The sequence below is a fragment of the Mesorhizobium sp. M0772 genome (assembly GCF_040320135.1).
In the GTDB taxonomy this organism is placed as follows: Bacteria; Pseudomonadota; Alphaproteobacteria; order Rhizobiales; family Rhizobiaceae; genus Mesorhizobium.
The window spans coordinates 1-54051 of sequence record NZ_JAMYPB010000032.1 but is presented as its reverse complement, the minus strand read 5'-3'; the positions used below and the strand labels follow the sequence as shown (position 1 = coordinate 54051).

The following is a 54051-nucleotide window of genomic DNA, read 5'->3' as shown; positions in this document are numbered from 1 at the left end:
CGGTGAGGGCGGCAACGAGGTCTGGGACTTCCTGATGGCGCTGGCCAAAACGGAGAAGCCGATGGTCTCCGGCGTCGACGGCATTGCGGTCGGCATCGGCACCACGCTCAATTTGCATTGCGACCTGACTTTCGCCACGCCGCGCACGGTGTTCCGCACACCCTTCGTCGACCTCGGCCTGGTGCCGGAGGCGGGCTCCAGCCTGCTGGCGCCGCTCATCCTCGGCAGGCAGGGCGCCTTTGCGCTGCTTGGGCTGGGCGAAGGTTTTTCCGCCGAACGCGCCAAGGCCGCCGGCCTGATCTATGAGGTGGTCGAGGAGGACGGGCTAGAAGCCGCGGCACTCGCCGCGGCCGGCGCGATCGCCGCCAAGCCGCCGCAGGCGCTGAAGATCGCTCGTGACCTGATGCGCGCCCCGCGCGACGAGCTTGTCGCCCGCATCAAGGTGGAGAGCGAGCGTTTCTCCGAGCGGCTGAAGTCCGACGAAGCGCGCGCCGCGTTGACGGCCTTCATGACGCGCAAGAAGGCCTGAACTTATCCTCAGGGATAAAGCCGTGTCTTGTCCCAGCCGCCTTCGGCGTTGCGCGAAAAGACCAGCCGATCGTGCAGCCGGAATGGCCGGTCGTGCCAGAACTCGATCGCCTGCGGCACGATGCGGAAGCCCGACCAGTGCTTTGGCCGCGGGATTTCGCCGATAGGGTAGCGCGCCGTGTATTCGGCCACCGCCTTCTCCAGGGCAAAGCGGCTTTCCAGCGGCCGCGACTGTTTCGAAGCCCATGCGCCGATCCGGCTGCCGCGCGGCCGCGTCGCGTAATAGGCGTCGGCTTCAGCGTCGCTGACGATCTCCACCGGACCGCGTATGCGCACCTGGCGGCGCAGCGATTTCCAGTGGAAGCACATCGCCGCCTTCATGCTGCCAAGAATCTCGCGGCCCTTGGCGCTCTCGAAATTCGTGTAGAAGACAAAGCCGCTTTCATCGAAACCCTTGAGCAGCACCATCCGCACATCCGGCATGCCGTCGGCATCGACGGTTGCAAGTGCTACGCCGTTGGCGTCGTTGATTTCGCTTTTCTTGGCGTCCTCCAGCCACTCGGCAAAGAGCCGGAACGGCTCGGCGGCTTCGGTAAAGTCACTACTTGTTAACTCAGTGTCACTCATAGTTTTTCTCAAATTGTATCGAGCTTCAGGAGGTTGCCGATTGTCGCGTATCGCGCAAGCTTTTGACAGCGGGCAATGGAGCGTTATCGCTTCGGCCAGTTCGAAAGCCGTGATCGTGATTATCGCACTGCCGCTTGCCGCCTGCGGCGCCGGCGGCTTCAGCCTGGAAAAGGCCGAGGTCGATCGTTCCATCGTCACCTCAAGCGCGCCGGCCAGGGTGACATCGACGGACGCCGACAGCGCTTCCGACCAGACCACGATCGGCAATGCGGTGTCTTCGGCCGACATCGAGGAGCTTCGCGGCCAGGCCGTGCCGTGGGCGAATGCCGACACCGGCTCGCGCGGCTCCATCACCGAACTCGCCGAAGTGCAGGACAACGGCCAAGACTGCCGCAGCTTTACCGCCTCGCGCGAAAGCTTCGACGGCGTCACTTTGTTCAAGGGCCAATTGTGCATCGCCGCGGCCGGCGGCTGGCACATGCAGGACTTCAAACCGCTCTGATTTTCCAGGGTTTGCGGGCGCCGCAATTTCAGCCTCGATAAGCCTGCGCGCCACTGGAATTTCTTCCTATGGGAGCGCATATAAGGGCCAACGTGGATTTAACTCATTTTCCAGGGCAGGACGCATGCGCGACCCCTATGAGGTGCTGGGCGTTGCCAAGAACGCATCGGCCAAGGACATAAAATCGGCCTACCGCAAGCTCGCCAAAAAGTATCATCCGGACCAGAATCCGAATGATCCCAAGGCCAAGGACCGTTTTGCCGCCGCCAATCAGGCCTATGAGGTCGTCGGCGACGAGAAGAACCGTGCGGCCTTCGACCGCGGCGAGATCGACGCCGACGGCAAGCCGAAATTCCAGGGCTTCGAGGGCGCAGCCGGCGGCGGCGATCCGTTCGGTGGCTTCCGCCGCCAGCAGGGCGCCGGCGGCCCGCGCTTCGAATTCCGATCCGGGCGTCCGGGCGGCGATCCGTTCGACGGCAACAGCGATATCTTCAGCCAGATCTTCGGCGACGCCTTTTCAGGCGCGCGTGGCGCCGGAACAGGCGACCGCCGCCAGCAGGCGACCGCCGCCGATCTCAACGTCACGCTCGACGTCACCATCGAGGAGATAGCGACCGCAGAAAAGGTGACGGCGATGTTCCCCGACGGCCGCAAGATTGCGGTCAAGCTGCCGGTCTATGTCGAGGACGGACAGACCATCCGGCTGAAGGGCCAGGGCGAGCAGGGGCCGGGACAGCCGGGCGATGCGCTGGTCAAGATCCGTATCCGCAGGCACCCGCGCTACCGCATCGAGGGCCGTGACCTGCATGCCGATCTGGAGGTAGCGTTGGCCGACGCGGTGCTGGGCGCCAAGGTGCCGGTCGACACGCCGACCGGCAGGCTGGCGGTCAACATTCCGGCCTGGTCGAGCTCCGATAAGGTGCTGCGCCTGAAGGGCAGGGGCTTGCCGGAAAAAGCGGGTGGCCATGGCGATCTCTACGCCCATGTCCGCATCATGCTGCCGGAAGGCGGCGACAGCGAACTCGAAGCGCTGATGCGCAGCCGCAAAGGCTGACGCGGCCCGACTTGGCTGGCTAGCTGCCGGGCGCTGCTTCCTCCATCCGCCGGATGGTTTCGCCGAAGCGGCGCAACGCCTGCCGCACCGGGACATGCGGGCTCTCGATCTCAAGCAGGATCATCGTCTCGCTGCCGAGGAATGCGGCGCTGACCAGGCTGGTCACTTCGGCGGCGGAGAATGGCCCGAGGCCGCCGAACCGCCGCTCCGCCTCTTGCGCCAGTCCGTCCAGCAGTTCGAACCAGCCGCGCAGGTCGCGGCGCACCGCCTTGGCGATCTCGGGGCTCGACAGGCTTGCCGCGATCATCTCGTGCAGGATCCGGACATAGCCGGACGCCAGATCATCGTCGAGGAAATCGCAAGCGCGCTCCCAGCGTTGCCACAGCGGCATAGGTGCCGCAAAAGTCTCCGCCTGGCGCTTCAGCAGGCCCTCGTTCAGATGGTCGAGCAGGGCCAGGAACAGCCGTTCCTTGGAGCCGAAATGGTAATGGATCTGGCTGAGCGGAACGCCGGCGATCTCGGCAACGCGGCGCGTCGACAGATCGGCATAACCGCCTCGATGGAGGCATAACTCGGCAGCCGAAATCAGTTCGGCGCGCGTGTCGCGCTTTTGCTTGTTCTGCGGCGGGGTAACGGCTTCGGCAGCGTCCGTCATGCGGCGTGGCTGCCGCTGGTAGCGATGCAATCTGGGCGGATCATAGCTTCTCCTGTCCGGGGCTGGACGTCCCTCCACTCTATCTCGGTCGAGCGACCGATCAAGTTGACTTGCCAGAAAATTTATGGTTTTTGACGCTGAATTCGGTCGACCGACCGAATCCTGATGCTTGCATGGAGGGCACTCATGGCGGGCGTAATCACCCTTATCTACGGCGTTGCCGCATACCTGATTTTTCTCGGTTCGTTTCTCTATGCGGTCGGTTTCGTCGGCAACAGGGTCGTGCCGAAATCGATCGATTCCGGAGTCGCTGGAAGTCCGGCCGAAGCCGTCATCGTCAATGCACTGCTGCTCGGTCTTTTCGCCGCCCAGCACAGCATCATGGCGCGGCCGGTTTTCAAGCGCTGGTGGACACGGATTGTCCCGCACGCGGCCGAACGCAGCACCTATGTGCTTCTGGCCAGCCTCATCCTGCTGCTCCTCTACTGGCAATGGCGGCCGATTCCCGGTCTCGTCTGGACGGTCGAGAACCCGGTCTGGGTCGCCGTCATCCATGGCGTGTTCTGGCTCGGCTGGGCGGTATTGTTGACCAGCACCTTTCTGATCAACCATTTCGAACTGTTCGGCCTGCGCCAGGTTCTCGCCGCTTTGCGCAAGAGCGAACCGGCGCCGCCCGTGTTCAGGACGCCGCTGTTCTACAAATGGGTCCGGCACCCGCTCTATGTCGGCTTTCTCCTGGCCTTCTGGGCGACGCCGTCCATGACATGGGGCCATCTTCTGTTCGCGGCGGGCAGCACCGGCTACATCCTGCTCGGCATCTTCCTCGAGGAACGCGATCTCGTCGCGATGTTCGGTGACCAGTACCGCCTCTACCGCAAGCAGGTGGGAATGCTCATTCCCTGGCGCAAAATGGCTGGATAGGGCCGATGCGTTGCCGACCAGCCGATTCGGCTGGTCGGCCGGGCCTGGGCCATCAAGGCGCGCTGGCCGCAGTGAGGCGTTCAAATCTCACAACAACGTTATTATCCCCCATTCGTTGTCACGCCGAGTGTCTGAATTGAACGCGCGCCCCGTCTGCGCTTGATGCGCCTTTCTGCCTGTGCGATAGGCACTCCAAAGCAGAAAATCTTTCGGAGAGCGCTGACATGGCGGGTGGACAGGGCCTTATGGCCGGCAAGCGCGGCCTTATACTGGGCGTCGCCAACAACAGATCGATTGCCTACGGCATCGCCAAGGCCTGCGTCGACCATGGCGCCGAGATCGCGCTGACCTATCAGGGCGAGGCGTTCAAGAAGCGCGTCGAGCCGCTGGCTGCGGAATTGGGCGCCTTTGTCGCCGGTCATTGCGATGTCACCGATCCGGCGAGCCTCGACGAGGTGTTTGCCAATGTCGCCAGGCATTGGGGCGGCAAGCTCGATTTCCTCGTCCATGCCATCGCTTTTTCCGACAAGGACGAGCTGACCGGACGCTATGTCGAGACGACGCGCGACAATTTCCTGCGCACCATGGACATTTCGGTCTATTCCTTCACCACCATCGCCAAGCGCGCCGAAGCGTTGATGACCGATGGCGGCTCGCTGCTGACGCTGACCTATTACGGCGCCGAAAAGGTCATGCCGCATTACAACGTCATGGGTGTCGCCAAGGCCGCGCTCGAAGCCAGCGTGCGCTATCTCGCCGTCGACCTCGGCGGCAAGAAGATCCGCGTCAACGCCATCTCGGCCGGGCCGATCAAGACCTTGGCTGCTTCGGGCATCGGCGACTTCCGCTACATCCTCAAGTGGAACGAATACAATTCGCCGCTGAAGCAGACCGTCACCCAGGAAGAAGTCGGCGATTCCGCCGTGTATTTCCTGTCGGACCTGTCGCGTGGCGTCACCGGCGAGGTGCACCATGTCGATTCCGGCTATCACGTCGTCGGCATGAAGGCGGTCGACGCGCCGGATATTTCGACCGTCAAGGAATAGTTCTGCCGCGGTTTCCGCCTGCCTGTCCTGATTTCCGGAAGACCTGATGGTTCCGCTCGTCTACATCGTGCGCCATGGCCAGACGCAGTGGAATGCCGAGTCGCGGCTGCAGGGCCAGGCCGACACCGATCTCAACGCGCTCGGCCGCGAGCAGGCGACCCGCAATGGACGGCGGCTGGCCGAACTGATTCAGAACCCTCAGGATTTCGACTTTGTCGCCAGCCCGATGAAGCGGACGCGCGAGACGATGCAGCGGCTACGCTTGGCGATGCAGCTCGATCCCGATGCCTACCGCATCGACCCGCGTCTGGTCGAGGTGCACTTTGGCGACTGGCAGGGCTTTACCTATGCCGAACTCGATGCGCGAATGCCGGGCTCGGCGAAGGCGCGACGGCGCAACAAATGGAATTTCCAGCCGCCGGGCGAGGGCGCCGAAAGCTACCAGATGCTGCTCGAACGGGTGAAGCCGTGGTTCGACGCGCTCGACCGCCAGACGGTCTGCGTCACGCATGGTGGCGTCGTGCGGACCGTGTTTCGGATGGTCGAAGGTGTTTCCGAACACGAAGCGGCAAACCTGGAAGTGCGGCAGGACCGGGTGCTCAGGCTGCAGGACGGGCGTCTGGATTGGCTTTAGATTCGAGCAGATAAAAACAGGACGACCGTCCTGTTTATCCGGGCAGGGCTCCGCCGAGCGGCAAGACCCTGTTCGGCGTCGGTGTTACTCGGTGTCGGGCAGTTCCATGTCGGTGACGACGTTCTCGCCGTTCGTCACGTCATAGGCAATGACGATATCCATGCCCGGCTTCAGCGAATCGAGATCGGTCTCGGCGTTGAGCTTGAAGGACTTGCCGTCCTCCAGCGTCAGCGTCAGCGCGTCCTTGTCGACCTTCTTGATCAGGCCTTCGGTCTGGCCGGCATAGGCGGCGGTGGAAATCAGCAACATGGCGGCAGCAGCGCCAATCAGGGTACGCATCGTCGTCCTCTTTGTCATTGCGCCTGCACGGATGGCGGCGAGCTTTCAACGGGCGGATGGAAGAGAGCAGAAACCAACCGAATGTGTCAAAACTAAAACCGCCGGATCACAGTTTGACCGCTGTGGAAAACGCCAATAGAACGCACCTTTGATCCGGTCCGCTGCCGGGCAGGGCTAAAATTCATGTCTCACAACACGTTCGGCCATCTCTTCCGCGTCACCACCTGGGGCGAAAGCCATGGCCCGTCGCTCGGCTGTGTCGTCGACGGCTGCCCGCCCGGCATCCGCTTCACACGGGCCGAAATCCAGGCCGAACTCGACAAGCGCCGCCCCGGCCAGTCACGTTTTGTGACGCAGCGCCGCGAACCGGACGAGGTGAAGGTGCTGTCCGGCTTCATCCTCGACGAGAACGGCGAGACGATGATCACCACCGGCACGCCCGTCTCGATGCTGATCGAGAATGTCGACCAGCGCTCCAAGGACTATGGCGAGATCGCCCGCCAGTACCGCCCCGGCCATGCGGACTACACCTATGACGTCAAATACGGTCTGCGCGACCATCGCGGCGGCGGCCGTTCTTCGGCCCGTGAGACCGCCGCTCGCGTGGCGGCCGGCGCCTTGGCGCGCAAGGTGGTGCCCGGAATGGTGGTGCGCGGCGCACTGGTCTCGATGGGCGAGAAATCCATCGACCGCGCCAACTGGAACTGGAATTTCATCGGTGACGCCGAAAACCCGTTCTTCACCCCCGATCCGGCCTCGGTTCCGGTCTTCACCAGCTATCTCGACGGCATCCGCAAATCCGGCTCCTCGGTGGGCGCGGTTATTGAAATCATCGCCGACGGCGTGCCAGCCGGCCTTGGCGCGCCGATCTATGCCAAGCTCGACCAGGACATCGCGTCCGGCCTGATGTCGATCAACGCCGTCAAGGGCGTCGAGATCGGCAACGGCTTCGAGGCCGCGCGCATCACCGGCGAACAGAATGCCGACGAGATGCGCATCGGCAATGACGGCAAGCCGGTCTTCCTGTCCAACAATGCCGGCGGCATTCTGGGCGGCATCTCGACCGGCCAGGCGATCGTCGCCCGGTTCGCCGTCAAGCCGACCTCGTCGATCCTGACGCCGCGCAAATCCATCGACAAGGACGGCAACGACGTCGACGTCATGACCAAGGGCCGCCACGATCCCTGCGTCGGCATCCGTGCCGTGCCGATAGGCGAAGCCATGGTTGCCTGCGCCATCGCGGACCATTATCTGCGGCACCGGGGACAGACAGGCCAGGGATTAGGCAGTAGGGATTAGGCAATAGGCCAGCCCGTCCTTCCTTCCCTAACTCCTACTGCCCAACCCCTATTCCCTGCGAGCGAAGCGAGCCAATGCCATACGATCAGAAGAAAATCGTCGAAGCCATCCGCGCCTTCGAACGCGGCGAGATCGTCGTCGTCATGGACGATGACGGGCGTGAGAACGAGGGCGACCTGATCGTTGCCGCCGTGCATTGCAGCCCGGAGAAAATGGCCTTCATCATCCGTCACACCTCCGGCATCGTCTGCACGCCGATGCCGCGCGAGGAGGCCAAGCGGCTCAATCTGCAGCCGATGGTCGCCGACAATGATTCCGCCCACACCACGGCCTTTACCGTCAGCGTCGATTTCAAGCATGGCACCACCACCGGCATTTCGGCCGAGGACCGCACGCTGACCGTGCGCAACCTGGCCAACGGCAATGTCGGCGGTTCGGATTTCGTTCGCCCCGGCCACATCTTCCCGCTGATCGCTAGGGAAGGCGGCGTGCTGATGCGTTCGGGCCATACCGAAGCCGCGGTCGATCTCTGCAAGCTTGCCGGCCTGCCGCCGGTTGGCGTGATCTCGGAGTTGGTCAATGACGACGGCACCGTCAAGCGCGGCCCGCAGGTGGCGAGCTTTGCCGAGGAACACGGCCTCAAGCAGGTCTCGGTCGCCGACCTCATCGCCTACCGGCAGCGCAAGGAAACGCTGGTCGAACGCGTCGCCTGCTCCGAAATCGACACACTCGGCGGCAAGGCACAGGTCTTCACCTACACGCTGCCCTGGGATTCCATGCACCATGTCGCGGTCGTTTTCGGCGACATCCGTGACGGCGAGGACGTGCCGGTGCGGCTGCATTCGGAGGATGTGGTGACCGACGTGTTCGGCACCAGCCACCGGCTCGACGCCATTATGAAGGCGATGGGCGAACGCAAGCGCGGCGTCATCGTTTACCTCCGAGAGGGTTCGGTCGGCGTCGCCCATCAGGAGCGCAACCGGCCGATGAGTGCCGACCGTGAGGACCACGAAGAGGCCCGCCGCCGTGAGAACGAGTGGCGAGAAATCGGCCTCGGCGCGCAGATTCTCAAGGATCTCGGCATCTCCTCGATCAATTTGATCGCCTCGCGCGAACGCCACTATGTCGGGCTTGAGGGCTTTGGCATTCATATCGCCAAGACCGAGATTTTCTAGGGGACAGGGGGCGGTCGGATGAGCTTCGAGGCCTATCTCAATTGCTTTGAAGATGGCGAAGAGAGCTACTTCCCCACATCGATCGTCGAGGATGCCTTCGCGCCGTTCGTCACCAGGCGTGAACCTGAATTCACCTGCTGGGTCGTCGCCTATGACGATGCGTCGTCGGCCGACCTCTATCTCAATTTCGACCCCGGCGATGCCTCGCGATGTTCAGGCTTCACCGTCGCGCGGCCGCCCGACGATCCGCGCCTCTACGAAGCGCTGTGGAAAATCCTGCGTGTCACCAGCTCGGTCGTGTATTGCGCCGGAGAATGTCCGCCGATGGTCGGGCGCGCTGAAACCATACCCCATCTGAACCCGGATATGGTTGAGACACTGGGAAGTCCTGTTGTCGTTCTCGATGGAAACGAGATCCGCAAGAGGCTTGAACAGTCGTAGGGAGCCGCGCTCCTTTGGAGAAGCTGCGTCCGATCCGCGTTCCCGACCGGACGCTTGTGCGTTTATTCCGCGGGAACGGCGGCTGCACCGCAGCCGTCCAGCTCGCAGGCGCGGGTGGCCAGGCTGCGCTGGCCCAGCAACACCGTCACCAATGCGATGACGCCGGCCGCCACCGAGACCCAGAACCCGTTGCGGGCGCCGAATTCATCCACCACCGCACCGGCGGCAAACGAACCGAGCGCCATGCCGATGCCGATGCCTGTCATCACCCAGGTGATGCCTTCGGTCAGCATCGCTTCCGGCACGTGGCGTTCGATCAGGCCGAAGGCGGTGATGAAGGTTGGCGAGATCGCCACGCCGCTGATGAAAACGGTCAGCGCCAGCAGCGGCACCGTGTCGGCGGTGAGCGGCAGCAGCGTGCCGAGCGCAACGAGGGCGACCGCGAGGGCCAACTGGCGCTGCAGCGGCGCTTTCAGGTTGAGCGCGCCGACGATAAGGCCGAGCACGAACGATCCCAGCGCATAGACGCCGATGACGAGGCTGGCGGCGCCCGGCTGGCCGAGTTCCTTGGTGATCGCCACCGTGCTCACTTCCGTGGTCGCGAAGGTGGCGCCGACGAAGATCAGGGCGAAGGTGATGATCTGCACCGACCTGAGCCGGATTGCCGAGCCGCTCGAGACATGATTCACCGGCCGCACTTGTGGTTCGGTCGAACGCTGCAGGATGAAGGCTGCCGAGCCAAGGGCGAGGAATAGCGTGCTGACCAGGACACCGGCTTCCGGGAACAGAGCGGCACTCAAGCCCACCGACAGCGATGCGCCTGCAATGTAGACGAGTTCGTCCGCCGCCGATTCGAAGGCGAATGCGGTGTTCATCTGCGGCCGGCCGCGAAAAATCTCGGTCCAGCGCGCGCGCACCATCGCCGGCATGCTGGGCATGGCGGCGGCCGCCAGTGCCGACACAAACAGCGTCCACACCGGCCAGTCCTGATTGGCTGCGGCAATCAGCACCGCGAAGGCGAGCACGGTGAGGATGGTGGTCGGAATCACGATCCGCGTCTGGCCGAGGCGATCGACCAGCCGTGATATCTGCGGCGCCACGAAAGCGTTGCTCAGCGCGAACGTCGCCGAGACAGCTCCCGCCAGCCAGTATTCGCCACGCGTCTGCGAGAGCATGGCCACGATGCCGATCGGCGCCATGGCGATCGGCAGCCGCGCGAGGAAGCCCGCGGCGGCAAACCCCTTGGCTCCAGGGGCACCAAAGATTTCCGAGTATGGGTTTTGCATGGCTGGTTCCTCGACAAAGGCCAATTCGACAATTACATACGGTCCGTATGAATATAGGTAGTCGATACGCCGCGTATGTCAATTGGCATACGAAGCGTATGTGAATAAGGCCAGAACCATGCACAGACCCCGCAAGGAGATGATTGCCGAAACGCGCGCCAAGCTGATCACGGCGGCCCGCCACGCTTTCGGCACAATCGGCTATGCCGAGGCGTCGATGGACGACTTCACCGCCTCGGCCGGGCTGACCCGCGGCGCGCTCTACCATCATTTCGGCGACAAGAAGGGCCTGCTGCAGGCTGTCATCGCCGAAATCGATGGCGAGATGGCCGTCCGCATCCATGAGATTGCGTCGCGGGCGCCAAGCCGCTGGCAGCGTTTCGTCGACGAATGCACGACCTATATCGAGATGGCGCTGGAGCCGGAAATCCAGCGCATCATGTTTCGCGACGGTCCGGCTGTGCTCGGCGATCCGGCGCAATGGCCGAATGCCAATGCCTGCGTCGGTTCAATGACCGATCATCTGACGGCTCTGCAGCAGGAGGGGGTGGTCGTCCCCGGCGTCGACCCCGAAACCGCCGCCCGGCTGATCAACGGCGCCAGCAGCCAGGCGGCACAGCGCATCGCCAATTCGAACGACCCCGAAGCCACGTCGAAGACCGTGGTGGCGGCCTTCCAGCAGTTGCTTGAAGGCTTGCTTAAAAAGCAGGACTCGCAGCCGGTCTGAAATCTCGCCAGCCGATCCCCGGCATTGCCGAGATTGACAATTCCCGGCCCGGGTTCATCCTCGCCGTCCATCTCTGAGGGGAGATTCGGGCGCATGTGGGATTTCGAAATCGGCAGGTCGGTGTCCATCATGATCAGGACATGGCCATTCATCGTCTTTCGCATGATCGTCTATTTCGGCATTACGCTCGCCTACATCGTGGCGACCGGCAGCGGCGCCTCGGTCGGCTATGGCGTCGGCCACATCTCCACCGATCCCGACGGGCCGCTGTCTTTTGCGCTCTGGGGCGGCATCGTCGGCATCGGCGTCGTTTCGATCGCGCTGTACTGGATCCGCGAATACATCCTCTATGTCGTCAAGGCCGGCCATATCGCCGTCATGGTCCATTTGATCGATGGCCGGGACGTTCCCAATGGGCAGGACCAGATCGCCTACGCCAAGGACGTGGTGAAGGAGCGTTTCGCCGAGGCCAACATCCTTTTCGTGGTCGACCAGCTGGTCAAGGGCGCCATCCGCGCCATCACCGGCCTGATCGGCGGCATCGCCGCCTTCCTGCCCATTCCGGGTCTCGGCGGCCTGATCGCTTTCATCAATACGGTCATCCGCCTGTCGCTGACCTATGTCGACGAGATCATCCTCGGCTACAACATCCGCATCAATTCATCATCGCCCTTCGAGACAGCCCGGCAAGGCGTCGTGCTCTACGCCCAGAACGGCAAGACCATGGTCAAGAACGCCATCTGGCTGGCGGTCATCATGTGGGGTGTGTCCTTCGTCATCTTCCTTTTGATGCTGGCGCCGGCCGCCGCCATCATGTGGTTCATTCCGGGGCAGCTCGGCGGCTGGGCCTTCGTGCTCGCCATCCTCCTTGCCTGGGCCTTCAAGGCGGCCTTCATCGAACCCTTCGCCATAGCCTGCCTGATGCAGGTCTATTTCAAGACCATCGAAGGCCAGGTGCCGAACGCCGAATGGGACCAGCGGCTGGCCGAGGGGTCGTCCAAGTTCAGGGAACTCAGGGATAAGGCGCTGGCCTCCTTCGGCGGCTCGCGCTGGACGCAGCCGGCGCCCGGGGTGTAATCCCTGTTGAACGTCGGGGCGGTGCGGCGTCAAACCATGGTCAAAGCGGCCGGGCGCGCCTATATCGGGTCATGGTCACCAGGCTCTACACCCATCCGATCTTCCTCGAACATCTGACGCCCCCCGGTCATCCGGAGCGGCCGGACCGCTTGCGCGCTATCGAGCGCGTGCTCGACGACGAGGCCTTCACCGCACTCGATCGGGTAACGGCGCCGCAAGGCGACGAGGCCACAATCCTCTACGCCCACCCCGAGGATTTCGTCGCCCGCGTCCGCGCCGCGATCCCTGAAAGCGGCATTGCCTCGATCGACGCCGACACGAGCGCCAGCCCGAAAAGCTGGCAGGCGGTGGTCACTGCCATCGGTGCGGCCAACGCTGCCGTCGACGATGTTTTCGAGGGCAGCGTTGCCAATGCCTTCGTCGCCGCGCGTCCGCCCGGCCATCATGCCGAAAAGACCACGGCCATGGGCTTTTGCCTGTTCAACACCGCGGCGATCGCGGCCCGCTACGCGCAGAAGAAACACGGCGCCGAGCGTGTCGCCATCGTCGACTGGGACGTGCATCACGGCAATGGCACGCAGGACATTTTCTGGGACGATCCCTCGGTGCTCTATTGTTCGACGCACCAGATGCCGCTCTATCCCGGCACCGGCGCCAAGAGCGAAACCGGCGCCGGCAACGTCGTCAACGCCCCGCTGGCGCCGCAGACCGGCTCGGACATGTTTCGCGATGCCTTGCTGTCGCGCGTCCTGCCGGCGCTCGATAATTTCGCGCCCGATCTGATCATCATTTCCGCAGGGTTCGACGCTCACCATCGCGACCCGCTGGCCGAGATCAACCTCAGCGAGGACGATTTCGACTGGGCGACAGGCCAGTTGCTGGAACGCGCCGGGCGCCACAGCGGCAACCGGCTCGTCAGCCTGCTTGAGGGCGGCTACGATCTGCAGGGACTGGCATTTTCGGTCGCCGCCCATGTCGGGCGGCTGATGAAGGGGTAAAGTATGGCTGGCGAAGCAAATGAAGACGTCAAGGCGATGAGCTTCGAGCAGGCACTCGACGCGCTGGAAAAGATTGTCGATGATCTCGAACGCGGCGACGTGCCGCTCGACCAGTCGATCAAGATCTATGAGCGCGGCGAGGCGCTGAAGGCCCATTGCGACCGGCTGCTGAAGGCCGCCGAAGACAAGGTCGAGAAGATCAGGCTGTCGCGTGATGGCAAACCGGTGGGAACGGAGCCGCTCGACGCGGAGTAGTGGAATGGGGCGGGCATAAAGCAGATAGGAGTTCAAGCATGTGCAGAAACATCAAGACCCTGTTCAATTTCGAGCCGCCGGCGACCCATGACGAGATCCGCGACGCCGCGCTTCAATTCGTGCGCAAACTGAGCGGAACGACGCGGCCCTCGCAGCGCAACCAGGCGGCCTTCGACCGTGCCGTCGAGGCGATCGCCGAATCGGCGCATGAATTGCTGCATTCGCTGGAAACCACGCATCATCCGCGCAATCGCGAAGAGGTGGCGGCCAAGGCAAAAGCCAAATCGGCGCTCCGCTTCGCCTGAGGACATCCAGATGAGTTTCTTCCCCGGCAAGGACCCTGAGCCTGGCGATGCCTTCGCCAGCGACCAGATCGAGCTCATGGTCATTCCAAACGCCAAGGATATTGGCGGCTTCCAGGTTCGCCGCGCTCTGCCGACGGCAAAGCGGCGGCTGGTCGGTCCCTTCATCTTCTTCGACCGCATGGGGCCGGCGATCTTGCGCGCCGGCCAGGCGATGGATGTGCGCCCGCACCCGCATATCGGGCTTTCCACCGTCACCTATCTGTTCGACGGCAATATCAGGCACCGCGATTCGCTCGGCACCGAGATGGTCATCCAGCCGGGCGACGTGAATTTGATGACCGCCGGCCGCGGTATCGTCCATTCCGAGCGCACGCCCGAAGAACTGCGCGGCGCGCCAATGTCGGTCTCCGGCCTGCAGACATGGCTGGCTTTGCCCGACGGCAAGGAGGAAGTGGCGCCGGTGTTCGAGAACACGGCCGCGCTCCTTCTGCCCGAGATCGACGCCGAAGGTGTTTCCGGCCGCGTGGTGATCGGCGATTTCCAGGGACTGCGCTCGCCGGTAAGAGCCGACACCGAGACGCTCTACGCCGATCTGAGGCTGGCGCCCGGCGCCAGCGTCAAAATTCCCGCCGACGCCGAGGAACGCGCCATCTACACGCTGGACGGCGATGTCTCGATCTCGGGCGACCGCTTTCCGGCCGAACGGCTGCTGGTGTTCCGGCCTGGCGACGAGATCGTCGTGTCGTCAGAGCGCGGCGCCCATTTCATGCTCTTCGGCGGCGCTTCGCTCGGCTCCCCGCGCCACATCTGGTGGAACTTCGTCTCGTCGTCGAAGGAACGCATCGAACAGGCCAAGCAGGAATGGAAGACCGGCCGCTTCGATATCGTTCCCGGAGATGAGGAAGAGTTCATTCCGTTACCGGACAATTAACGTCAGCATCACCCGCGTCACTGACACGCATTTACATTCCGGCGACGCAGGCATATTTCGCCATGATCGACGCGCATTATAGCTGAGCAGGCCCTTTAACAGTGAACGCAACGCTGCATACGCCGCTTCTCGACAAGGTCCGCATTCCAGCCGACCTGAAGAAGCTTGACGAAAGCGAGCTGCCGCAGCTGGCCTCGGAGCTGCGCGCCGAGCTGATCGATGCCGTCTCGCATACGGGCGGGCATCTCGGCGCCGGCCTCGGTGTCGTCGAACTGACGGTGGCGCTGCACTATGTCTTCAACACGCCGGAAGACCGCGTGATCTGGGATGTCGGCCACCAGGCCTATCCACACAAGATCCTGACCGGCCGCCGCGACCGCATCCGAACGCTCAGGCAAGAAGGCGGCCTGTCCGGCTTCACCCGTCGCGCCGAGAGCGAATACGACCCGTTCGGCGCCGCGCACTCTTCGACCTCCATTTCCGCCGGCCTCGGCATGGCCATGGCGCGCGACCTCTCGGGCGGCCACAACAATGTCATTGCCGTCATCGGCGACGGCGCCATGTCCGCCGGCATGGCCTATGAAGCCATGAACAATGCCGGCGCGCTTGATGCCCGGCTGATCGTCATCCTCAACGACAACGACATGTCTATCGCGCCGCCGACCGGCGCCATGAGCGCCTATCTGGCGCGGCTCGCGTCGGGCAAGACCTATCTTGGCCTGCGCGATTTCGGCAAGAAGCTGACCTCCTATCTCGGCAAGCGCGCCGACCGCGCCATCAAGCGGGCGGTCGAGCATGCGCGCGGCTACGTCACCGGCGGCACGCTGTTCGAGGAGCTTGGCTTCTACCATATCGGCCCGATCGACGGCCACAATCTCGAGCATCTGATCCCGGTCTTGAAGAACGTCCGCGACCATGCCGACGGTCCGGTGCTGATCCATGTCGTGACCCAGAAGGGCAAGGGCTACGCGCCGGCCGAGGCTGCGGCCGACAAATATCATGGCGTGAACAAGTTCGACGTCATCACCGGCGCGCAGACCAAGGCCCCGGCCAATGCGCCGGCCTACACCAAGGTGTTTGCCGAAAGCCTGGTCCAGGAAGCCCGCCTGGACGACCGCATCGTCGCCGTCACCGCCGCCATGCCGAACGGCACCGGCCTCGATTTGTTCGGCGAAGCGTTTCCGACCCGGACCTTCGATGTCGGCATTGCCGAGCAACATGCCGTGACCTTCGCCGCCGGCCTCGCCAGCGAGGGCTACAAGCCCTTCGCCGCCATCTATTCGACCTTCCTGCAGCGCGCCTACGATCAGGTCGTCCACGACGTGGCGATCCAGAAACTGCCGGTGCGTTTCCCGATCGACCGCGCCGGTTTCGTCGGCGCCGACGGCGCCACTCATTGCGGCGCCTTCGACACCACCTTCCTGGCGACGCTGCCGGGCTTCGTGGTGATGGCGGCCGCCGACGAGGCGGAGCTTCGCCACATGGTGCGCACCGCCGCCTATTATGACGAAGGCCCGATCGCCTTCCGCTATCCGCGCGGCAATGGCGTCGGCGTCGACATGCCGGAGCGCGGCTCGGTGCTCGAAATCGGCAAGGGCCGCATCGTCAGGGAAGGCACCAAGGTGGCGCTTCTGTCCTTTGGCACGCGGCTGCAGGCTTGCCTGCTGGCGGCCGAGGAACTCGGCGCGGCCGGATTGTCGACAACGGTTGCGGATGCCCGTTTCGCCAAGCCGCTCGACGAGGATTTGATCCGCCGTCTCGCCCGCTCGCACGAAGTGCTGGTGACGGTGGAAGAGGGCGCTGTCGGCGGTTTCGCCAGCCACGTGCTGCAGTTCCTCGCCCATGAAGGCTTGCTGGAAAGCGGTCTGAAAGTTCGGCCGCTGGTGCTGCCGGACGAGTTCACCGACCACGCCAAGCCGGAAAAAATGTATGCCGATGCCGGGCTCGACGCGACCGGCATCGTGCGCACCGTGTTCGTCGCGCTCGGCCATTCCGCGCGCGCGCAACGGGCCTAAATCAAACCTCATGCCTCTGAAGCGGTTGTCGGCTGCAACCCTATGTTAACGCTGCCTTTTGGCGTTTTGCTTACCGTGTCTTTTGGCCGTTTTTCAACGCCCCCCCTGCTAGAACGAGAGCCAGGCAGGGAGTTAAAAACAATGCGAACGCTTCTGTGCGGCGCGGCCCTTTTGGCCGTCATCGCCGCGCCGGCCATGGCCGAGACGCGCTATGACCGCAAGCTCGAACAGGCGGTGGCAGGCATCGTCGCCCGCAAGATGGGCGATATCAGGGGCGCTTTTTCCTACAAGCAGGTGCCGCAGCTTGTCGTCGTGCCGGACGCACCAGTCGTTGCTGTCGAGCGCCCGCGCAAGCAGGCTTCAGATGACGGAAGCGACGGCCTGATGCCGGCCGTTGAACGGCAGGTCTCACGGACGATCTTCTAAAACCACATATCGCGCACGCAGCGCCCATCGCGCGGCAGGTCGTCATAAGTGTCCAGCCCGTCGAAATGGTCGATCGGCAGGTCGGCGACCGCCTCCGGCGGTGCCAGCCTGACATTGACGGCGATACGCGTGCGGCCGCTGTCGCTGCGACGCAAACCGCGCCAGGCAAGCACGCAGGCGCATGTCGGGCAGAACAGGATTTCCAGCGACGGCGTCTCCTTGCCGGCGCGGGTGTAGGACTGCACAGGCCCCGCAAGCCGGATACGCTCGTCGACAAAGTCATAGGCCCAGAGCGTGCCATAGCGGCGGCAAAGCGTGCAATTGCAGGCCGTGATCGGGCCGGGATCGCCTTCCAGGGTCCAGTGGGCGGTGCCGCAATGGCAGGTTCCCGTCAGCATTCGTCTTCCTCCGCATTGCCTGAGCCTCTACATCTTGCCGGACTGGCTGCGATATTCAACCGGGCGGACTGGCTTGCGGCCCGGGTCTCGACGTCCTCCCATGCCAATGTCCTTGCCTTCGCGGCCGGCTTTCGCCATGAAGGCCGATGAACTCCCCTCTGCCAGCCAGCACACGCCAGCGGCTCGACGAATTGCTCGTCCAGCGCGGCCTGTTTGCGAGCCGCTCGCGCGCCCGCGACGCGGTCGAGCGCGGCACCGTGACCGTCGACGGCGTGGTCGCCCGCAAGCCGGGCCAGACGGTTTTGCCGCAATGCCTCATCGTCATCGACGATCCGGCGCAGGGCTATGTCTCACGCGCGGCGCTGAAGCTGATTGCCGGGCTCGACCATTTCGGTCTCGATCCCGCGGGCAGTGAAGCCCTCGATATCGGCGCCTCGACGGGCGGCTTCACCCAGGTGCTGCTCGAACGTGGCGCGGCCCATGTCACGGCCATCGATGTCGGCCACGGCCAGATGCATCCCGACATTGCGGGCGACCCGCGCGTGACCGTTATCGAGGGCCTCAACGCTCGCGAGCTCGCGGCTGCCGATCTCGGCGGCCGCATCCCGGATTTCATCGTCTCCGACGTCAGCTTCATCTCGTTGAAACTGGCGTCGCCACCGGCGTTGGCATTGGCACGGGACGGCGCTCGTACGGTGTTTCTGGTCAAGCCGCAATTCGAGGCCGGCCGCGAGGCAATCGGCAAGGGCGGTCTGTTGAAAGACCCTTATGACGCCGCCCGTGTGGCCGGCTTGCTGCAGGAATGGCTCGAAGGCGTCCCTGGCTGGCGTACATTGGGTCTGCACATGTCGCCGATCGAAGGCGGCGACGGCAACCGCGAATTCCTGCTTGCCGGGATCAAGGATGCCGGGATCAAGGATGCCGGGACCAAGGACCGATGAGCACGGGCTTCACCATCAAGAGACTGGGTTCGCAGGGCGACGGCGTCGCCGAGACGGAAACCGGCGAGCTGTTCATTCCCTTCACCCTGCCCGGCGAGACCGTCACCGCCGCGCGCGAGAGGGATCGCGCCATGCTGATGGCGGTATTGGAGACGTCGCCGCTGCGTATCGATCCGGCCTGCCGGCATTTCACCGAATGTGGCGGCTGCGCCGTCCAGCATCTGCAAGCCGACGCTTACCAGCAATGGAAACGCGACAAGGTCGTGCATGCCTTGAAAGGCATTGCCGGCGACATCGGCGCCCTGGTGCCGTGTGCGCCACACACACGCCGCCGCGTCGTGCTTGCCGCCAGGCGCGCCGACACAGGCATGCTGCTTGGCTTCCATCGCCATCTGTCGCCGGAAATCATCCCCATCGAGGAATGTCCGATCTCGCTGCCGGAGATCGTTGCCGCGCTCGATCGCTTGAGGTCGGTCGCCGACCTGGTTTGCGCCACCACCAAATCGTTCCGGATGGCGGTCACTGTGACGGGCTCGGGGCTTGACGTCGCTGTCTATGAGTCGGGCAAGCTGGGCGAGAACCAGCGCCGGGTCGCCTCCAACTTCATCATGGCCAATGGCTTTGCCCGGCTTTCGATCGACGAAGAGATTGTCATCGAGCCGAAAAAGCCGGTGGTCATGTTCGGCACCGTCGCTGTCGCCATACCGCCTGGCGCCTTCCTGCAGGCAACGCAAGCCGCCGAACAGGCGATGGCCGATCTCGTTGGCGGACATCTGAAGCGGGCCAGGAAAGTCGCGGATCTTTTCGCCGGCTGCGGCAGCTTTGCGCTTCGGCTGGCGGCCAAATCCGAAGTCCACGCGGTCGAAGGCGACGCGGCAGCTCTTTCGGCGCTCGACCGCGGATCGCGCTTCGCCACCGGCCTGAAGCGGGTAACCGGCGAACGCCGCGCCCTGTTCCGGCGGCCGCTGACGTTCAAGGAGCTGAATGCTTTCGATGGCGTCGTCTTCGACCCGCCGCGCGCCGGCGCCGAGGACCAGTCGAAGCAGATCGCCCGCTCGGATGTGCCGTTCGTCGCCGCCGTCTCCTGCAGTCCGGTGACGCTGGCACGCGACCTGCGCATCCTGATCGACGGCGGCTACATCTTGAAGAGCGTCACGCCCATCGACCAGTTCCTGTGGTCGCCGCATGTCGAGGCCGTGGCGCTGCTGGAGAAGCCGAAACGGCGACGTTAATCCGCCGATTTTCACAAGGCCGTGCTTGAGTTTGCCGCCCCCCGCAAGACGTAGCCGGCTGGCAAACTAGCCTTCGCGAACGCTTTCGTACCCGGCCGCTTGTGCGGCCTTGATGAACTTACGGTCGAAGGACACAAATGCTGAGCATTGCGAGGACTTGCCCAGATGGAGCGCATCGGCGAAATCCATTCCCGTCTCGGCTAGATCGACCGCGGAAGAGACGATCGCAGCATCCTCTATCTCGACAGTGGGAAGCCCGCCGAACACCCGCAGTGCATTGACGATCGAGGCCTGATCATAACCATAGCCGCTGCGCAGCACCCACTCAGCCTCCAGGATCACCGTGACGGCGACGAAAACGGGCTGACCGTCGATCAGCCGCCGGGCTCGCGGGGACTGCTCGGGATCGTCGTTCGTCAGATACCTGACGACAACGTTGGTATCAATCGCGAGCATGGCGCCGCCGTGCTTCAGCAAGGACGGCCGCGTCCATCTCCTCCAAGGTCTTCGGTCTGCCACTGTGCGGCAGGACACCAAAGACATCTTCTGGTCGTGTCGGGGCAAAGGCAGGCGCCGGTCTCAAAAGTACACCGTCCGGTGTGTCTTCGACCTGCAGGCGCGTGCCCGCGCCCCAGTCCCTCCGTTTGCGGATCGCGCTGGGCAGGATTACCTGTCCCTTGGTAGAGACGGTCGTTATAAGTTTTTCGGTCGCGGCCATCGCGAAGGACCTTTGCGTAAGACGAACGTAAGATATCCCTATCGCGGAAGGTATTCAAGCCGACCGGATTCGTATCCTCAAACCCTGGTGCCGCCGACGGTCATCTGGTTCATCCTGAGATGCGGCTGGCCGACGCCGACAGGCACGCCTTGTCCGGCCTTGCCGCACATGCCGATGCCGGTGTCGAGTTTCATGTCGTTGCCGATCATCGACACACGGTGCATGGCGTCCGGTCCGTTGCCGATCAGCATGGCGCCCTTGATCGGCTGCGTCACCTTGCCGTTTTCGATCATGTAGGCCTCGGTGCAGCCGAACACGAACTTGCCTGAGGTGATGTCGACCTGGCCGCCGCCGAAGGATACGGCATAGATGCCGTTCTTGACCGAGGCGATGATCTCGTCCGGCTCCATGTCGCCCGCCGTCATATAGGTGTTGGTCATGCGCGGCATCGGCTGGTGCGCATAGCCTTCGCGCCGGCCGTTTCCCGTGGCTTTCATGCCCATCAGCCGGGCGTTCTGGCGGTCCTGCATGTAGCCGACAAGCTTGCCGTCCTCGATCAGCACATTGCGGGCCGAAGGCGTGCCTTCATCGTCGACGGTCAGCGAACCCCGCCGCTCCGGCATGGTGCCGTCATCGACCACGGTAACGCCCTTGGCGGCGACCTGCTGGCCGAGCAGGCCGGCAAAGGCGGAGGTCTTCTTGCGGTTGAAGTCGCCCTCCAGCCCGTGGCCGACGGCTTCGTGCAGCATCACGCCCGGCCAGCCGCTGGACAAAACGATGTCGAACGTTCCGGCCGGCGCGGGAATGGCTTCGAGATTGACCAGCGCCTGCCTGAGCGCCTCCCTGGCCGCATGCTTCCAGGCGTCCTCGACCAGGAACTCGCCGAACGCCTTGCGCCCGCCCATGCCATAGGAGCCGCTTTCCTGGCGGTCGCCGTCGCCTACGACGACGGAAACGTTGATGCGGACCAGCGGGCGGATGTCGCGCACGATCTGGCCGTCGGCGCGCACGATCTCGACATGCTGCCAGGACGCCGCGAGCGAGGCCGTCACCTGGCGCACGCGCGGGTCCTCGGCGCGCAGCCATGCGTCGATTTCCTGCAACAGCTTGGCCTTGACCTCGAAGGAAGGCGAGGGGATCGGGTTCTCCTCGCCATAGAGATGGCGGTTGGTGCGCGCGGGCGCCGCGGCAAGCGTGCCGGAATAGCCGCCCTTGACGGTCGAGACCGCGTCTGCGGCGCGCAGCAGCGACGCCTCGGAAAGATCGCTGGAATGGGCGTAGCCGCTGGCCTCGCCGGCCACGGCGCGCAGGCCAAAACCCTGGTCGGTGTTGAAATTGGCGGTCTTCAGCCTGCCATTGTCGAACATCAGCGCTTCGCTCTCGCTGTATTCGAGGAACAGTTCGCCATCATCGGCGCCGTTCAGTGTGTCGGCGACGATCCGCTTGATGCGATCATCTGAAATGTCGAATTGGCCGGTCAGGCTGTTCATGGCAGGTCCGCTCACAGGAGGAATGGTGTTGCCACGATGTAGGCGCGAAGACGCGCCTGCACAATCCGCAATGACGATCCGCAGCAGGTAGGAGCGGGTAGCCCCGCCCCTGAACATGACATCCATCTTGAAGTTCGACCCGTCACCCGAAAAGGCCTTCACCCAGCGATATTTCTTGTTCCATTCATTGGCCTGGTCGGCCGTGAAGGGGTCGGTATAGCCCGAGGAGAACTGGATCGACTTGCACTTCTCATGGTTTTCGCAGCCATAGAAGTAGATGACATATTTCATGCCCTGAAGCCGGCCCGAGACCATCGGATCGCCCCGTCGTCCTTGTCCATCTTGGCCGAGCCATAGCCTTTCGCAAGCTCGAAAATGACGGCCGGATCGGGCGCCGTGATGATTTCGGAATCCTCGGCAAAGGCGACGGAAACGGCGCCGGTCAGGATTAGACCGGTCGACAAAAGCAAAGAACAAGCACGCATGATGACCCCCACAGCCAAAGATCAAACCCGTGGGAATTGTGAGGAAAGACGGTTTCGCAAGCATCAAGCTCAGGGCAGGGCGGCAAAACCGTCGGCGAAGCCCTTGAGGTCGACGGGGATGCCGATGCCTTCTTCCGGCGTCTGGAAGACGATGAAGGTGGCCGACGTCCCGGTCTTCAGCGTATCGAGCAGCGGCTTTTCGAGAATGACCTCGGCATAGCAGCCGTCTTGGAAGCAGCGCACGAAATAGGCGCGGCCAATATCCTTGCCGTCGACATTGAGGCCCAGGCCATTGGGCAGCAGAACGCCGAGCGGGGCCAGCACGCGCAGGATCTCGGCCTTGTTGTCGGCGGTGCGCAGGACGACGACGGACAGTCCCATTTCCGGGCGATCCTCGGCAACGACGTTCTGCATCATCACGCATTGTTCCGAGGTGGCGCCGGCCGGCGTGTCGCAGATGATCGACCACGCGCCATGCGTTGACTTGACCGTGCCGCTGGGCTGCGCTGCATTGGCGACGCCGGTTGCGGACGAGCCGATACCGATCAGGGCGGCGAGAAAAACGACCTTCGCCCCGCTTCTCGAAAGCCAAGCGCTTTTCGAATGCCAGGCGCTCTTCGAATGCCAGGCGTTTCTCGAAAGCCAAGAGGTCATGACGGCTCCATTGCGAATCACGGCACTTTAAGCCGCGCCAAGGCCAAGTAAAGGATAGGGCGACCGCCGGTCAGCCCCGGCAGGCGCAATAATGCGCTTTTCCCTAGCAAATTCGCCCGAATTGCGACCGTCGGGCGCATTCCGGACACAAGCCCGCATAGCCTGTCTGTCGACGACCCGCGCGGGCCACGAGGCCGTCGAAACAGCGCGGCAGCACTTGCGCGCAAAAATGCCGCACGGTTTCGCCCGCTCCTTTCTTGCGGAGGGAAATAGAGTATGGTTTGAACCACCCTTGGGACTGTCCGGGATTCCCATCCCGGCATTGTTCGATATTCTTGCGTCGCGATCGCGAGGAACCGGGAGATGAAGAGGGCGATGAGAAAATTCCCAGCAAGCGCCAAATTGATGGCAACGGCAGGCGCCGCCGCCGCATTTTTCGCCGGTGCCTCCGCCCATGCGGCCCAGCCGCAGCCGTGGGAGATGACATTTCAGCCGCCGGCGACAGACATGATGCGGCAGATCGAGTGGTTCGGGAACTACACGATGTGGTTCGTCGTCCCGATCACTGCTTTGGTTCTGGCGCTTCTCGCCTGGTGCATCTTCAGGTTCCGCGCCAGCAAAAACCCGGTTCCGTCCAAGACCAGCCACAACACGCTGATCGAGATCATCTGGACAGTCGGGCCGGTCGTCGTCCTGCTGTTCATCGCCATTCCCTCGTTCCAGTTGCTGACGGCGCAGTACACGCCGCCGGAAGAGGCCAAGCTGACCGTCAAGGTAACGGGCAATCAGTGGAACTGGGACTATGAGTACCAGACCGAGAACACGCTCTCCTTCAACTCGGCCATCCTGCAGGACGCCGACCGCGCCGCGATCGGCAAGGAAGACCGCAAGGTCTATCCGCGCCTGCTGGCGGTCGACAACGAGCTGGTCGTGCCGGTCAACACCATGACGCGCGTCCTGGTTACCGCAGCCGACGTGATCCATTCCTTTGCCGTTCCGGCCTTCGGCATCAAGATGGACGCGGTTCCCGGCCGCACCAACGAGACGTGGTTCAAGGCGGAAAAGGAAGGCATCTATTACGGCCAGTGCTCGCAGCTCTGCGGCAAGGACCATGCCTTCATGCCGATCGCCGTCCGCGTCGTATCCGATGCGCAGTACAAGACCTGGCTGGCAGCAGCCAAGACCGACCTCCCCGGCGCCAACAAGGCGCTGATGGCCGAGGTCGACGGTACCAACAAGGTAGCGGCCGCCGGCAATTGATGCCGCGGGTTAGCAAGAATTAGGGAACGGAGCCGACCATGGCAGAAGCTGCAGCTCACGACGACCACGACCACAAGCCCTATCATGGCTGGGTCCGGTGGGTGTACTCCACCAACCACAAGGACATCGGCACGCTCTACCTGATCTTCGCGATCTTCGCGGGCATCGTCGGCGGCGCGCTTTCGGTCGTCATCCGCATGGAGCTGCAGGAGCCGGGCATCCAGATCTTCACCGGTCTGGCGCAGATGGTCTACGGCATGAACGGCGATGCCGCCATCGACGGCGGCAAGAGCATGTACAACGCCTTTGGCACCGCGCACGCGCTGATCATGATCTTCTTCATGGTCATGCCGGCGCTGATCGGCGGCTTCGCCAACTGGATGGTGCCGATCATGATCGGCGCCCCCGACATGGCCTTCCCGCGCATGAACAACATCTCGTTCTGGCTGCTGCCGCCGGCCTTCCTGCTGCTCATCGCTTCGGCTTTCATGCCGAGCGCGCCCGGCGCCTATGGCGTTGGCGGCGGCTGGACGCTCTATCCGCCGCTGTCGACCTCCGGCCAGCCCGGGCCGGCCATGGATCTGGCGATCCTGTCGATCCACATTGCCGGCGCGTCCTCGATCCTCGGCGCCATCAACTTCATCACCACCATTTTCAACATGCGCGCGCCGGGCATGACGCTGCACAAAATGCCGCTATTTGCCTGGTCGGTTCTGATCACCGCCTTCCTGCTGCTCTTGTCGCTTCCGGTTCTGGCCGGTGGCATCACCATGCTGCTTACCGACCGCAATTTCGGCACCACCTTCTTCGCCCCGGATGGCGGCGGGGATCCGATCCTGTTCCAGCATCTGTTCTGGTTCTTTGGTCACCCCGAAGTTTACATCCTGATCCTGCCGGGCTTCGGCATCATCAGCCACATCGTCTCGACCTTCTCGAAGAAGCCGGTGTTCGGCTATCTCGGCATGGCCTACGCCATGGTCGCGATCGGCGCCGTCGGCTTCATCGTCTGGGCGCACCACATGTACACGACCGGCCTGTCGCTCGACACGCAGCGCTATTTCGTCTTTGCCACCATGGTCATCGCCGTGCCGACAGGCGTGAAGATCTTCTCCTGGATCGCGACGATGTGGGGCGGCTCGATCTCGTTCAAGACGCCGATGCTGTGGGCGCTGGGCTTCATCTTCCTGTTCACGGTCGGCGGTGTCACCGGCGTCCAGCTCGCCAATGCGGGCCTCGACCGCTCGCTGCATGACACCTATTTCGTCATTGCCCACTTCCACTATGTGCTGTCGCTTGGCGCGGTCTTCGCCATCTTCGCCGGCTGGTACTACTGGTTCCCCAAGATGACCGGCTATATGTACTCGCCGGTGATCGCCAACACCCACTTCTGGGTCACCTTCGTCGGCGTCAATTTGATCTTCTTCCCGCAGCATTTCCTCGGCCTCGCCGGTATGCCGCGCCGCACCATCGACTATCCCGACGCGTTCGCCGGCTGGAACATGGTGTCGTCCTACGGCTCCTATATATCGGCCGTCGGCGTGGTGATCTTCCTCTATGGCGTGTTCGAGGCCTTCCAGAAGAAGCGCGTCGCCGGCGCCAATCCGTGGGGCGAGGGTGCAACGACGCTCGAATGGCAGCTGCCTTCGCCGCCGCCCTTCCACCAGTGGGAACAACTGCCGAAGATCAAGTAAGGCAGCCCGAATACGAAACCGCCGGCCCGCCGGCGGTTTTCGGCCAACGGAATGATTGGACTTATGTACGCATGGCCCTTGTCGACGACCCAATGATTGACGAAGCGGGCTTTCGCATGTCGGAAGCCACGTCGGGCGATTTCTTCGCCCTGCTGAAGCCGCGCGTCATGTCGCTGGTGGTGTTCACGGCCTTTGTCGGCATGGTCGCTGCACCCGTGACCATCAACCCGCTGCTGGCGGTGATCGCCATCCTGGCCATTGCCATCGGCGCCGGCGCCTCTGGTGCGCTCAACATGTGGTACGACGCCGACATCGACGCAGTAATGAGCCGGACCGCCGGCCGCCCGGTACCCTCCGGCCGCATCCTGCCCGGCGAAGCCCTGAGCTTCGGCCTTGTGCTTTCGGTGCTGTCGGTGATGACGCTGGGCGTGCTGGTCAACTGGCTGTCGGCGGCGCTGCTTGCCTTCACCATCTTCTTCTACGCCGTCGTCTACACGATGTGGCTGAAGCGCTCGACGCCGCAGAACATCGTCATCGGCGGCGCCGCCGGCGCCATCCCGCCGGTCATCGGCTGGGCCGCGGTGACCGGAACGGTGAGCCTGGAAAGCCTCGTCCTGTTCCTGATCATCTTCCTGTGGACGCCGCCGCACTTCTGGGCGCTGGCGCTGTTCAAGTCCGACGACTACGCCAAGGCCGGCATCCCGATGATGCCGAACGTTGCCGGCCAGGCCTCGACCCGCCGCCAGATCTTTGCCTACGCCCTGATCCTGGCGCCGATCGGCGTGCTGCCCTGGGTGCTCGGTTTCACTACCGCCTTCTATGGCGTCGCATCAGTGGCTCTCGGCGCCGGCTTCGTCTGGTATGCCTGGAAAGTGCTGTGCATGACCGATAGCGACCGCGTCATGAAGCCGGCCAAGGCTCTGTTCGCCTATTCGCTGCTCTACCTCTTCGCCATCTTCGCCATCTATCTTGCCGACTGTGTCGTCGGTCGCGCTTTGGCCATCGGTGGAGCATGACCATGATCGACAAGAAGCTTGAACTGGTCACGCTGACCGAAAGCCAGAAGAAGGCGCGGCGCAACCGTTCGGCGGCGATCGGCGTCGCGCTGGCGATTCTGGTCGTCATCTTCTACGTCGCGACCATCGTGAAATTCGGCCATACCGGATGAGGCCGATGATGACCCGCCAGACCGTGACCGATCCCAGGAAGAAGAACACCAACCGCGTCGTCGCCGCCGTCTGCGTCGCCTTTTTCGGCGGCATGATCGGGATGGCCTACGCCGCGGTGCCGCTCTACAAGATGTTCTGCCAGGCCACCGGCTATGGCGGCACGACGCAGCGCGCCGAAAAGCAATATGCCGGCCGCATCCTCGACCGCGACATCACCGTGCGCTTCGACGCCAACACCAACGGCATTCCCTGGCAGTTCCAGCCGGTCGCCCGCTCGGTCACCATCAAGATCGGCGAGACCACGCAGGCGCATTACAGCGCCACCAACAAGTTCGACCGCGCCGTTACCGGCCGCGCCACCTTCAACGTGCAGCCGGAACTGGCGGGCCCCTACTTCAACAAGGTCGAGTGTTTCTGCTTCACCGACACGACGCTGAAGCCCGGCGAGACGCTGGACATGCCGGTCGTGTTCTATGTGGATCCCGATATCGTCAACGTGCCGGAACTGAAGGACTTGAAGACGATCACCCTGTCCTACACCATGTTCCCGGTCCAAAAGAACAAGCCGGTGGCGTCATCGACGCCGAACAGCAGCAGCAAAGTTTCAGATACCGAAGCAAATCTCGGGGGTTGATATGGCAGACGCGCACGCAAAACCACAACACGACTACCATCTCGTCAACCCGAGCCCGTGGCCCTTCCTGGGGTCGATCGGCGCGCTGGTGACTGCAGTCGGCGGCGTCGCCCTGATGCAGTATCTCAAGAACGGCGATTTTCCGATTTTCGGCCACAACATCGCCAATCCGTGGCTGTTCTTCATCGGCCTGGTCATCGTCCTCTACACGATGTTTGCCTGGTGGTCGGACACCATCAAGGAAGCGCATGAGGGCCACCACACGCGCGTCGTGTCGCTGCATCTGCGCTACGGCATGATCATGTTCATCGCTTCGGAAGTGATGTTCTTCGTTGCCTGGTTCTGGGCCTATTTCGATGCCAGCCTGTTTCCGAGCGAAGTGCAGAATTACGCCCGCACCGCTTTCACTGGCGGCGTCTGGCCGCCGAAGGGTCTCGAAGTCCTCGATCCCTTCCATCTGCCGCTCTACAACACCATCATCCTGCTTCTGTCGGGCACCACGGTGACATGGGCGCACCATTCGCTCATCCATGGCGACCGCAAGGGCCTGATCAACGGCCTGGTGCTGACCGTCGGCCTCGGCATGCTGTTCACCATGGTGCAGGCCTACGAGTACATGCACGCTCCGTTCGGCTTCAAGGATTCCATCTACGGCGCCACCTTCTTCATGGCGACCGGCTTCCATGGCTTCCACGTCATCATCGGCACCATCTTCCTGCTGGTCTGCCTGATCCGCGCCTGGAAAGGCGACTTCACGCCCAAGCAGCATTTCGGCTTCGAGGCGGCTGCCTGGTACTGGCACTTCGTCGACGTGGTCTGGCTGTTCCTGTTCGCATCGATCTACGTCTGGGGATCGGTCGGCGCGGTGATCGAAGGCCACTGACGGCTTTCACCGAACCGACAAATCAGAAGGGCGGTCGCGGCAACGCGGTCGCCTTTCTTCTTTTCGGCGCCCCATCAATGGCCAACGGATTCGGCTGGTCGGGCTGGCTGCTTCAATTGGTCGACTGGACCGATGGCTGCATTGGGGTTACCGACTGCGACATGGACGAAATCTGGACTATGGTGCCGGATGGAACGCTGATCGAAATCGAGCCGTAAAGCATGACTATCCATGAGTGAAGACAGGGCGATCTGGCCACCCATCGAGCCGATCTCGGCCGGCCTGCACGGACGCTGCCCGCGCTGCGGCGAAGGACGGCTGTTTTCCGGCTTCCTCACCGTCGGCAAGCGCTGCAACAATTGCGGCCTCGACTATTCCTACGCCGATGCCGGCGACGGCCCGGCGGTGTTCGTCATCCTGATCATCGGCTTCATCGTCGTGGGGCTGGCGCTGTGGGTGGAGGTCACGCTGAGCCCGCCGCTCTGGCTGCATTTCATCATCTGGATACCGCTGGCCGTGGGACTGTGCCTGACGGCGCTGAGGTTGATCAAGGGGGTGCTGCTGACGCTTCAATACGCCAACAAGGCGGCCGAAGGCCGCCTGGACCAAGGGCAATGAGCGAGGCGCTGACCAAGCCCGCCGGCCGCTCGCGGCCGAAGACGGCATTGCTGCTCGGCCTCGGCCTGGTGGTGTTCGTCATCCTGCTCGGGCTTGGCACATGGCAGGTGCAGCGCCTGTACTGGAAGGAAGCCCTTCTGCAGACCATCGACCAGCGCACCCATTCAGCGCCGCAGCCGCTGGCGGACGTCGAGAAGGAATTCGCCGCCACCGGTGATGTCGACTACACGCCGGTCACCGTCAGCGGGACGTTCCTGCACTCCGGCGAGCGGCATTTCTACGCCACATGGGACGGCGACGCCGGCTTCAACGTCTATACCCCGCTGGCCCTCGACGATGGCCGCTATGTCCTGATCAACCGCGGCTTCGTTCCCTATGATGTCAAGGATGCCGCCAAGCGCCCGCAAGGGCAGGTGACCGGCAAGGTCACGGTCACCGGCCTGGCGCGCAACCCGCTGCCGGCCAAGCCGTCGATGATGCTGCCCGACAATGACGTGGCCAAGAACATCTTCTATTGGAAGGATCGTGATGTCATGGCGGCGAGTGCCGGCCTGCCGGCCGGTGCCGTGCTGGTGCCGATCTTCATCGACGCCGACAAGACGCCGAACCCGGGCGGGCTGCCGGTCGGCGGCGTCACCATCATCGACCTGCCGAACTCTCATCTGCAATATGCCTTCACCTGGTATGGCCTGGCGGCGGCTCTTGCCGCGGTTCTGATCATCAGGCTGCGCCGCCCGGCAAAGACTGAATGATCCAGAGCATCATCCCGAAAAGTGGGAACCGGTTTTCGGACAAGATCATGCTCCAACAAAGAGTTAGATCAGGTTGACCATTCAACCTGATCTCAACTGCCCTTGACAGGGCAGGGGTGCACACCTCATTTCGCGTCACGATACGATCAACCGATCTGGAATCATGCTGCAGACCGCCACAAAACCACCGCTGACGATCCGGCTCTGCCAGCCGCGCGGCTTTTGCGCCGGTGTCGACCGCGCGATCCAGATCGTCGTGCTGGCGTTGAAGAAATACGGCGCGCCGGTCTATGTCCGCCACGAGATCGTGCACAACCGCTATGTCGTCGAGGGCCTGCAAAGCCTTGGCGCGGTTTTCATCGAGGAACTCTCGGAAATCCCGGCCGAGCACCGCAAGTCGCCGGTTGTCTTCTCGGCCCACGGCGTGCCGAAATCGGTGCCGGCCGACGCCAAGGCACGCGAGCTCTTCTATCTCGACGCCACCTGCCCGCTGGTGTCCAAGGTGCACAAGCAGGCGATGCGCCATCAGCGGCTCGGCCGCCATGTGCTTCTGATCGGCCATGCCGGCCATCCCGAAGTGATCGGCACCATGGGCCAACTGGCTGAAGGCGCCGTCACGCTGATCGAGACCGAAGCCGACGCTGGGACCTTTGCCCCCGCCGACCCGGAAGCGCTCGGCTTCGTAAGCCAGACAACGTTGTCGGTCGAAGACACTGCCGGCATATTGCGGGTGCTGCAGGAGCGCTTCCCGCAACTGCATGCACCGGCCGCCGAATCGATCTGCTACGCCACCACCAACCGCCAGGAAGCGGTCAAGGAAACCGCCGCCGGCGCCGATCTCTATCTGATCGTCGGTGCGCCCAATTCCTCCAATTCGCGCCGTCTTGTCGAAGTGGCGGAGCGCGCCGGCGCCACCATGTCGCTTCTCGTACAGCGCGCCGCCGAAATTCCGTGGAATGACATCACAAATATCTCGACGCTCGGCCTGTCTGCCGGCGCGTCGGCGCCGGAGATCATCGTCGACGAGATCATCGACGCCTTCCGCCAGCGCTTCGAGGTGAACATCGACCTGGCGATCACGGCCACCGAAACGGAGGATTTTCCAGTCATGCGGGTTCTGCGCGATGTAGAACTGACGCGGGCCGACATGGCCTTCGTCAACGGAGCCGCGTGAACAGGCCATGGCGGTCTACACCGACGTCAATGAGGGCGAACTCGGCGCGTTCCTGAGGGCATATCCAGTCGGCGAACTCTTGTCCTACAAGGGTATCGCCGAAGGCACGGAGAATTCGAATTTCCTGCTGCACACCTCAAGCGGCTCTTACATACTGACGCTCTACGAGAAGCGCGTCGACAAGGCCGACCTGCCGTTCTTCCTCGGCCTGATGGGCCATCTCGCCCGCAAAGGCATTTCCTGTCCGCTGCCGGTGACCGCGCATGACGGCACCGTCATCGGCACGCTGGCCGGCCGTCCCGCGGTCATCATCACCTTCCTCGAAGGCCTGTCGCTGCGGCGGCCGACAGCGGCGCATTGCGCGGAGGTCGGCAAGTCCCTCGCCGCACTGCATTTGGCCGGGCAGGATTTTGCGATGACGCGTAACAACGCACTGGCCATCGAGGGCTGGCGCAAACTCTGGAATGCCTCGCGCGACCGAGCCGACGAGGTCGAGCCGGGACTGGCGGCCGAGGTCGACGCGGATTTCGCGGATTTCGAACGCCATTGGCCGCAGGGCCTGCCGGCAGGCATCATCCATGCCGATCTGTTTCCCGACAATGTCTTCTTCCTCGGCGAGAAACTGTCCGGCCTCATCGACTTCTATTTCGCCTGCCACGACCTCTACGCCTATGACGTCGCCACCTGTCTCAACGCCTGGTGTTTCGAGAAGGATTTCTCCTTCAACCTGACCAAAGGCACGGCGCTGCTGGCCGGCTATCAGAGCGTGCGGCCTTTGAGCGAGGGCGAGAAAGCAGCGCTGCCGATGCTTTCGCGTGGCTCGGCGCTGCGCTTTATGCTGACCCGGCTCTATGACTGGCTGACCGTTCCCGACGGCGGGCTGGTCATGAAGCGCGATCCGACCGAATATATCCGCCGCATGCGCTTCCACCGCGCGATCAAGTCGCCTTCGGAATACGGACTGACATGACCAAGCAGGTCGAAATCTTCACCGACGGTGCCTGCTCGGGCAATCCCGGTCCCGGCGGCTGGGGCGCCATCCTGCGCTTCAACGGCAAGACCAAGGAATTGTCGGGCGGCGAGGCCGAGACGACCAATAACCGTATGGAACTGCTGGCCGCCATCTCGGCGCTGAATGCGCTGAAGGAGCCGTGCGCCGTCGAGCTTCACACCGACAGCAAATATGTCATGGACGGTATCTCCAAATGGATCCACGGCTGGAAGAAAAACGGCTGGAAGACCGCCGACAAGAAGCCGGTCAAGAACGGTGAACTGTGGCAGGCGCTGGATGAGGCCAATCGGCGCCACAACGTGACCTGGAACTGGGTCAAGGGCCATGCCGGCCACACCGAGAACGAACGCGCCGACGAACTCGCAAGGGAAGGCATGGCGCCGTTCAAGAGGGGCTCAGCCAAACCTGCGGCGCCGAAAGTGGCGCTGAAGCCGGCGGCATCCGAGAAGCAGCCGGCGCCGCGGGCACGGCGCTCGACCCAGAGCTATTGAGCTCAAGCTATCGGCAGGAGACCTCACTCATGCCGATCGTATACTACATCACCCATCCCCAGGTTCAGATCGATGCCAACGTTCCCGTGCCGCACTGGGGGCTGTCCGAGATCGGACGAGCGACAGCATCAGCCATGCTCGATCAGCCATGGGTCGGGTCGATTCGCCGTGTCGTCTCGTCGGCCGAGCGCAAGGCGATCGAAACCGCCGAGATCCTTGGCAAACACCTCGGCCTCGCGGTCGAGGTGAGGGAGCGCATGCATGAGAACGATCGGTCGGCAACCGGCTTCCTGCCGCCGCCGGAGTTCGAGGTGGTCGCCGACCAGTTCTTCGCCGACCCGCACAAAAGCATCCGCGGCTGGGAACGGGCCATCGACGCCCAGCAACGCATTGTCAGCGAGGTCGAAACGGTGCTGGGTGCTGCCGACGGCGGCGACATTGCCTTCGTCGGCCATGGCGGCGTCGGAACGCTCTTGCTGCTCTCGCTCAGCGGCCGCGCAATCAGCCGCGCGGCGGATCAGCCGGCCGGCGGCGGCAATTACTTCGCCTATGATGTCGGCACGCGCCGCGTCGTCCACGGATGGCGGCCGATAGACAGTCTGGCGCCGCGCTAAAGCGGATGTCAGGAGATCATCGATACCGTAGCCGCGATGAAGCCGCTGGCGACCAGCGGATAGAACCTGTCCTCAGCGGATCAGCAGGGCCGTGCCGTAGAGGCCGAGCGCGAACACCGTGTGCGAGATCACGTTGAAGGCGCGGATCTGCATCGCGTTGGGGCGCTTTGACGCAGCCCAGCCGGCGCCCATGCCGGGCGCCAGCAGGAACCAGCCGGCGCCGATGGTGACCATGCCGAGGATGAAGGCCGGCAGGAAGGTCGGCGCGTCCAGCCATGCCGTGCCCGCCAGCGCCACCAGGATGAAGCCGTAGACGATGCCGGTGACATAATGGAAGGCCCAGCCCAGCGCCTGCTCATGCGCATAGGGTGCGGCATGGGCGATATCGTCGTGGAAAACCTTGCCTTCCCTAAGGTGCCAGACCCAGCGGCCGGGCGGCCCCCAGTTCGGCCGCGGCTGACTGAGCGCCAGATGCAGGAACAGCGCCCAAAGATCCATCAGCACGGTGGCGCCGATGCCGATCGCAATGCTGCGCCAGATGATGTCAAACATCGTCGATGTCCCCCAAAGCAGGCAATCCGGCCGGAAGCGCGTGGTCGTCAGGCCATGGCGCTCATGAGCCGAGGCGGCCGCGGTTTAGAGCTGGCTCAGAATGTGAGCGGCACCCGACGTGTCGACTCCTGGCTTGGTCTCGACATTGAGCGCCGTGACCTTGCCGTTGTCGACGATCATCGAGAAGCGCTTCGAGCGCAATCCCATGCCGCCGCTGGAATAGTCGGAGTCGAGGCCGATCGACTTGGCGAAGTCGCCATTGCCGTCGGCGAGATAGAGGATCTTGCCTTGACCGCCGGTGAAATTCGCCCAGGCGCCCATGACATGGACATCGTTGACGGACACGACGGCGATGGTGTCGACGCCGCGGGCCAGGATGGCATCGTGGTTCTCGAGATAGCCCGGCAGATGATTGTTGCTGCAGGTCGGCGTGAAGGCGCCTGGAACGCCGAACAGCACGACCTTCTTGCCCGCGAAAATCTCGGCCGAGGTGATCACCTTGGCGCCGTCGGCGGTCATTTCCTTGAAGGTCGCATCGGGCAGTTTGTCGCCAACGGCAATCGTCATGATGGTCCTCGTGTGAAAAGCAGGGAAGGTTTCTTGCGATAGCGAAATCGGGCATCTCCCGCAACCGCCGACAAGGCCTGGATCAAGGGAAAGCCCTGATCGGGTTCGGTATCAGGGGAACGGCAGAACGCCCTCGACCGCGCCTTCGGCACTTGTCAGGGTGTAATACAACCCGCCATCGGTCGGTGTCGTCGACGGCCGGTCGAGGATCGGAATGGTAAATACCAGCCGGCCGTCCTTTTCGCTGCGTGCAGGCGCCCCGAACATATAATCGCGTCCCCCGGCGACGAATAAATCCGCCGCCTCCGGATCTCCGGGAAAAGTCGCCTCGACCATCAGCGTCTCATGGTCGCCCGGCAGCACCTTGATCCCGAAATCGGGCTTGGCAGGCGCGGGCAAGGTGGCGAGTGCAGCCTTCACCAGCGCCGCATCCTCGGCATTGTCGGGATCGGCGGCGGGATCGACGCTCAGCCGCGTCTGCACCGGAATACAGATCGTCTCGCAGATGCCGAGAAAGATGTCGGCATCGATGACGGCCGCATCCCCAGGCGACGACAAAGTGAATGTCACCGGCAGCGAGACCGGATGGTTGTAGCCGGCCCATTTGCCGTAGCCGTCGTCATGGCGCTGCGGCGGCGGGAAGGAAAACGCCGCATCGGTGATGTTGGTGCTGGCCGAAACGTCGATCTGCGGCGGCACGCCGGCGTCGCCCGGATCGCGCCAATAAGTTTTCCAGCCGGGCTTGAGCGCGATGTCGAGCACGCCCTGTATGCGACCGGCCTCGTCGGCCTTGCCTGTTGTCACCAGCCGCACCTTGCCGCCTTCGCTGTTGTACCATTCCGACGAGGAGGCGGCGGCGGGCAGGACTGCTCCGCATCCGATAGCAATACCGAGCAGCAGGATTTTCAAGCTTTGCATGGCGTTGATTTGATCGTCAGTTCATGGCCGCGCAATGTTTTCATGGCGCTCTGCGTATCATATTTGCGTGACCTTCGGGCAAGGAACAGTTGGCTTCAAGCAATCGGCCGAGTGAAGTTCGCAGTCAAGATTCCGTTGTTCCAACCGTTGGGCTTTGGCCGAATCGCACGCGGCGCATCTTTTCGGCGTCCCGGAAACGCGTTACGCTCCAGTCCATGGACTTGTTGCGCCACAAAAAGACAGCCGGTGGACGCGGCTTTCTTGACGACCAGTTCCTGATTGCCATGCCCGGCATGAAGGACGATCGCTTCACGCGCTCGGTCATCTACATCTGCGCGCACAGCGATGAAGGCGCCATGGGCCTGATCATCAACCAGACGCAGCAGATGCTGTTTCCCGATCTTCTGGTGCAGCTCGGCATCATGAACGAACAGGAGGCGATCAGGCTGCCTGCGCAGGCCCGCGACTTCGTGGTGCGCAATGGCGGCCCAGTGGACCGCAGCCGCGGCTTCGTCCTTCACTCGGGCGACTACCGGGTGGAATCCTCGCTCACCGTCTCCGACGATATCTGCCTGACCGCGACGGTCGACATATTGCGCGCCATCTCGTCCGGCCGCGGCCCGCGGCGCGCGTTGATGGCGCTCGGCTATTCCGGCTGGGGCGCCGGCCAGCTGGAAACCGAGATCGCCGAGAATGGCTGGCTGACCTGTCCGGCCACGCCGGAGCTGCTGTTCGACGCCGACATCGAGCGGAAGTACGACCGCATCCTGGCATCGATCGGGATTGATCTGGCGCATTTGAGCCTGGCCGCGGGGCACGCCTGAAGCCTCGCCTTCGCCGACGTTCCGCCGAACCTTCGCGACTAGCCGAAGCCGCCCGCCACTTTCGTCATCCTAGGGTCTGCGCCGCGTCGCTGCGCTCCTTGCTTCGCCCCAGGATGACGAAGGCGCGGTCGCTTCAGCTAATTTTCGGGGTTCATTCCAATGTAACCACGCGCCTGCACGACGCATGCCTCACCCATCACGCCTGCGTCATCGGGTACTGTTCTTTCAACGCCTTCAGCACCTGGTCGCCTGGCATCGGCGCGCCGAACATGAAGCTTTGCACATATTCGCAGCCCATCTGGCGCAATTCCAGCGCATCGCTTTCGTCGGAAATGCCCTCGGCCACCACCGACAGGCCGAGTTCATGCGCCATGTTGACCATGGATTTGAGCAGCACCGCCCGCTTCGGCGTCGCGTCGTCGACGAAGCTCTTGTCGATCTTGATGGTGTCGAAGGGGAAGCGGGTCAGATAGGCGAGCGAGGAATAGCCGGTGCCGAAATCGTCCAGCGACAGGCCGATGCCGAGCTGCTTGAGCTTGGTCAGCACATGCGAGGTCTGCTCTGGATTGTCCATGACCAGCGATTCGGTAAGTTCGAGCCGGAAGCAGCGCGGCTTCAGATTGGCGCGGGCGATGACCGAGCGGACATCGCTGACCAGGTCGCGGCGGATCAGCTGGCGACTGGACAGATTGACCGACACCGACAGCGGCGTGTCGCCGATCTGCTTTTGCCAACCGGCGAGGTCTTCGGCCGCCTGCTGCATGGCAAACAGCCCAAGCTGCACGATCAGGCCACAGCTTTCGGCGACCGGGATGAAATCGCCCGGCGGGATCATGCCGCGGCGCGGATGGTCCCAACGCAGCAGCGCCTCGAAGCCGGCAATGCTGCCGTCCTCCAGCCGTACGATCGGCTGGTAGGCAAGGGTGAACTCACGCCGCTCGATGGCGCGGCGCAGATCGGATTCGAATTGCAGCCGGTCGGTGCCGACGGTGCGGAAGGCCGGCCGGAACGGCTCGATCCTGTCGCCGCCGAAGCGCTTGGCCTGGTGCATGGCAAGCTCGGCGTCCTTGACCATGTCTTCTGCCGAAGTCTGCGCCGAGGTCCAGGTGATCAGGCCGATCGAGGCAGTCAGCACGATCTCGCGCTTGGCGAAGGTGATCGGGTTGTTGATGGCGTGCTTGATGGCGTCTGCCACCGCCGCGATGCGGGAGGGTTCCTGTTCGGAGAGCAGCATCAGGGCGAACTGGTCACCGGCAAAGCGCGACAGCGAATCCTTAGGTTTCAACAGCCGGTGCAAGCGGCGCGCAATGGTGAGCAGGATGGTGTCGCCGGCCGAGATGCCAAGCCCGTCATTGACCTGCTTGAAACGGTCGATGTCGATGACGAAGACGGTGGGGCGCACCTTCTCTTCGGTGCGCGCGATCGAGATGATGGCTTCCAGCCGGTTCATCAGAAGTTCGCGGTTGGGCAGGCCGGTCAGATTGTCGTGAACGGCATCGTGCAGCAGCCTTTCCTCGGACTTTTTCTGCTCGGTAACGTCGACCATGGTGCCGACGCAGCGAATCACTTCGCCATCCGAGCCGATCACCGGCCGCGCCCGAAGCAAGAACCAGTGGTAGTGCCCGTCGGCGCCGCGCAGGCGGAAATTCTGCGAGACCCGGCCGCGCCGATGTTCGAGCACCACGTCGAGCGTGGTGCGGAACGTGTCGCGGTCGTCGGCATGCAGCACCGGCAGCCAGTTGCGGGCCGCACCCCCCAGGCTGTTGGGAGCGAGGCCAAGCTGGATGCTGACGTCGGGCTTGGTGACGACGCGGTCGCGCAGCACGTCCCAGTCCCACACCGTGTCGCCGGAGCCGGCTACGGCTAGCGCCTGCCGTTCGAGGTCGGAGAACAGGCCCTGATGCAGCGCGCCGCCGGCAAAGGCATGCTGCATGACGGTGAAGCCGATCAAAAGGATGATCAGGATCAGCCCGCCGCCCAATGCCGGCTGGGCGATGTCGTTGTCGAGCATGCCGGTGATCGCCATCCACGACCCGCATAGCCATAGCAGCACCATCACCCAACTGGGCACCAGCATGATCGCACGGTCATAACCACGAAGACCGAGCAGGATGATGAGGCCAAGCCCGGTCAGCGCGGTGGCGGCGAAGGACAGCCGGGCAATACCGGCGGCGACGGCCGGATCGATGATGGCCACACCCGCAATCAGCACCAGGCCGAGGATCCAGACCAGCGCGCCATAGCTGAAATGGCCGTGCCACCGGTTGAGGTTGAGATAGGCGAACAGGAACACCACGAAGGTCGCCGCAAGCGCCACCTCCGTTCCCGCCCGCCACATCTGCTCGTTCCCGGGCGATATCTCTATGATCTTGTTTAGAAAGCCGAAATCGACGCAGATATAGGCAAGTACCGCCCACGCAAGTGCGGCTGTCGCCGGAAACATCGAGGTTCCCTTGACGACGAAAAGGATGGTCAGGAAGAGCGCCAGCAGCCCGGCGATGCCGATGACGATGCCGCGGAACAGCGTATAGGAATTGACCGAGTCCTTGTAGGCTTCCGGCTCCCATAGATAGACCTGCGGCAGCTTCGGCGAGGCGAGTTCGGCGATGAAGGTGATCACCGTTCCCGGGTTCAGCGTCACCCGGAACACGTCGGCGTCGGAGCTTGACTGCCGGTCGAGCGCGAAGCCCTCGCTGGGGGTGATCGCGGCGATGCGGGTGGCGCCGAGATCGGGCCAGAAGATGCCGGAATTCACCAGCCGGAAATGCGGCGCCACGATCAGCCGGTCGAGCTGCTGGTCGGTGGTGTTGGCGAGCGCGAATACCGCCCAGTCGCCGCTCGAGCGCGCGTCATTGGCCTCGACCTCGATGCGCCGCACGATGCCGTCGGGACCGGGCGCGGTCGACACCTGGAAGTTTTCGCCCTGATTGACGTAGATCTGGACGGCGCGCGACAGGTCGAGCGCGACATCGTCGCGGGCAATCTTGATCGGTTCGACGGCGAAGGCCGGGAGCGCCGCGCAAAGCGTGACGACAACCGCCAGAACAAAGGCCAACAGCGACCCGTTTCGCAGGAAATTCGTCAAAAATCAGTCCTTCGTTCCAGCGCCCGGCGGATCGTCCGCGATCCGGGCGTAGAGGTAGTGGTCCTGCCAGATGCCGTTGATCCTGAGGTAGGATCGCAGAAGTCCTTCGCGCCGGAATCCGGCTTTTTCAAGCACGCGGATCGACCGGACATTGTCGGGAATACAGGCAGCTTCGATCCGGTGCAACCGCAGCGTATCGAAGGCGAAGCGGCAGACCACCTTGACCGCGTCGGTCATCAGGCCGCGGCCGCCGAACCGCTCCCCGATCCAGTACCCGACATGGCCGCTTTGCGAGACGCCGTGGCGGATATTGCCGAGCGTAATGCCGCCGGCAAGCTTGCCGCTCGCCTTCTCGAAGATGAAGAAGGCGATGGCTGTCCCCTGCGCATAGTCTTCGCGGTAGCGGCCGATGCGCAGCCGCCAGGCGGTGCGGTCGAGTTCATCGGGCGTCCAGCGCGGCTCCCACGGTTCGAGGAAGGCACGGCTTTCGCCGCGCACCGCCGACCATTCGCGATAGTCGTTGGTGTAGGGCACGCGCAGCATGACCCGGTCGCCTTTCAGTGCCGGCAGGTCACGGCGAAAGAAAGGGAGCGCGAACACCGGCGCTTGAAGGCTTAGACGGCGAGCTTGCGGGCCGTGGTGTGCGTGCCCGCAAGCGAATCGAGAATCGCCTCATAGGGCGCGAGCGTACCCACCGGTCCAACCGCGGTCAGCGTCGGCTTGGTCGAAAACAGCCGGGACGAAAGGTCGGTCAGCCGCTCGACGGTCAGCGCCGACAGCCGTTCCATCAATTCCTCCTTGGCGATCGGCCGACCGAACAGAAGCAGCTGCCTGGCGATCTGCGAGGCGCGGCTGGCCGGGCTTTCAGCCGACATGATCAGGCCGGCGCGATATTGCGCGCGGGCGCGGTCGAGCTCTTCCTGAAGGATATTCTCGCCGGCCTTCTGCAGCTCGTCGATAATGACCGGCACCAGTTCGGCAATGTCGCTCTGCCCGGTCGCGGCATGAACGCCGAAGATGCCGGTATCGGAAAAACCCCAGTGGAAGGCATAGACCGAATAGCACAGGCCACGCTTTTCGCGGACCTCCTGGAACAGCCGGGACGACATGCCGCCGCCGAGGATCATCGACAGCACCTGCGAAGCGTAGAAATCGCGCACATGATAGGCTCGGCCTTCGAAGCCGAGCACGATCTGCGCGTCCATCAGGTCGCGATCCTCGCGGAAATCGCCGCCGACATACTGCGCATATTGGGGTATCGTGCTGTCGGACTTGCTGCGGAAACCGCCGAGCTGCTTTTCGACCTCGCGCACGAAATTGTCATGCTTGATGTCGCCGGCCGCGACGATCACCATCTTCTCGGCGCCATATTGGCGCTCGATGAAATCATGCAGCTGTTTGGAGGTGAAGGATTTGACGGTTTCCGGCGTGCCGAGGATCGAGCGGCCGATCGTCTGGTGGCGGAAGGCGGTCTCGGTGAAACGGTCGAAGACGATGTCGTCGGGCGTGTCGTGCGCGGCGCCGATCTCCTGCAGGATCACATGCTGCTCGCGCTCCAGTTCCTCTGGGTCGAATTCGGACTCCTGCAGGATATCGGCAAGGATATCCACCGCCAGCGGCACATCGTCGGACAGCACCCTGGCGTAATAGGACGTCGTCTCGACTGATGTGGCGGCATTGATCTCGCCGCCGACATCCTCGATTTCCGAGGCGATCTCGAAGGCCGTCCGCCTTTTCGTACCCTTGAAGGCCATATGCTCGAGCAGATGGGCCATTCCGTGCTCGTCGTCACGCTCATTGCGGGCGCCGGACTTGACCCAGGCGCCAAGGGCAACGGATTCGAGGCTTGGAAGGGTTTCGGTGGCGACTGTCAGGCCGTTCGACAGACGGCTTACCTCAACACCCATATGGCAAGTACTCCCTAACGCGCTGCCCTTGAGTGGCGGCTCACGTAATCTTCCACCATTTTCAGGTCGGATGGAAGTACCGTGTACTTTTCGTCGGCTGACATCAAGGACCCCAGCCATGCGGGCAGGGCCGGCGACACGCCGCAGGCGGCTTCGACCGCGGCCGGGAACTTGGCCGGGTGCGCCGTGCCCAGCACCACCATCGGCACTGCACCGTCAGCCTTGCCGGCGGCGACATGCACGGCCGCGGCCGTGTGCGGATCGAGCAGATAATTGCTGGATTCGAGCGTTGAACGGATGGTGGCGGCAACCTCGTCCAGATCAGCGCGTCCGGCGTCGAATTCGGACCGCATCCGGTCGATTTCCGCGGTTTCGATGGTGAAGGCGCCGGATTGCTTGAGGCCGGCCATGTAACGCCGCACCGTCTCTGCGTTACGGTCGCAGGCCTCGAACAGCAGCCGCTCGAAGTTCGACGATACCTGGATGTCCATCGATGGCGACGTCGTCGCAAACACACCCTTGGTGCGGTATTCACCGGTCGCGAAAGTGCGCGCCAATATGTCGTTGTCGTTGGTGGCGACGATCAGCCGCTCGATCTGCAGGCCCATCTTCTTGGCGGCGTAACCGGCGAAAATATCGCCGAAATTGCCGGTCGGCACGGTAAAGGAGACCGGCCTGTCCGGCGCGCCGAGCGAAAGCGCCGAGGAAAAATAATAGACGATCTGGGCCATGATGCGGGCCCAGTTGATCGAATTGACGCCCGACAGCGACACGCGATCACGAAAACGATGATCGTTGAACATATCCTTCAGCAGGCCCTGGCAATCGTCGAAATTGCCTTCGATCGCCAGCGCCTGGACGTTGGCGGCAGTCGATGTCGTCATCTGCCGCTGCTGCACCGGCGAGACGCGGCCATGCGGGAACATCACGAAAATGTCAGTTCGGTCGCGGCCGGCAAAGGCATCGATGGCGGCGCCGCCAGTGTCACCCGAGGTCGCGCCGACGATGGTGGCGCGCTGGCCACGCTCAGTCAGTACATGGTCCATCAGCCGAGCAAGCAGCTGCATGGCAACGTCCTTGAAGGCCAGCGTCGGACCGTGGAAGAGCTCGAGGATGAACGTGTTGGCGCCGGTCTGCACCAGCGGGCAGACGGCCCGGTGGCGGAAGGTGGCATAGGCTTCTCGCACCAGGCGCTCGAAGACGGGTGCGGCGATCTCGCCGCCGAGGAACGGCGTCAGCACGCGGATGGCGAGGTCCGCATATGGCAGGCCGCGCATGGCGCGGATCTCGGCTGCCGAAAACTGCGGCCATGTCTGCGGCACATAAAGCCCGCCGTCGCGGGCCAGCCCCGCCAGCACCGCATCGGCAAATCCAAGCACGGGTGCATCCCCGCGGGTACTCACATAGCGCATCGTCAAAGGTCCATTGCTGCCGCCGGTTTCATCCACGGCAATTGGTTAATTTTCCGAGCCGCCTCAGTCGCATTTTTGCCGTGGCGTTGCTATACGTCACCAACTTTGCGAGAGGGAAGTGCAGTTTCATGGCGTTTCATAAGTTCAACCGTCGCTTTGTCGCGGGTCTGGCGCTAACCGGCTTTATGCTTGCCGCCGCCGGTTGCCAATCGAGCGACAATGGCATCCTCAATCTCGGTTTCGGCAAGAAGACCGACCCGAATGCGCCAATACCGCCTCAGGATCCCAAGGTTCTCGCCAGCCAGTTGCAGGCCTACTGCCCGAAAGTGACGGTGCGGGACGGCACCGCATACTTCAATACCTACGCCAAGGGCGCGCCGCAGCCGAAAAAGAAAAAGGCTGATGCAACACAGGATGCCGAGGCCGCTGCCGCCGCGCAGACGGCGCCTGACGGCTCCATCGTCGATCCGAACAAGGATCCGGCCAAGATCATCTACCAGGCCTCGATCAGCGATGTGAGCCGCGATTGCAGCCGTGCCAACGGCCAGTTGACGATGAAGGTTGGCGTTGCCGGCAAGATCGTGCCGGGACCGCTGTTCGCCCCCGGCACCATCACCATGCCGATCCGCATTGCCGTCATGCACGGCCCCGACGTACTTTATTCGCAGATCCACCCCTATCAGATCCAGGTCAGCGATCCCTCGACCGCCACCCAGTTCGTGTTCACCGATCCCAACGTCGTCGTGCCCGAACCTTCCGCCCGGGATTACACTGTCTATGCCGGCTATGACGACACCGCGCCGGCGGCGGCGGACAAGAAGTCCGGCAAGAAAAAGAAGCGCGCTCCCGCGACGAACTAAGCGCCTGGGCGCCGTCGCTGCTGCGACGGTGCCGGTCAACTCTTTGAAACATCCAACGATCCGATCGTGATCCTGCAGGTGTGCGCCTGCGGGCAGGTCGCGTCTGCCTTTAAATCTCGATCCATTCCGCCAGCGCACTTGACTCATCCATAGCCCGGCGGTTATACGTAAATCAATATCTCGCAGGTTATCGATCCTATGCCAGACGCCCACGATACTTTGTTCAGAACGCTTGCCGACCCGACCCGGCGGTCCATCTTCGAGCGCCTTTGCCGCCAGGGTGAGCAGACCGTGGGGGCGCTGACGGCGCAGTCCGGGGTTTCGCAACCGGCGGTGTCGAAGCATCTCGGCGTCCTGAAGCTGGCCGGGCTGGTGCGTGACCGCCACGCCGGACGCCAGACCCACTACAGCGCCCAGCCCGAGGCACTTGGTCCGCTGACCGACTGGACAGTTCAAATGACAGGATTCTGGGAGGGCCGCTTCGATGACCTCGAGAACCTGCTGAAAAGGATGGACCAGTGAGCAATCCCGAACTGCGCACCGTCGTCGTCGAACGTGAAATATCCTGGCCGGCGGAGAAGATCTGGCGCGCGTTGACGCAGCCGCATCTGATGGAGGAATGGCTCATGAAGAACGATTTCAAGCCTGTCGTCGGCCACAGCTTCAATCTTCGCGGCGACTGGGGCGGCGTGCTCGATTGCGAGGTCCTCGCCGTCGAGCAAGGCAGGACGCTGTCCTACAGCTGGGATTTTGCGCATGAGGATGCCGCCTACAATCTGAAGAGCGTGGTGACGTTCACGCTCACGCCCACCAGCACGGGGACCCATCTGCGCGTCGAGCAGTCGGGCTTCCAGCCGAGCCAGAAGCAGGCCTATGGCGGCGCCAGGGCCGGGTGGCAGCAATTTCTCACCAAGCTGGAGCAGCTTCTGGCGAAGCCGGATTGAAGCCTGCCGGTACCATGCCCTGACTGCGGGGCACCGAATGCAAAAAGGACAAAATCGATGAAGATCAAGCTGACCAGCGTCTATGTGGACAACCAGGACAACGCACTGCGCTTCTACACCGACGTGCTGGGCTTTGCCGTGAAGGCCGACTTCAGCAATGGGCCTTTTCGTTGGCTGACCGTCACCTCACCCGATGAGCCCGACGGAATCGAGCTACAGCTGGCGCTCAACGACAACCCGGCCGCCAAGGCCTACCAGCAGGCCATCTTCAAGCAGGGGCAGCCCGCGCTCATGCTGTTCACCGACGAGGTCAAGGGTGATTACGAGCGCATCAAGGGACGCGGCGGTGCGTTCGCCATGGCGCCGACAGAAGTGACCGGCTCGACCATCGCCCAGCTCAACGACAGCTGCGGCAATCTGATCCAGATCACCCAGCTGGCGCGTTGGTAGGCGCTGGTTTCAAGAGGAGGTTGCAATGAATTTGAGCAAATGGATACGTCAAACCCATCGTTGGCTGTCGATCATCTTCACGCTGACCGTGGCAGCCAATTTCATCACCATGGCGTTCGGGCAACCTCCGGCCTGGGTGGTCTATTCGCCGCTGCTGCCGCTATTCCTGCTGCTGTTCAGCGGCCTCTACATGTTCGTGCTGCCTTACGTCGCGAGATCGCGTGGCGAGCAGGGCGCGCAAGGGTAGGACATGGCCAAGGCGCCGGGAAAATCGAAGGTCGCAAAACCGGCCCCAGACAAGCCGGAAAAGCCGGTCCTGCTTTCGGGCGGCAACCCGCAGATCCCGAAGGCCTATGGGGACGCTCCGGTGCAGGCATATATTGCTGCCATGCCGGGCTGGAAAAGCGATGTCGGGCGCTGGATCGACGCACTTATCGTCAGCGCCGTCCCCGGCGTCTACAAGGCGGTGAAGTGGAACTCACCGTTCTATGGCATCGAGGGCGAGGGTTGGTTCCTCAGCCTGCATTGCTTCACCAGATACGTCAAAGTCGCCTTCTTTCGCGGCACGTCGCTCGATCCTGTGCCTCCCGGCGGTTCCAGGCAAAAGGAAGTGCGCTATCTCGACATCCATGAAGGCGAAGAGATCGACGAAGCCCGCTTCGCCTCCTGGGTGAAGCAGGCCAGCCGATTGCCCGGCGAGAAGATGTGAACGGAGGCAGACCATGAAGACCAGTATGTCGAGCAAAGACGAGGGAGGCGCCTCTGCCTCCGAGCGGATAGATGCCCGAATCCGGGAGCTGGACGATTGGCGGGGCAAGACGTTGGCCAGCCTGCGCAAGACCATCCTCGACGCCGATCCGGAAATCATCGAGGAGTGGAAGTGGATGGGCAGCCCGGTATGGTCGCGCGACGGCATGATCGCCGTCGGCAACGCTCACAAGGACAAGGTGAAGCTGACCTTTTCCCATGGCGCCAGCCTGCCGGATCCCGACAGGCTGTTCAACAACGGGCTCAACGGCAAGGTGTGGCGCGCCATCGATGTGTCGGAGGGCGACGAGATCGATGCGGATGCGCTGAAAGCGCTCGTCCGTGCCGCTATTGCCTACAACAGGGCAAAGAAGAAACCGGCCAAGTCGGCCAAAGCCAAGGACTGATCGGTTCAGGCGTCCGACCACTCCGACAGAGCGGCAATCACACTTTTCAGTTCGGCCCAGCGGCGGATGACGGTTTCGGCGCCGGCTTCGGTCAGCACATCGGCATGGCCGGGATAGCTGTGCGCGGCGCCGGTGAAGCCGATCACGCGCATGCCGGCGGCCCTGGCGCCGGTGACGCCGTGCACCGAATCATCGATGACGAAGGTGTTTGCCGGATTGGCGTTGAGTTGCTCCGCCGCGAGCAGGAACACATCCGGCGCGGGCTTGGTTTTCTTGCTTGGTGTCTCCAGCGCCGAAAAAATCCGGCCGGCGAAGAACGGCAGCAGGCCTACTTTCTCCAGCATGAACTCGACCCGCTCCAAGCGTGAGTTCGAGCAGACGCAGCGCGGCGCTGTCACTGCGGCGACCGCCTCGCGCACGCCGTCAATGGCGCGAACGTCGCTGCGCAGTTTGCGGTCGACCAGCTCCTCGGCCCGGTCGATCATCGAGGCCTGGAACGGGATCGCGGACTTCGCCTCGACCCGCATCATGATGTCCTTGAAAGTCAGTCCGGCATAGGTTTCGGCGTATTCCTCGGCCGAGATTTCATATCCGGCCAAGGTCAGCAATTCGGCCTCGACACGGGCTGCGATGATTTCGGAATCGACGAGCACGCCGTCGCAATCGAAGATGACAAGGTCTGGCTGGGGCATGGCAATCCGAAACGAGGGGGGAAGCCCGGCGGGGCTCAAGCGGCGCGACATACACCAACGGGCCGGACTGCGCAAATTAACGACGACAGGGCTGCCTGGACCGTTGCGTCCTTCACCGAATATTTACGCTGATCGGTAACCATAACGGGGAGTAAACAGTAACGCGTGCCTTGGGTGTAAAAATGTCTGCCGTGCGTCTTGTCGCCGACCTCTCCCACGCCCCCCAGCAATCCGAGTGGCTGGACACGATCCTCAAGGGCGATTGCGTCGCCGCGCTCGACCGGCTGCCGGAAAAATCCATCGACGTCATCTTCGCCGATCCGCCTTACAATCTGCAGCTCGACGGCGATTTGCACCGGCCCGACCAGTCCAAGGTCGACGCCGTCGACGACGACTGGGACCAGTTCGAGAGTTTCGAGGCCTATGACGCCTTCACCCGCGCCTGGCTCCTGGCGGCACGCCGCGTGCTGAAGCCGAATGGCACCATCTGGGTCATCGGCTCCTACCACAACATCTTCCGCGTCGGCGCCAAGATGCAGGATCTCGGCTTCTGGATCCTCAACGATGTCGTCTGGCGCAAGACCAACCCAATGCCGAATTTCCGCGGTCGCCGTTTCCAGAACGCGCATGAGACCATGATCTGGGCCTCGCGCGACCAGAAGGGCAAGGGCTATACCTTCAATTACGAAGCCATGAAGGCATCGAACGACGACATCCAGATGCGCTCCGACTGGCTGTTCCCGATCTGCACTGGCGGCGAGCGGCTGAAGAACGACAATGGCGACAAGCTGCATCCGACGCAGAAGCCGGAAGCGCTGCTCGCCCGCATCATGATGGCCTCGACCAAGCCGGGCGACATCGTGCTCGACCCGTTTTTCGGCTCCGGCACCACCGGTGCCGTGGCCAAGCGCCTCGGCCGCCATTTCGTCGGCATCGAGCGCGAGCAGGCCTATATCGACGCCGCCAATGAGCGCATCGATGCCGTGCGGCCGCTGGAAAGCGCCGATCTTACCGTGCTCACCGGCAAGCGCGCCGAGCCGCGCGTCGCCTTTGTCAGCCTCATCGATACCGGGCTTATGCAGCCCGGCGCCACGCTTTACGATGCCAAGAAGCGCTGGTCGGCCAAGGTACGCGCCGACGGCACGGTTGCCATCGGCGACAGCGCCGGCTCGATCCACAAGATCGGCGCCGAAGTGCAGGGCCTGGACGCCTGCAATGGCTGGACCTTCTGGCACTATGAGCGCTCGGGCGGCCTGACCCCGATCGACGAACTGCGCCGCATCGCCAGGCTCGGTATGGAGCGCGCAGGGGCCTGAGATTCAAGGTTTAAATTCGGCGCTCTACGACGGCCCCCCTCTGCCCTGCCGGGCATCTCCCCCTCAAGGGGGGAGATTGCTGTCATCATCAACGCTTTCGCCAATTTTTGATCTTGCAAGGTGAGAACGGCCGCAGCTGCTGCTGATCTCCCCCCTTGAGGGGGAGATGGCCGGCAGGCCAGAGCGGGGCGCCGTAGAGCGCTATTTCGGCCCTCCGCGCATTCACACCGCGATCCCATACCCCGCAAGATCTGCCCGCAGCGTCTTGGCATCCGTGAACAGCACTGACTGCCAGCCGGCCGCCTTGGCGCCGTCAACATTTTTTTGGCTGTCGTCGATGAACAGTGTGGCTGATGGCTCGAGCTCGAACGCGGCGACGTGATGGTCGTAGATGGCGCGGTCGGGCTTGATCTCACGGATGTCGGCCGACACGGTCACGCCGCGCGGGCGGCTGAGGAAGTCGAAGCGCAGTCTTGCCTCGGCAAGCGTGTCGGCGGCGAAATTGGTCAGCATGGTCACGTCGTGGCCCCTCTCGATCAGGCCGAGCATGATGGCGACGCTGTCCTCATAGGCATGCGGCACCATGTCGTTCCAATAGCGTCGGAAATTGCGAATGTTTTCAGCATGATCCGGGTAATCCGCGATCAGCAGCGCTTCCGCCTCTTCCCACGTCCGGCCACGGTCCTGCTCGATGTTCCAGTCATGCGTGCAGACATTGTCGAAGAACCACTTGCGCTCTTCGGCATCGGGAATGAGGCGGCTGAACGGAATGTTCGGATCGTAGTGGAGCAAGACGCGGCCGATGTCGAACACGATATGGCGGATTTCAGTCATTTCTGGCCTTTCAAAGCGAATGCTAGTCAATTGGGCGGTGTTTTTTGGTTGCGCCCGGTATCGCTGCTTCGATGACCTTTTTCATGACGGTCGGCAGCGCTTCTCCGGAAATGTCATGGGCCAGCGACCAGAAATGCCCTTCCGGCGCATCACTTTTCACTTGAGCGTGAAAAACTTCGAGCTCGAGCGCGAAATGGGTGAAGACATGCGCGATCTCTCCAGCGCGCCGCCAGTCGGCAGGGAAGGGCGCTGCCTCCGAAGTGGTTGCACCGTCGATCCGCGCTGTCCAACCTGTGGTCGGCACCTCGGTCATGCCGCCGAGCAGGCCCTTGTCAGGCCGCTTGCGCAACAGGATGGCGCCGTCGCCGCGCTCGGCGACGAAGGCGGCACCCCGCCTGAGTGGTTTGTCGACCTTGGGCAGGCGGACCGGAAAGCGCTCGGGGTCGCCGGACAGGATGGCGCTGCAATCCTCGCGCACCGGGCACAGCATGCAGCGCGGCCGTCTTGGCGTGCAGATCGTGGCGCCAAGGTCCATCATTGCCTGGGCGAAGTCGCCCGGCCTTGTCTGCGGAACCAGTCTTGCGACGAGCGCGCGGATTTCAGGCTTTGCCTCGCTGAGCCGCGTTGCGATCGAATAGAGCCGCGAGATGACACGTTCGACATTGCCGTCGACGACCGCCGCCGGACGGTCGAAGGCGATCGCCGCGATCGCCGCCGCCGTATAGGCGCCGATCCCCGGCAATTCCCTCAATCCCGTTTCGTTGTCGGGAAAACGGCCGCCCTGGCTCGCAACCAGATCGGCGCAGGCCTTGAGGTTGCGCGCCCGTGAATAATAGCCGAGCCCGGCCCAGGCCTTCATCACATCCTCGGCCGGCGCAGCCGCCAGCGCCTTCACATCAGGCCATTTCTCGACAAAGGCGCGAAAATAGGATTTTACCGCTTCGACCGTGGTCTGCTGCAGCATCACTTCCGAAAGCCAGATGCGATAGGGGTCCGGCGGTGCCCCGCCGGCCGCGGCGTGCGGCGTGATCCGCCACGGCAGTTCGCGATGGTGCGCGTCGTACCAGGCAAGCAGACGCGCGGCGATCTCTCCCGATAGAGTTGGTCCGGATGCGGCCTTGCGGGTCTGTTCGTGCAGTGCCATTGATCGCGGGCTGGCTCTAGGCTGGTGAGGAGCGTGGCTGGAGAACGTACATGGCAGGGAGAACGCCTTACGGCAATCCCGTTCCGGTGAGCGATCTCGCGACCGCGATCCTCGACCCCGTGCTGCGCAAGCGGGCCGGCATTTCGATCGGGCTGGTGCAGTCATGGGAAGAGATCGCCGGCCCCAGGCTCGCCGGCCATTCGCGCCCCGAAAAAATCCAGTGGCCGCGCCGCATGCATGAGGACGATCCGTTCGAGCCGGCGGTGCTGGTCATCGCCTGCGAAGGCATGGCCGCGCTGCACCTACAGCACGAGACCGGCGAGATCATCAACCGCGTCAATGCCTTTCTCGGCTTCAACGCGATCGGCAGGATCCGGATCGTGCAAAAGCCGGTGCTGAGGGACAAAGCCCGGCCGAAACCGACGCCGAGAGCACTGACTTCCGTCGAAAAGACCAAATTGTCCGATACCGTCGGCAAGATCGAGGATGAAGGCTTGCGCGCCTCGCTGGAGCGTCTTGGCGCCACAATTCTTGGCCAAAGGAAGCGGCCAAGGTAATCAACCGGTAATCAGTCGGTCATGAACGCGTCATCTATCTCGCGCATTCGTGATCCTGCATGTAGAGTTTGGCGATTGGAATGGGGACGGCGATGCCTTAATTCCCGCCAACTCTCGCCTTTTCTAGCCTTTGCGTTGCAAAATCAAACCACAGTCAGGTGATTCGCATGAACCGTAGCTTGTCCCGCAGAAACCTCCTGTCTTCGCTGGCCGTCATTCCGGCAGTGGCTATGCTCGCCGCATGCAGCGATTCAGGCGAGGATGCCAAAGCAGCGGATGTGAAGCCTGCGGCTCCCGCAATGCCGGCTTCGACGCCTGCCACTCCGGCCGCCGTCAAGGTCCCGGAGTCTTCCGGCAATGTCGACATGGCCGAACTGCTGAAGCCCGGCGCTTTGCCCGACAAGCAGCTCGGCAAGGATGACGCCAAGGTCACCATCGTCGAATATGCCTCGATGACCTGCCCGCATTGTGCGCATTTCGCCGCGACCACCTTCCCTGAGTTGAAGACGAAGTACATCGACACCGGCAAGGCGCGTTACATCCTGCGCGAATTCCCGTTCGATCCGAGCGCCGAGGCCGGTTTCATGCTGGCGCGCTGTTCGAAGGACAATTATTTCCCGATGGTCGATGTGCTGTTCAAGCAGCAGGCCAACTGGGTCGGCGTCAACAATACCAAGGATGCGCTGCTGCAGATCTCCAAGCTCGCCGGTTTTACACAGGAGTCCTTCGAGGCCTGCTTGACGGACCAGAAACTTCTGGACGATGTGAGATCGGTCCAGAAGCGCGGCGCCGATGAATTCAAGGTCGACTCGACGCCGACCTTCTTCATCAACGGGAAAACCTACAAAGGTGCGATGTCGATTGAGGAAATATCGGCCATCATCGACCCTCTGCTCTGACGTCCAGGCGGCGCCGGAGCGACTGCGCTTCGGCGTCAGCGCACCTTTGTGCCTTCCAGGCAGGCGCGAATGAAGTTTTCGCGCCTTCGCCTCCTCGGCTTCAAGTCCTTCGTCGAACCCGGCGAGTTCGTCATCGAACGCGGCCTGACCGGCATTGTCGGGCCGAATGGCTGCGGCAAGTCGAACCTTGTCGAGGCGATGCGCTGGGTGATGGGCGAAAGCTCATACAAGAACATGCGCGCGTCCGGCATGGACGACGTGATCTTTTCCGGCTCGGGAACGCGCCCGGCCCGCAACACCGCCGAAGTCACGCTGTTCCTCGACAATAGCGACCGGACCGCGCCCGCCGCCTTCAACGACGCCGATGAATTGCAGGTGTCGCGCCGCATCGAGCGCGAAGCCGGCTCGCTCTACCGCATCAACGGCAAGGAAGCCCGCGCCAAGGACGTGCAGCTTCTGTTCGCCGACCAGTCGACCGGCGCGCGCTCGCCTTCCATGGTCGGACAGGGCCGCATCGGCGAACTGATCCAGGCCAAGCCGCAGGCGCGCCGCGCGCTGCTCGAAGAGGCCGCCGGCATTTCCGGCCTGCACACGCGCCGTCACGAGGCCGAGCTTCGGCTGAAGGCGGCCGAACAAAATCTGGAACGGCTGGACGATGTCGTCGGCGAACTGGAGAGCCAGATCGAAAGCCTTAAGCGCCAGGCGCGCCAGGCATCGCGCTTCAAGAACCTGTCGGCCGATATCCGCAAGGCGGAAGCCACGCTCTTGCATCTGCGCTGGACTTTGGCCAAGACCCAGGAGGGCGATGCGCGTTCGGCGCTGGCGGTTGCCACAGCTCTGGTCGGCGACCGCGCCGCCGCCCAGATGGCTGCCGCCCGGGAGCAAGGCATCGGCGCCCACCGGCTGCCGGACCTGCGTGACGCCGAGGCCGCGGCTGCCGCCGCCTTCCAGCGCCTGTCCATCGCCAAGGCGCAGATCGAGGAGGAGGCAGGCCGCATCCGCGCCCGCCAGGCCGAACTCGAGCGCCGGCTGCAGCAGCTCGACGGCGACATCGCGCGCGAGGAGCGCATGGTCCGCGACAATGCGGATATTCTTGAGCGCCTGCGCGAGGAAGAAGCCACGCTCAACTCCGAAAATGCCGGCGCCGCCGAACGCGAGGCCATGACGCGGGCCGCTTTCGAGCAGGCCGGCGCAACGCTGTCGCAGAGCGAAGCAAAGCTCGCTGCGCTGACCGCAGAACGAGCGGAGGCCGCCGCCGCGCGCAATCAGATCGAACGCACGCTGCGCGAAAACGCCGAACGCCGCGACCGCTTTGCCCGCCAGCTGGCCGACGTCGACCGCGAATTGTCCGAGATTGTGTCGAAGGTTGCGGGCTTGCCTGACCCGGCCGAAAAACGTGCTCTGGTCGAGGACGCGCTCGCCCGGTTGGAGGAAGCGGAGGCCGGCGCCATTGCTGCCGAACAGGCGGTCGCCGAGGCGCGCGCCACCGAGAGTGCCGCTCGTCCGCCGCTGCAGGACGCCAGGTCGGAGCTCGCCGGCATCGAGACCGAAGCGCGCACGCTGGCCAAGATCCTCAATGCCGCCAGCGGCGATCTTTTCCCGTCGGTGCTTGAGCAGCTCAGCGTCGAACGTGGCTATGAGACGGCGCTTGGCGCTGCGCTTGGTGAGGACCTCGACGTGCCGCTCGACCGCAGCGCGCCGGTGCATTGGGGCGAAAGCCAGGTTCAACCAGGCGATGCGGCCTTGCCGGAAGGCATCAAGAGCCTCGCCAGCGTGGTGCGCGCGCCTTCGCAGCTTGCCCGCCGGTTGGCGCAGATCGGCATCGTCGATGCCGCCGACGGCAAACGCCTTCAGACGCTGCTTGCCCCCGGCCAGCGGCTGGTCAGCCGTGACGGCGCGCTGTGGCGCTGGGACGGGCTGACCGCCAGCGCCGATGCACCGACCGCGGCCGCGCAAAGGCTGGCGCAGAAGAACCGGCTGGCCGAGCTCGATGCCGAGGCGGTACAGGCGACGCAGATGATGCGCGAGGCCGAAGCCGCCCTTGCCCAGGCCGAACAGGCACTCCGCCAGGCGAGCGAGGCCGAACGCAATGCGCGCCAGGCCGGGCGCGATGCCCAGCACGGCCTGGACGCCGCCCGCAGCGCGCTGGCCGAGGCCGAAAAGGCCGGTGGCGAGCTGGCAAGCCGCCGCGCCGCCCTGGACGAGGCGCGCGCGCGAATCGTCGACAGCCATGAAGAAACGGCCGCCGCCTTCGCCGAGGCCGAAATGCTGCTGCAGGACGCCCCCGATCTCGGCGACCTGCAATTGCAGCTTGAACAATCCGCCGCCAATGTCAGCCGCGATCGCGCAACCTTGGCCGACGCGCGCGCCGTCCATGAAGGCCTGCGCCGCGAAGCCGAGGCGCGCACGCGCCGGCTCGACGCCATCGGCGCCGAGCGCAGCAACTGGTTGCAGCGGGCCGAAAACGCCTCGACGCAGA

Annotated in this window: 64 protein-coding genes (1 of these 64 only partly in view); 44 read left to right on the top strand and 20 right to left on the bottom strand. The window is 63.4% G+C overall.

The window, feature by feature from the left end; all coding sequences use genetic code 11:
- Window positions 1-529 carry the 3' portion of a crotonase/enoyl-CoA hydratase family protein gene (locus NKI06_RS20355; RefSeq protein WP_352986861.1) on the top strand. It extends 224 nt beyond the left edge of the window, so the window shows 529 of its 753 coding nt (coding positions 225-753); its start codon lies beyond the left edge, outside the window; its stop codon occupies window positions 527-529.
- Window positions 530-537: 8 nt separating this feature from the next.
- On the opposite strand, the gene pdxH is transcribed toward NKI06_RS20355, so the two are convergent.
- Window positions 538-1155, bottom strand: a complete 618-nt coding sequence (pdxH, locus tag NKI06_RS20350) for a pyridoxamine 5'-phosphate oxidase (protein ID WP_023668448.1) — start codon at window positions 1153-1155, stop codon at window positions 538-540.
- A gap of 40 nt (window positions 1156-1195) precedes the next feature.
- Between pdxH and NKI06_RS20345 the strand changes: the two genes are divergently transcribed.
- Both NKI06_RS20345 and NKI06_RS20340 read left to right on the top strand, forming a co-directional pair.
- The gene (locus tag NKI06_RS20345) at window positions 1196-1657 is read left to right on the top strand and encodes an RT0821/Lpp0805 family surface protein (RefSeq protein ID WP_023702032.1); all 462 of its coding nucleotides are present in this window, start codon (window positions 1196-1198) and stop codon (window positions 1655-1657) included.
- A gap of 124 nt (window positions 1658-1781) precedes the next feature.
- Window positions 1782-2711 carry a DnaJ C-terminal domain-containing protein gene (locus NKI06_RS20340; protein ID WP_023702031.1) on the top strand — a complete coding sequence of 310 codons (930 nt, stop codon included), beginning with the start codon at window positions 1782-1784 and terminating at the stop codon, window positions 2709-2711.
- A gap of 19 nt (window positions 2712-2730) precedes the next feature.
- Here NKI06_RS20340 and NKI06_RS20335 read toward each other — a convergent pair whose 3' ends face one another.
- Window positions 2731-3366: a TetR/AcrR family transcriptional regulator gene (locus tag NKI06_RS20335; protein ID WP_023692089.1), complete on the bottom strand. Its 636-nt coding sequence runs from the start codon at window positions 3364-3366 to the stop codon at window positions 2731-2733.
- Window positions 3367-3552: 186 nt separating this feature from the next.
- Here NKI06_RS20335 and mddA point away from each other — a divergent pair, with 186 nt between their 5' ends.
- From mddA to NKI06_RS20320, 3 genes are all read left to right on the top strand, one after another.
- Window positions 3553-4287 (top strand): methanethiol S-methyltransferase, encoded by a 735-nt coding sequence (gene mddA / locus NKI06_RS20330; RefSeq protein ID WP_352986859.1) that lies wholly within the window; start codon window positions 3553-3555, stop codon window positions 4285-4287.
- 224 nt (window positions 4288-4511) lie between these two features.
- Window positions 4512-5333, top strand: a complete 822-nt coding sequence (gene fabI, locus NKI06_RS20325; RefSeq protein ID WP_023692087.1) for an enoyl-ACP reductase FabI — start codon at window positions 4512-4514, stop codon at window positions 5331-5333.
- 46 nt (window positions 5334-5379) lie between these two features.
- A complete protein-coding gene (locus NKI06_RS20320) occupies window positions 5380-5967 on the top strand; it encodes a histidine phosphatase family protein (RefSeq protein ID WP_023698506.1) in 588 nt (195 codons plus the stop codon).
- Between the two features lie 84 nt (window positions 5968-6051).
- Here NKI06_RS20320 and NKI06_RS20315 read toward each other — a convergent pair whose 3' ends face one another.
- Window positions 6052-6306, bottom strand: a complete 255-nt coding sequence (locus tag NKI06_RS20315; protein WP_023685405.1) for a DUF1344 domain-containing protein — start codon at window positions 6304-6306, stop codon at window positions 6052-6054.
- A gap of 183 nt (window positions 6307-6489) precedes the next feature.
- Between NKI06_RS20315 and aroC the strand changes: the two genes are divergently transcribed.
- The 3 genes from aroC to NKI06_RS20300 all read left to right on the top strand — a co-directional run bounded on the left by aroC (window position 6490) and on the right by NKI06_RS20300 (window position 9221).
- Complete coding sequence (gene aroC / locus NKI06_RS20310; protein WP_023830036.1) at window positions 6490-7605, top strand: chorismate synthase; 1116 nt, start codon at window positions 6490-6492, stop codon at window positions 7603-7605.
- 74 nt (window positions 7606-7679) lie between these two features.
- Window positions 7680-8780: a 3,4-dihydroxy-2-butanone-4-phosphate synthase gene (gene ribB / locus NKI06_RS20305; RefSeq protein ID WP_023685407.1), complete on the top strand. Its 1101-nt coding sequence runs from the start codon at window positions 7680-7682 to the stop codon at window positions 8778-8780.
- 18 nt (window positions 8781-8798) lie between these two features.
- Window positions 8799-9221: a hypothetical protein gene (locus NKI06_RS20300; protein ID WP_023685408.1), complete on the top strand. Its 423-nt coding sequence runs from the start codon at window positions 8799-8801 to the stop codon at window positions 9219-9221.
- Window positions 9222-9283: 62 nt separating this feature from the next.
- On the opposite strand, the gene NKI06_RS20295 is transcribed toward NKI06_RS20300, so the two are convergent.
- On the bottom strand, window positions 9284-10507 hold the full coding sequence (locus NKI06_RS20295; RefSeq protein WP_023716104.1) for an MFS transporter: 1224 nt from the start codon (window positions 10505-10507) through the stop codon (window positions 9284-9286).
- 118 nt (window positions 10508-10625) lie between these two features.
- Here NKI06_RS20295 and NKI06_RS20290 point away from each other — a divergent pair, with 118 nt between their 5' ends.
- The 8 genes from NKI06_RS20290 to NKI06_RS20255 all read left to right on the top strand — a co-directional run bounded on the left by NKI06_RS20290 (window position 10626) and on the right by NKI06_RS20255 (window position 17241).
- Window positions 10626-11234, top strand: coding sequence for a TetR/AcrR family transcriptional regulator (locus NKI06_RS20290; protein WP_023685410.1), 609 nt, complete (start codon window positions 10626-10628; stop codon window positions 11232-11234).
- Between the two features lie 93 nt (window positions 11235-11327).
- Window positions 11328-12311 (top strand): hypothetical protein, encoded by a 984-nt coding sequence (locus NKI06_RS20285; protein WP_023685411.1) that lies wholly within the window; start codon window positions 11328-11330, stop codon window positions 12309-12311.
- Between the two features lie 71 nt (window positions 12312-12382).
- Window positions 12383-13309, top strand: a complete 927-nt coding sequence (locus NKI06_RS20280; RefSeq protein WP_352986855.1) for a histone deacetylase family protein — start codon at window positions 12383-12385, stop codon at window positions 13307-13309.
- Between the two features lie 3 nt (window positions 13310-13312).
- A complete protein-coding gene (locus tag NKI06_RS20275) occupies window positions 13313-13564 on the top strand; it encodes an exodeoxyribonuclease VII small subunit (protein ID WP_023668433.1) in 252 nt (83 codons plus the stop codon).
- A gap of 38 nt (window positions 13565-13602) precedes the next feature.
- The gene (locus tag NKI06_RS20270; protein WP_023668432.1) at window positions 13603-13869 is read left to right on the top strand and encodes a DUF2277 domain-containing protein; all 267 of its coding nucleotides are present in this window, start codon (window positions 13603-13605) and stop codon (window positions 13867-13869) included.
- 10 nt (window positions 13870-13879) lie between these two features.
- Window positions 13880-14800, top strand: a complete 921-nt coding sequence (locus NKI06_RS20265; protein ID WP_023685413.1) for a pirin family protein — start codon at window positions 13880-13882, stop codon at window positions 14798-14800.
- Window positions 14801-14901: 101 nt separating this feature from the next.
- On the top strand, window positions 14902-16815 hold the full coding sequence (gene dxs, locus NKI06_RS20260) for a 1-deoxy-D-xylulose-5-phosphate synthase (protein WP_352986853.1): 1914 nt from the start codon (window positions 14902-14904) through the stop codon (window positions 16813-16815).
- A 141-nt stretch (window positions 16816-16956) separates the two neighbouring features.
- Window positions 16957-17241 (top strand): hypothetical protein, encoded by a 285-nt coding sequence (locus NKI06_RS20255; protein WP_023668429.1) that lies wholly within the window; start codon window positions 16957-16959, stop codon window positions 17239-17241.
- Here the strand turns inward: NKI06_RS20255 and NKI06_RS20250 are convergent.
- Window positions 17238-17639 (bottom strand): GFA family protein, encoded by a 402-nt coding sequence (locus NKI06_RS20250; RefSeq protein WP_023716106.1) that lies wholly within the window; start codon window positions 17637-17639, stop codon window positions 17238-17240. The two genes, NKI06_RS20255 and NKI06_RS20250, sit on opposite strands and share 4 nt — an antisense overlap.
- A 146-nt stretch (window positions 17640-17785) precedes the next feature.
- On the opposite strand from NKI06_RS20250, the gene NKI06_RS20245 reads away from it, so the two are divergent.
- Both NKI06_RS20245 and NKI06_RS20240 read left to right on the top strand, forming a co-directional pair.
- Complete coding sequence (locus NKI06_RS20245; RefSeq protein WP_023716107.1) at window positions 17786-18580, top strand: TlyA family RNA methyltransferase; 795 nt, start codon at window positions 17786-17788, stop codon at window positions 18578-18580.
- Window positions 18577-19812: a class I SAM-dependent RNA methyltransferase gene (locus NKI06_RS20240; protein ID WP_352986850.1), complete on the top strand. Its 1236-nt coding sequence runs from the start codon at window positions 18577-18579 to the stop codon at window positions 19810-19812. The genes NKI06_RS20245 and NKI06_RS20240 overlap by 4 nt, the downstream gene beginning before the upstream one ends.
- A gap of 66 nt (window positions 19813-19878) precedes the next feature.
- On the opposite strand, the gene NKI06_RS20235 is transcribed toward NKI06_RS20240, so the two are convergent.
- From NKI06_RS20235 to NKI06_RS20215, 5 genes are all read right to left on the bottom strand, one after another.
- Window positions 19879-20268: a type II toxin-antitoxin system VapC family toxin gene (locus NKI06_RS20235; RefSeq protein WP_023834470.1), complete on the bottom strand. Its 390-nt coding sequence runs from the start codon at window positions 20266-20268 to the stop codon at window positions 19879-19881.
- Window positions 20255-20530: an AbrB/MazE/SpoVT family DNA-binding domain-containing protein gene (locus NKI06_RS20230; protein WP_081732289.1), complete on the bottom strand. Its 276-nt coding sequence runs from the start codon at window positions 20528-20530 to the stop codon at window positions 20255-20257. Before NKI06_RS20230 ends, NKI06_RS20235 begins: the two co-directional genes overlap by 14 nt.
- A 77-nt stretch (window positions 20531-20607) precedes the next feature.
- Window positions 20608-22311 (bottom strand): metalloprotease TldD, encoded by a 1704-nt coding sequence (tldD, locus tag NKI06_RS20225; protein ID WP_023702015.1) that lies wholly within the window; start codon window positions 22309-22311, stop codon window positions 20608-20610.
- Window positions 22308-22505 carry a hypothetical protein gene (locus NKI06_RS20220; protein WP_155923284.1) on the bottom strand — a complete coding sequence of 66 codons (198 nt, stop codon included), beginning with the start codon at window positions 22503-22505 and terminating at the stop codon, window positions 22308-22310. The genes tldD and NKI06_RS20220 overlap by 4 nt, the downstream gene beginning before the upstream one ends.
- Before the next feature lie 69 nt (window positions 22506-22574).
- Window positions 22575-23159, bottom strand: a complete 585-nt coding sequence (locus tag NKI06_RS20215; protein WP_023668422.1) for an invasion associated locus B family protein — start codon at window positions 23157-23159, stop codon at window positions 22575-22577.
- Window positions 23160-23522: 363 nt separating this feature from the next.
- Here NKI06_RS20215 and coxB point away from each other — a divergent pair, with 363 nt between their 5' ends.
- The 13 genes from coxB to NKI06_RS20150 all read left to right on the top strand — a co-directional run bounded on the left by coxB (window position 23523) and on the right by NKI06_RS20150 (window position 33457).
- Window positions 23523-24419 (top strand): cytochrome c oxidase subunit II, encoded by an 897-nt coding sequence (coxB, locus tag NKI06_RS20210; protein ID WP_050485823.1) that lies wholly within the window; start codon window positions 23523-23525, stop codon window positions 24417-24419.
- 38 nt (window positions 24420-24457) lie between these two features.
- Window positions 24458-26110 carry a cytochrome c oxidase subunit I gene (gene ctaD, locus NKI06_RS20205; protein ID WP_023668420.1) on the top strand — a complete coding sequence of 551 codons (1653 nt, stop codon included), beginning with the start codon at window positions 24458-24460 and terminating at the stop codon, window positions 26108-26110.
- Between the two features lie 71 nt (window positions 26111-26181).
- Complete coding sequence (locus tag NKI06_RS20200) at window positions 26182-27126, top strand: heme o synthase (protein ID WP_023668419.1); 945 nt, start codon at window positions 26182-26184, stop codon at window positions 27124-27126.
- Window positions 27123-27278, top strand: a complete 156-nt coding sequence (locus NKI06_RS20195) for a cytochrome c oxidase system small membrane protein (protein WP_023668418.1) — start codon at window positions 27123-27125, stop codon at window positions 27276-27278. The genes NKI06_RS20200 and NKI06_RS20195 overlap by 4 nt, the downstream gene beginning before the upstream one ends.
- 8 nt (window positions 27279-27286) lie before the next feature.
- The gene (locus NKI06_RS20190) at window positions 27287-27913 is read left to right on the top strand and encodes a cytochrome c oxidase assembly protein (RefSeq protein ID WP_023727487.1); all 627 of its coding nucleotides are present in this window, start codon (window positions 27287-27289) and stop codon (window positions 27911-27913) included.
- Between the two features lies 1 nt (window position 27914).
- On the top strand, window positions 27915-28796 hold the full coding sequence (locus tag NKI06_RS20185) for a cytochrome c oxidase subunit 3 (protein WP_023668416.1): 882 nt from the start codon (window positions 27915-27917) through the stop codon (window positions 28794-28796).
- Window positions 28797-28873: 77 nt separating this feature from the next.
- Complete coding sequence (locus NKI06_RS20180; protein ID WP_023668415.1) at window positions 28874-29014, top strand: L,D-transpeptidase family protein; 141 nt, start codon at window positions 28874-28876, stop codon at window positions 29012-29014.
- A 13-nt stretch (window positions 29015-29027) separates the two neighbouring features.
- Window positions 29028-29414 carry a DUF983 domain-containing protein gene (locus NKI06_RS20175; protein WP_023685423.1) on the top strand — a complete coding sequence of 129 codons (387 nt, stop codon included), beginning with the start codon at window positions 29028-29030 and terminating at the stop codon, window positions 29412-29414.
- Window positions 29411-30166, top strand: coding sequence for an SURF1 family protein (locus NKI06_RS20170; protein WP_023692072.1), 756 nt, complete (start codon window positions 29411-29413; stop codon window positions 30164-30166). The genes NKI06_RS20175 and NKI06_RS20170 overlap by 4 nt, the downstream gene beginning before the upstream one ends.
- A gap of 163 nt (window positions 30167-30329) precedes the next feature.
- Window positions 30330-31340 carry a 4-hydroxy-3-methylbut-2-enyl diphosphate reductase gene (gene ispH, locus NKI06_RS20165; protein ID WP_023692071.1) on the top strand — a complete coding sequence of 337 codons (1011 nt, stop codon included), beginning with the start codon at window positions 30330-30332 and terminating at the stop codon, window positions 31338-31340.
- 7 nt (window positions 31341-31347) lie between these two features.
- On the top strand, window positions 31348-32310 hold the full coding sequence (locus NKI06_RS20160; protein WP_023827465.1) for a homoserine kinase: 963 nt from the start codon (window positions 31348-31350) through the stop codon (window positions 32308-32310).
- Entirely contained in the window at window positions 32307-32843 is a 537-nt protein-coding gene (rnhA, locus tag NKI06_RS20155; RefSeq protein WP_023830284.1) for a ribonuclease HI, read from the top strand. Before NKI06_RS20160 ends, rnhA begins: the two co-directional genes overlap by 4 nt.
- Before the next feature lie 29 nt (window positions 32844-32872).
- Window positions 32873-33457: a histidine phosphatase family protein gene (locus tag NKI06_RS20150; protein ID WP_023827463.1), complete on the top strand. Its 585-nt coding sequence runs from the start codon at window positions 32873-32875 to the stop codon at window positions 33455-33457.
- A gap of 72 nt (window positions 33458-33529) precedes the next feature.
- Here the strand turns inward: NKI06_RS20150 and NKI06_RS20145 are convergent, their stop codons facing one another.
- The 3 genes from NKI06_RS20145 to NKI06_RS20135 all read right to left on the bottom strand — a co-directional run bounded on the left by NKI06_RS20145 (window position 33530) and on the right by NKI06_RS20135 (window position 35494).
- Window positions 33530-34009 carry a DUF2938 domain-containing protein gene (locus NKI06_RS20145; RefSeq protein WP_023816782.1) on the bottom strand — a complete coding sequence of 160 codons (480 nt, stop codon included), beginning with the start codon at window positions 34007-34009 and terminating at the stop codon, window positions 33530-33532.
- Between the two features lie 84 nt (window positions 34010-34093).
- On the bottom strand, window positions 34094-34576 hold the full coding sequence (locus tag NKI06_RS20140; protein ID WP_023668407.1) for a peroxiredoxin: 483 nt from the start codon (window positions 34574-34576) through the stop codon (window positions 34094-34096).
- Between the two features lie 111 nt (window positions 34577-34687).
- The gene (locus NKI06_RS20135; RefSeq protein WP_023706670.1) at window positions 34688-35494 is read right to left on the bottom strand and encodes a protein-disulfide reductase DsbD domain-containing protein; all 807 of its coding nucleotides are present in this window, start codon (window positions 35492-35494) and stop codon (window positions 34688-34690) included.
- Window positions 35495-35709: 215 nt separating this feature from the next.
- Between NKI06_RS20135 and NKI06_RS20130 the strand changes: the two genes are divergently transcribed.
- The gene (locus tag NKI06_RS20130; protein ID WP_023668405.1) at window positions 35710-36318 is read left to right on the top strand and encodes a YqgE/AlgH family protein; all 609 of its coding nucleotides are present in this window, start codon (window positions 35710-35712) and stop codon (window positions 36316-36318) included.
- Between the two features lie 196 nt (window positions 36319-36514).
- On the opposite strand, the gene NKI06_RS20125 is transcribed toward NKI06_RS20130, so the two are convergent.
- From NKI06_RS20125 to thrC, 4 genes are read right to left on the bottom strand one after another with little or no spacing between them, the layout of a single operon-like run.
- Entirely contained in the window at window positions 36515-39403 is a 2889-nt protein-coding gene (locus NKI06_RS20125; protein WP_023706671.1) for an EAL domain-containing protein, read from the bottom strand.
- 3 nt (window positions 39404-39406) lie between these two features.
- Window positions 39407-40003 (bottom strand): GNAT family N-acetyltransferase, encoded by a 597-nt coding sequence (locus NKI06_RS20120; RefSeq protein ID WP_023668403.1) that lies wholly within the window; start codon window positions 40001-40003, stop codon window positions 39407-39409.
- A gap of 14 nt (window positions 40004-40017) precedes the next feature.
- A complete protein-coding gene (locus NKI06_RS20115; RefSeq protein ID WP_352986846.1) occupies window positions 40018-41310 on the bottom strand; it encodes a M16 family metallopeptidase in 1293 nt (430 codons plus the stop codon).
- Between the two features lie 14 nt (window positions 41311-41324).
- Window positions 41325-42722 carry a threonine synthase gene (gene thrC, locus NKI06_RS20110; RefSeq protein ID WP_352986844.1) on the bottom strand — a complete coding sequence of 466 codons (1398 nt, stop codon included), beginning with the start codon at window positions 42720-42722 and terminating at the stop codon, window positions 41325-41327.
- A gap of 128 nt (window positions 42723-42850) precedes the next feature.
- On the opposite strand from thrC, the gene NKI06_RS20105 reads away from it, so the two are divergent.
- The 7 genes from NKI06_RS20105 to NKI06_RS20075 all read left to right on the top strand — a co-directional run bounded on the left by NKI06_RS20105 (window position 42851) and on the right by NKI06_RS20075 (window position 46130).
- A complete protein-coding gene (locus NKI06_RS20105) occupies window positions 42851-43582 on the top strand; it encodes a hypothetical protein (protein ID WP_023692064.1) in 732 nt (243 codons plus the stop codon).
- 198 nt (window positions 43583-43780) lie between these two features.
- Entirely contained in the window at window positions 43781-44104 is a 324-nt protein-coding gene (locus NKI06_RS20100; RefSeq protein ID WP_352460036.1) for an ArsR/SmtB family transcription factor, read from the top strand.
- A complete protein-coding gene (locus tag NKI06_RS20095) occupies window positions 44101-44526 on the top strand; it encodes an SRPBCC family protein (protein ID WP_352460035.1) in 426 nt (141 codons plus the stop codon). The genes NKI06_RS20100 and NKI06_RS20095 overlap by 4 nt, the downstream gene beginning before the upstream one ends.
- A 57-nt stretch (window positions 44527-44583) precedes the next feature.
- Window positions 44584-44976: a VOC family protein gene (locus NKI06_RS20090; protein ID WP_352460034.1), complete on the top strand. Its 393-nt coding sequence runs from the start codon at window positions 44584-44586 to the stop codon at window positions 44974-44976.
- Between the two features lie 25 nt (window positions 44977-45001).
- Window positions 45002-45223, top strand: a complete 222-nt coding sequence (locus tag NKI06_RS20085; RefSeq protein WP_023668396.1) for a hypothetical protein — start codon at window positions 45002-45004, stop codon at window positions 45221-45223.
- A gap of 3 nt (window positions 45224-45226) precedes the next feature.
- The gene (locus NKI06_RS20080; RefSeq protein ID WP_352986842.1) at window positions 45227-45685 is read left to right on the top strand and encodes a DUF1801 domain-containing protein; all 459 of its coding nucleotides are present in this window, start codon (window positions 45227-45229) and stop codon (window positions 45683-45685) included.
- A 13-nt stretch (window positions 45686-45698) separates the two neighbouring features.
- Window positions 45699-46130 (top strand): DUF1801 domain-containing protein, encoded by a 432-nt coding sequence (locus NKI06_RS20075; RefSeq protein ID WP_352986840.1) that lies wholly within the window; start codon window positions 45699-45701, stop codon window positions 46128-46130.
- A gap of 5 nt (window positions 46131-46135) precedes the next feature.
- Here the strand turns inward: NKI06_RS20075 and NKI06_RS20070 are convergent, their stop codons facing one another.
- Window positions 46136-46822 (bottom strand): HAD family hydrolase, encoded by a 687-nt coding sequence (locus tag NKI06_RS20070; RefSeq protein WP_352986838.1) that lies wholly within the window; start codon window positions 46820-46822, stop codon window positions 46136-46138.
- Between the two features lie 182 nt (window positions 46823-47004).
- Between NKI06_RS20070 and NKI06_RS20065 the strand changes: the two genes are divergently transcribed.
- On the top strand, window positions 47005-48138 hold the full coding sequence (locus NKI06_RS20065) for a site-specific DNA-methyltransferase (protein WP_352986836.1): 1134 nt from the start codon (window positions 47005-47007) through the stop codon (window positions 48136-48138).
- A 222-nt stretch (window positions 48139-48360) separates the two neighbouring features.
- Here the strand turns inward: NKI06_RS20065 and NKI06_RS20060 are convergent, their stop codons facing one another.
- Complete coding sequence (locus NKI06_RS20060; protein ID WP_352986834.1) at window positions 48361-48972, bottom strand: HAD family hydrolase; 612 nt, start codon at window positions 48970-48972, stop codon at window positions 48361-48363.
- Between the two features lie 22 nt (window positions 48973-48994).
- Window positions 48995-50116, bottom strand: coding sequence for an A/G-specific adenine glycosylase (gene mutY / locus NKI06_RS20055; RefSeq protein ID WP_352986833.1), 1122 nt, complete (start codon window positions 50114-50116; stop codon window positions 48995-48997).
- A gap of 50 nt (window positions 50117-50166) precedes the next feature.
- On the opposite strand from mutY, the gene NKI06_RS20050 reads away from it, so the two are divergent.
- The 3 genes from NKI06_RS20050 to NKI06_RS20040 all read left to right on the top strand — a co-directional run.
- Window positions 50167-50673 (top strand): DUF721 domain-containing protein, encoded by a 507-nt coding sequence (locus NKI06_RS20050; RefSeq protein WP_352758197.1) that lies wholly within the window; start codon window positions 50167-50169, stop codon window positions 50671-50673.
- A 167-nt stretch (window positions 50674-50840) separates the two neighbouring features.
- On the top strand, window positions 50841-51572 hold the full coding sequence (locus tag NKI06_RS20045) for a DsbA family protein (protein ID WP_352758198.1): 732 nt from the start codon (window positions 50841-50843) through the stop codon (window positions 51570-51572).
- Window positions 51573-51641: 69 nt separating this feature from the next.
- On the top strand, window positions 51642-54051 hold a 2410-nt coding region (locus NKI06_RS20040; protein WP_352986831.1), incomplete at its 3' end, for a chromosome segregation SMC family protein.

Bases quoted from the DNA above. Each gene is read 5' to 3' on its own strand.
- pdxH (WP_023668448.1), bottom strand. From the start codon at position 1,155: ATGAGTGACACTGAGTTAACAAGTAGTGACTTTACCGAAGCCGCCGAG.
- NKI06_RS20340 (WP_023702031.1), top strand. From the start codon at position 1,782: ATGCGCGACCCCTATGAGGTGCTGGGCGTTGCCAAGAACGCATCGGCC.
- NKI06_RS20335 (WP_023692089.1), bottom strand. From the start codon at position 3,366: ATGACGGACGCTGCCGAAGCCGTTACCCCGCCGCAGAACAAGCAAAAG.
- mddA (WP_352986859.1), top strand. From the start codon at position 3,553: ATGGCGGGCGTAATCACCCTTATCTACGGCGTTGCCGCATACCTGATT.
- fabI (WP_023692087.1), top strand. From the start codon at position 4,512: ATGGCGGGTGGACAGGGCCTTATGGCCGGCAAGCGCGGCCTTATACTG.
- NKI06_RS20320 (WP_023698506.1), top strand. From the start codon at position 5,380: ATGGTTCCGCTCGTCTACATCGTGCGCCATGGCCAGACGCAGTGGAAT.
- NKI06_RS20315 (WP_023685405.1), bottom strand. From the start codon at position 6,306: ATGCGTACCCTGATTGGCGCTGCTGCCGCCATGTTGCTGATTTCCACC.
- aroC (WP_023830036.1), top strand. From the start codon at position 6,490: ATGTCTCACAACACGTTCGGCCATCTCTTCCGCGTCACCACCTGGGGC.
- ribB (WP_023685407.1), top strand. From the start codon at position 7,680: ATGCCATACGATCAGAAGAAAATCGTCGAAGCCATCCGCGCCTTCGAA.
- NKI06_RS20300 (WP_023685408.1), top strand. From the start codon at position 8,799: ATGAGCTTCGAGGCCTATCTCAATTGCTTTGAAGATGGCGAAGAGAGC.
- NKI06_RS20295 (WP_023716104.1), bottom strand. From the start codon at position 10,507: ATGCAAAACCCATACTCGGAAATCTTTGGTGCCCCTGGAGCCAAGGGG.
- NKI06_RS20290 (WP_023685410.1), top strand. From the start codon at position 10,626: ATGCACAGACCCCGCAAGGAGATGATTGCCGAAACGCGCGCCAAGCTG.
- NKI06_RS20285 (WP_023685411.1), top strand. From the start codon at position 11,328: ATGTGGGATTTCGAAATCGGCAGGTCGGTGTCCATCATGATCAGGACA.
- NKI06_RS20280 (WP_352986855.1), top strand. From the start codon at position 12,383: ATGGTCACCAGGCTCTACACCCATCCGATCTTCCTCGAACATCTGACG.
- NKI06_RS20275 (WP_023668433.1), top strand. From the start codon at position 13,313: ATGGCTGGCGAAGCAAATGAAGACGTCAAGGCGATGAGCTTCGAGCAG.
- NKI06_RS20270 (WP_023668432.1), top strand. From the start codon at position 13,603: ATGTGCAGAAACATCAAGACCCTGTTCAATTTCGAGCCGCCGGCGACC.
- NKI06_RS20265 (WP_023685413.1), top strand. From the start codon at position 13,880: ATGAGTTTCTTCCCCGGCAAGGACCCTGAGCCTGGCGATGCCTTCGCC.
- NKI06_RS20255 (WP_023668429.1), top strand. From the start codon at position 16,957: ATGCGAACGCTTCTGTGCGGCGCGGCCCTTTTGGCCGTCATCGCCGCG.
- NKI06_RS20250 (WP_023716106.1), bottom strand. From the start codon at position 17,639: ATGCTGACGGGAACCTGCCATTGCGGCACCGCCCACTGGACCCTGGAA.
- NKI06_RS20245 (WP_023716107.1), top strand. From the start codon at position 17,786: ATGAACTCCCCTCTGCCAGCCAGCACACGCCAGCGGCTCGACGAATTG.
- NKI06_RS20240 (WP_352986850.1), top strand. From the start codon at position 18,577: ATGAGCACGGGCTTCACCATCAAGAGACTGGGTTCGCAGGGCGACGGC.
- NKI06_RS20235 (WP_023834470.1), bottom strand. From the start codon at position 20,268: ATGCTCGCGATTGATACCAACGTTGTCGTCAGGTATCTGACGAACGAC.
- NKI06_RS20230 (WP_081732289.1), bottom strand. From the start codon at position 20,530: ATGGCCGCGACCGAAAAACTTATAACGACCGTCTCTACCAAGGGACAG.
- tldD (WP_023702015.1), bottom strand. From the start codon at position 22,311: ATGAAATATGTCATCTACTTCTATGGCTGCGAAAACCATGAGAAGTGC.
- NKI06_RS20220 (WP_155923284.1), bottom strand. From the start codon at position 22,505: ATGCGTGCTTGTTCTTTGCTTTTGTCGACCGGTCTAATCCTGACCGGC.
- NKI06_RS20215 (WP_023668422.1), bottom strand. From the start codon at position 23,159: ATGACCTCTTGGCTTTCGAGAAACGCCTGGCATTCGAAGAGCGCCTGG.
- coxB (WP_050485823.1), top strand. From the start codon at position 23,523: ATGAAGAGGGCGATGAGAAAATTCCCAGCAAGCGCCAAATTGATGGCA.
- ctaD (WP_023668420.1), top strand. From the start codon at position 24,458: ATGGCAGAAGCTGCAGCTCACGACGACCACGACCACAAGCCCTATCAT.
- NKI06_RS20200 (WP_023668419.1), top strand. From the start codon at position 26,182: ATGGCCCTTGTCGACGACCCAATGATTGACGAAGCGGGCTTTCGCATG.
- NKI06_RS20195 (WP_023668418.1), top strand. From the start codon at position 27,123: ATGACCATGATCGACAAGAAGCTTGAACTGGTCACGCTGACCGAAAGC.
- NKI06_RS20190 (WP_023727487.1), top strand. From the start codon at position 27,287: ATGACCCGCCAGACCGTGACCGATCCCAGGAAGAAGAACACCAACCGC.
- NKI06_RS20185 (WP_023668416.1), top strand. From the start codon at position 27,915: ATGGCAGACGCGCACGCAAAACCACAACACGACTACCATCTCGTCAAC.
- NKI06_RS20180 (WP_023668415.1), top strand. From the start codon at position 28,874: ATGGCCAACGGATTCGGCTGGTCGGGCTGGCTGCTTCAATTGGTCGAC.
- NKI06_RS20175 (WP_023685423.1), top strand. From the start codon at position 29,028: ATGAGTGAAGACAGGGCGATCTGGCCACCCATCGAGCCGATCTCGGCC.
- NKI06_RS20170 (WP_023692072.1), top strand. From the start codon at position 29,411: ATGAGCGAGGCGCTGACCAAGCCCGCCGGCCGCTCGCGGCCGAAGACG.
- ispH (WP_023692071.1), top strand. From the start codon at position 30,330: ATGCTGCAGACCGCCACAAAACCACCGCTGACGATCCGGCTCTGCCAG.
- NKI06_RS20160 (WP_023827465.1), top strand. From the start codon at position 31,348: ATGGCGGTCTACACCGACGTCAATGAGGGCGAACTCGGCGCGTTCCTG.
- rnhA (WP_023830284.1), top strand. From the start codon at position 32,307: ATGACCAAGCAGGTCGAAATCTTCACCGACGGTGCCTGCTCGGGCAAT.
- NKI06_RS20150 (WP_023827463.1), top strand. From the start codon at position 32,873: ATGCCGATCGTATACTACATCACCCATCCCCAGGTTCAGATCGATGCC.
- NKI06_RS20145 (WP_023816782.1), bottom strand. From the start codon at position 34,009: ATGTTTGACATCATCTGGCGCAGCATTGCGATCGGCATCGGCGCCACC.
- NKI06_RS20140 (WP_023668407.1), bottom strand. From the start codon at position 34,576: ATGACGATTGCCGTTGGCGACAAACTGCCCGATGCGACCTTCAAGGAA.
- NKI06_RS20135 (WP_023706670.1), bottom strand. From the start codon at position 35,494: ATGCAAAGCTTGAAAATCCTGCTGCTCGGTATTGCTATCGGATGCGGA.
- NKI06_RS20130 (WP_023668405.1), top strand. From the start codon at position 35,710: ATGGACTTGTTGCGCCACAAAAAGACAGCCGGTGGACGCGGCTTTCTT.
- NKI06_RS20115 (WP_352986846.1), bottom strand. From the start codon at position 41,310: ATGGGTGTTGAGGTAAGCCGTCTGTCGAACGGCCTGACAGTCGCCACC.
- thrC (WP_352986844.1), bottom strand. From the start codon at position 42,722: ATGCGCTATGTGAGTACCCGCGGGGATGCACCCGTGCTTGGATTTGCC.
- NKI06_RS20105 (WP_023692064.1), top strand. From the start codon at position 42,851: ATGGCGTTTCATAAGTTCAACCGTCGCTTTGTCGCGGGTCTGGCGCTA.
- NKI06_RS20100 (WP_352460036.1), top strand. From the start codon at position 43,781: ATGCCAGACGCCCACGATACTTTGTTCAGAACGCTTGCCGACCCGACC.
- NKI06_RS20090 (WP_352460034.1), top strand. From the start codon at position 44,584: ATGAAGATCAAGCTGACCAGCGTCTATGTGGACAACCAGGACAACGCA.
- NKI06_RS20085 (WP_023668396.1), top strand. From the start codon at position 45,002: ATGAATTTGAGCAAATGGATACGTCAAACCCATCGTTGGCTGTCGATC.
- NKI06_RS20080 (WP_352986842.1), top strand. From the start codon at position 45,227: ATGGCCAAGGCGCCGGGAAAATCGAAGGTCGCAAAACCGGCCCCAGAC.
- NKI06_RS20075 (WP_352986840.1), top strand. From the start codon at position 45,699: ATGAAGACCAGTATGTCGAGCAAAGACGAGGGAGGCGCCTCTGCCTCC.
- NKI06_RS20070 (WP_352986838.1), bottom strand. From the start codon at position 46,822: ATGCCCCAGCCAGACCTTGTCATCTTCGATTGCGACGGCGTGCTCGTC.
- NKI06_RS20065 (WP_352986836.1), top strand. From the start codon at position 47,005: ATGTCTGCCGTGCGTCTTGTCGCCGACCTCTCCCACGCCCCCCAGCAA.
- NKI06_RS20060 (WP_352986834.1), bottom strand. From the start codon at position 48,972: ATGACTGAAATCCGCCATATCGTGTTCGACATCGGCCGCGTCTTGCTC.
- mutY (WP_352986833.1), bottom strand. From the start codon at position 50,116: ATGGCACTGCACGAACAGACCCGCAAGGCCGCATCCGGACCAACTCTA.
- NKI06_RS20050 (WP_352758197.1), top strand. From the start codon at position 50,167: ATGGCAGGGAGAACGCCTTACGGCAATCCCGTTCCGGTGAGCGATCTC.
- NKI06_RS20045 (WP_352758198.1), top strand. From the start codon at position 50,841: ATGAACCGTAGCTTGTCCCGCAGAAACCTCCTGTCTTCGCTGGCCGTC.